The 56,641-nt window shown below is 63.8% G+C and carries 53 protein-coding genes (1 of these 53 cut by a window edge); 37 read left to right on the top strand and 16 right to left on the bottom strand.

The features are described 5' to 3' along the window. The 3 genes from JQ580_RS15135 to JQ580_RS15125 all read right to left on the bottom strand — a co-directional run. Window positions 1–844, bottom strand: partial view of a glucosamine inositolphosphorylceramide transferase family protein gene (locus JQ580_RS15135; RefSeq protein ID WP_212280868.1) — the 5' portion only. The gene continues 692 nt to the left of window position 1, outside the view; the window shows 844 of its 1,536 coding nt (coding positions 1–844); it begins with the start codon at window positions 842–844; its stop codon lies beyond the left edge, outside the window. A gap of 28 nt (window positions 845–872) precedes the next feature. Further along, entirely contained in the window at window positions 873–2,048 is a 1,176-nt protein-coding gene (locus tag JQ580_RS15130; protein ID WP_212280867.1) for a glycosyltransferase family 4 protein, read from the bottom strand. Window positions 2,049–2,279: 231 nt separating this feature from the next. Further along, entirely contained in the window at window positions 2,280–3,626 is a 1,347-nt protein-coding gene (locus JQ580_RS15125) for a lipopolysaccharide biosynthesis protein (RefSeq protein WP_212280866.1), read from the bottom strand. A gap of 467 nt (window positions 3,627–4,093) precedes the next feature. On the opposite strand from JQ580_RS15125, the gene JQ580_RS15120 reads away from it, so the two are divergent. Beyond that, a complete protein-coding gene (locus tag JQ580_RS15120) occupies window positions 4,094–5,317 on the top strand; it encodes an FAD-dependent oxidoreductase (protein ID WP_212280865.1) in 1,224 nt (407 codons plus the stop codon). 27 nt (window positions 5,318–5,344) lie between these two features. On the opposite strand, the gene JQ580_RS15115 is transcribed toward JQ580_RS15120, so the two are convergent. Further along, window positions 5,345–6,481: a GNAT family N-acetyltransferase gene (locus JQ580_RS15115; protein WP_212280864.1), complete on the bottom strand. Its 1,137-nt coding sequence runs from the start codon at window positions 6,479–6,481 to the stop codon at window positions 5,345–5,347. A gap of 295 nt (window positions 6,482–6,776) precedes the next feature. Between JQ580_RS15115 and JQ580_RS15110 the strand changes: the two genes are divergently transcribed. From JQ580_RS15110 to JQ580_RS15095, 4 genes are all read left to right on the top strand, one after another. Then, on the top strand, window positions 6,777–7,802 hold the full coding sequence (locus tag JQ580_RS15110) for a Bug family tripartite tricarboxylate transporter substrate binding protein (RefSeq protein ID WP_212280863.1): 1,026 nt from the start codon (window positions 6,777–6,779) through the stop codon (window positions 7,800–7,802). A gap of 384 nt (window positions 7,803–8,186) precedes the next feature. Next, complete coding sequence (locus tag JQ580_RS15105) at window positions 8,187–10,517, top strand: TonB-dependent receptor (protein WP_212280862.1); 2,331 nt, start codon at window positions 8,187–8,189, stop codon at window positions 10,515–10,517. A gap of 328 nt (window positions 10,518–10,845) precedes the next feature. Next, window positions 10,846–11,925 carry a HoxN/HupN/NixA family nickel/cobalt transporter gene (locus JQ580_RS15100; RefSeq protein ID WP_212280861.1) on the top strand — a complete coding sequence of 360 codons (1,080 nt, stop codon included), beginning with the start codon at window positions 10,846–10,848 and terminating at the stop codon, window positions 11,923–11,925. Beyond that, complete coding sequence (locus JQ580_RS15095; RefSeq protein ID WP_212280860.1) at window positions 11,906–14,218, top strand: TonB-dependent receptor; 2,313 nt, start codon at window positions 11,906–11,908, stop codon at window positions 14,216–14,218. The genes JQ580_RS15100 and JQ580_RS15095 overlap by 20 nt, the downstream gene beginning before the upstream one ends. A gap of 277 nt (window positions 14,219–14,495) precedes the next feature. On the opposite strand, the gene JQ580_RS15090 is transcribed toward JQ580_RS15095, so the two are convergent. The 4 genes from JQ580_RS15090 to JQ580_RS15075 form a co-directional block, all read right to left on the bottom strand. Next, entirely contained in the window at window positions 14,496–14,714 is a 219-nt protein-coding gene (locus JQ580_RS15090; RefSeq protein WP_409363209.1) for a hypothetical protein, read from the bottom strand. 352 nt (window positions 14,715–15,066) lie between these two features. Beyond that, window positions 15,067–16,146, bottom strand: a complete 1,080-nt coding sequence (locus JQ580_RS15085) for a YeeE/YedE family protein (RefSeq protein ID WP_212280858.1) — start codon at window positions 16,144–16,146, stop codon at window positions 15,067–15,069. 73 nt (window positions 16,147–16,219) lie between these two features. Further along, the gene (locus JQ580_RS15080) at window positions 16,220–16,570 is read right to left on the bottom strand and encodes an ArsR/SmtB family transcription factor (RefSeq protein WP_028137430.1); all 351 of its coding nucleotides are present in this window, start codon (window positions 16,568–16,570) and stop codon (window positions 16,220–16,222) included. A 37-nt stretch (window positions 16,571–16,607) separates the two neighbouring features. Beyond that, complete coding sequence (locus JQ580_RS15075; RefSeq protein ID WP_212280857.1) at window positions 16,608–16,979, bottom strand: thioredoxin domain-containing protein; 372 nt, start codon at window positions 16,977–16,979, stop codon at window positions 16,608–16,610. 105 nt (window positions 16,980–17,084) lie between these two features. Between JQ580_RS15075 and JQ580_RS15070 the strand changes: the two genes are divergently transcribed. Next, window positions 17,085–17,816, top strand: coding sequence for a cytochrome c biogenesis CcdA family protein (locus JQ580_RS15070; protein ID WP_212280856.1), 732 nt, complete (start codon window positions 17,085–17,087; stop codon window positions 17,814–17,816). A 2-nt stretch (window positions 17,817–17,818) separates the two neighbouring features. Here JQ580_RS15070 and JQ580_RS15065 read toward each other — a convergent pair whose 3' ends face one another. Beyond that, entirely contained in the window at window positions 17,819–18,535 is a 717-nt protein-coding gene (locus JQ580_RS15065) for a hypothetical protein (protein ID WP_212280855.1), read from the bottom strand. 41 nt (window positions 18,536–18,576) lie between these two features. Here JQ580_RS15065 and JQ580_RS15060 point away from each other — a divergent pair, with 41 nt between their 5' ends. From JQ580_RS15060 to JQ580_RS15005, 12 genes are all read left to right on the top strand, one after another. After that, window positions 18,577–19,200 (top strand): SoxW family protein, encoded by a 624-nt coding sequence (locus JQ580_RS15060; protein ID WP_212280854.1) that lies wholly within the window; start codon window positions 18,577–18,579, stop codon window positions 19,198–19,200. Between the two features lie 143 nt (window positions 19,201–19,343). Further along, a complete protein-coding gene (gene soxX, locus JQ580_RS15055; RefSeq protein ID WP_249134196.1) occupies window positions 19,344–19,784 on the top strand; it encodes a sulfur oxidation c-type cytochrome SoxX in 441 nt (146 codons plus the stop codon). 19 nt (window positions 19,785–19,803) lie between these two features. Then, window positions 19,804–20,256: a thiosulfate oxidation carrier protein SoxY gene (soxY, locus tag JQ580_RS15050; RefSeq protein ID WP_212280852.1), complete on the top strand. Its 453-nt coding sequence runs from the start codon at window positions 19,804–19,806 to the stop codon at window positions 20,254–20,256. A gap of 17 nt (window positions 20,257–20,273) precedes the next feature. Next, entirely contained in the window at window positions 20,274–20,600 is a 327-nt protein-coding gene (soxZ, locus tag JQ580_RS15045) for a thiosulfate oxidation carrier complex protein SoxZ (RefSeq protein WP_212280851.1), read from the top strand. 28 nt (window positions 20,601–20,628) lie between these two features. Beyond that, window positions 20,629–21,450 carry a sulfur oxidation c-type cytochrome SoxA gene (gene soxA, locus JQ580_RS15040; RefSeq protein WP_212280850.1) on the top strand — a complete coding sequence of 274 codons (822 nt, stop codon included), beginning with the start codon at window positions 20,629–20,631 and terminating at the stop codon, window positions 21,448–21,450. Window positions 21,451–21,477: 27 nt separating this feature from the next. Then, window positions 21,478–23,169 carry a thiosulfohydrolase SoxB gene (gene soxB, locus JQ580_RS15035; protein WP_212280849.1) on the top strand — a complete coding sequence of 564 codons (1,692 nt, stop codon included), beginning with the start codon at window positions 21,478–21,480 and terminating at the stop codon, window positions 23,167–23,169. A 6-nt stretch (window positions 23,170–23,175) separates the two neighbouring features. Then, window positions 23,176–24,438, top strand: coding sequence for a sulfite dehydrogenase (soxC, locus tag JQ580_RS15030; protein WP_212280848.1), 1,263 nt, complete (start codon window positions 23,176–23,178; stop codon window positions 24,436–24,438). Beyond that, on the top strand, window positions 24,407–25,114 hold the full coding sequence (locus tag JQ580_RS15025) for a c-type cytochrome (protein ID WP_212280847.1): 708 nt from the start codon (window positions 24,407–24,409) through the stop codon (window positions 25,112–25,114). The genes soxC and JQ580_RS15025 overlap by 32 nt, the downstream gene beginning before the upstream one ends. A gap of 26 nt (window positions 25,115–25,140) precedes the next feature. Then, the gene (locus JQ580_RS15020) at window positions 25,141–25,575 is read left to right on the top strand and encodes a DsrE family protein (RefSeq protein ID WP_212281190.1); all 435 of its coding nucleotides are present in this window, start codon (window positions 25,141–25,143) and stop codon (window positions 25,573–25,575) included. Between the two features lie 14 nt (window positions 25,576–25,589). Beyond that, entirely contained in the window at window positions 25,590–26,495 is a 906-nt protein-coding gene (locus tag JQ580_RS15015; RefSeq protein WP_212280846.1) for an alpha/beta hydrolase, read from the top strand. Window positions 26,496–26,505: 10 nt separating this feature from the next. Next, the gene (locus tag JQ580_RS15010; protein WP_212280845.1) at window positions 26,506–26,949 is read left to right on the top strand and encodes a DsrE family protein; all 444 of its coding nucleotides are present in this window, start codon (window positions 26,506–26,508) and stop codon (window positions 26,947–26,949) included. A 97-nt stretch (window positions 26,950–27,046) separates the two neighbouring features. Next, a complete protein-coding gene (locus JQ580_RS15005; protein WP_212281189.1) occupies window positions 27,047–28,132 on the top strand; it encodes a YeeE/YedE family protein in 1,086 nt (361 codons plus the stop codon). Window positions 28,133–28,376: 244 nt separating this feature from the next. On the opposite strand, the gene JQ580_RS15000 is transcribed toward JQ580_RS15005, so the two are convergent. Together JQ580_RS15000 and JQ580_RS14995 are read right to left on the bottom strand one after the other, a co-directional pair. Then, window positions 28,377–29,111 (bottom strand): SDR family NAD(P)-dependent oxidoreductase, encoded by a 735-nt coding sequence (locus JQ580_RS15000; RefSeq protein WP_212280844.1) that lies wholly within the window; start codon window positions 29,109–29,111, stop codon window positions 28,377–28,379. 9 nt (window positions 29,112–29,120) lie between these two features. Continuing rightward, complete coding sequence (locus JQ580_RS14995; protein WP_212280843.1) at window positions 29,121–30,161, bottom strand: LacI family DNA-binding transcriptional regulator; 1,041 nt, start codon at window positions 30,159–30,161, stop codon at window positions 29,121–29,123. 167 nt (window positions 30,162–30,328) lie between these two features. Between JQ580_RS14995 and JQ580_RS14990 the strand changes: the two genes are divergently transcribed. From JQ580_RS14990 to JQ580_RS14960, 7 genes are all read left to right on the top strand, one after another. Next, a complete protein-coding gene (locus tag JQ580_RS14990) occupies window positions 30,329–31,630 on the top strand; it encodes an ABC transporter substrate-binding protein (RefSeq protein ID WP_212280842.1) in 1,302 nt (433 codons plus the stop codon). A 61-nt stretch (window positions 31,631–31,691) separates the two neighbouring features. After that, window positions 31,692–32,579: a carbohydrate ABC transporter permease gene (locus tag JQ580_RS14985; protein WP_212280841.1), complete on the top strand. Its 888-nt coding sequence runs from the start codon at window positions 31,692–31,694 to the stop codon at window positions 32,577–32,579. A 4-nt stretch (window positions 32,580–32,583) separates the two neighbouring features. After that, window positions 32,584–33,411, top strand: a complete 828-nt coding sequence (locus tag JQ580_RS14980) for a carbohydrate ABC transporter permease (protein ID WP_212280840.1) — start codon at window positions 32,584–32,586, stop codon at window positions 33,409–33,411. Window positions 33,412–33,418: 7 nt separating this feature from the next. Further along, a complete protein-coding gene (locus JQ580_RS14975; protein WP_212280839.1) occupies window positions 33,419–34,423 on the top strand; it encodes a zinc-dependent alcohol dehydrogenase family protein in 1,005 nt (334 codons plus the stop codon). Between the two features lie 5 nt (window positions 34,424–34,428). After that, window positions 34,429–35,502, top strand: coding sequence for an ABC transporter ATP-binding protein (locus tag JQ580_RS14970; protein WP_212280838.1), 1,074 nt, complete (start codon window positions 34,429–34,431; stop codon window positions 35,500–35,502). Further along, entirely contained in the window at window positions 35,499–36,458 is a 960-nt protein-coding gene (locus tag JQ580_RS14965; RefSeq protein ID WP_212280837.1) for a sugar kinase, read from the top strand. Before JQ580_RS14970 ends, JQ580_RS14965 begins: the two co-directional genes overlap by 4 nt. After that, complete coding sequence (locus JQ580_RS14960) at window positions 36,455–37,492, top strand: tagatose 1,6-diphosphate aldolase (protein WP_212280836.1); 1,038 nt, start codon at window positions 36,455–36,457, stop codon at window positions 37,490–37,492. Before JQ580_RS14965 ends, JQ580_RS14960 begins: the two co-directional genes overlap by 4 nt. Before the next feature lie 217 nt (window positions 37,493–37,709). Here JQ580_RS14960 and JQ580_RS14955 read toward each other — a convergent pair whose 3' ends face one another. The 5 genes from JQ580_RS14955 to JQ580_RS14935 form a co-directional block, all read right to left on the bottom strand. Then, the gene (locus JQ580_RS14955; protein ID WP_212280835.1) at window positions 37,710–38,582 is read right to left on the bottom strand and encodes an ABC transporter ATP-binding protein; all 873 of its coding nucleotides are present in this window, start codon (window positions 38,580–38,582) and stop codon (window positions 37,710–37,712) included. Continuing rightward, entirely contained in the window at window positions 38,579–39,436 is an 858-nt protein-coding gene (locus tag JQ580_RS14950; protein WP_249134213.1) for an ABC transporter permease, read from the bottom strand. Before JQ580_RS14950 ends, JQ580_RS14955 begins: the two co-directional genes overlap by 4 nt. A 35-nt stretch (window positions 39,437–39,471) precedes the next feature. Then, complete coding sequence (locus JQ580_RS14945) at window positions 39,472–40,893, bottom strand: ABC transporter substrate-binding protein (RefSeq protein ID WP_212280833.1); 1,422 nt, start codon at window positions 40,891–40,893, stop codon at window positions 39,472–39,474. A gap of 181 nt (window positions 40,894–41,074) precedes the next feature. Beyond that, entirely contained in the window at window positions 41,075–41,848 is a 774-nt protein-coding gene (locus JQ580_RS14940; RefSeq protein WP_212280832.1) for a Crp/Fnr family transcriptional regulator, read from the bottom strand. A gap of 182 nt (window positions 41,849–42,030) precedes the next feature. After that, window positions 42,031–42,336 (bottom strand): gamma-butyrobetaine hydroxylase-like domain-containing protein, encoded by a 306-nt coding sequence (locus JQ580_RS14935; protein ID WP_212281188.1) that lies wholly within the window; start codon window positions 42,334–42,336, stop codon window positions 42,031–42,033. Window positions 42,337–42,531: 195 nt separating this feature from the next. Here JQ580_RS14935 and JQ580_RS14930 point away from each other — a divergent pair, with 195 nt between their 5' ends. From JQ580_RS14930 to JQ580_RS14875, 12 genes are all read left to right on the top strand, one after another. Then, window positions 42,532–43,305, top strand: a complete 774-nt coding sequence (locus tag JQ580_RS14930; RefSeq protein WP_212280831.1) for a ferredoxin--NADP reductase — start codon at window positions 42,532–42,534, stop codon at window positions 43,303–43,305. Between the two features lie 103 nt (window positions 43,306–43,408). After that, entirely contained in the window at window positions 43,409–45,151 is a 1,743-nt protein-coding gene (locus tag JQ580_RS14925) for a fumarate reductase/succinate dehydrogenase flavoprotein subunit (RefSeq protein WP_212280830.1), read from the top strand. 34 nt (window positions 45,152–45,185) lie between these two features. Next, window positions 45,186–45,419: a 4Fe-4S dicluster domain-containing protein gene (locus tag JQ580_RS14920; protein ID WP_007593252.1), complete on the top strand. Its 234-nt coding sequence runs from the start codon at window positions 45,186–45,188 to the stop codon at window positions 45,417–45,419. Between the two features lie 2 nt (window positions 45,420–45,421). Continuing rightward, window positions 45,422–46,399 carry a HEAT repeat domain-containing protein gene (locus tag JQ580_RS14915; RefSeq protein ID WP_212280829.1) on the top strand — a complete coding sequence of 326 codons (978 nt, stop codon included), beginning with the start codon at window positions 45,422–45,424 and terminating at the stop codon, window positions 46,397–46,399. Window positions 46,400–46,852: 453 nt separating this feature from the next. Then, window positions 46,853–48,202 carry an ABC transporter substrate-binding protein gene (locus JQ580_RS14910; protein WP_212280828.1) on the top strand — a complete coding sequence of 450 codons (1,350 nt, stop codon included), beginning with the start codon at window positions 46,853–46,855 and terminating at the stop codon, window positions 48,200–48,202. Between the two features lie 82 nt (window positions 48,203–48,284). Beyond that, the gene (locus tag JQ580_RS14905; RefSeq protein ID WP_212280827.1) at window positions 48,285–49,175 is read left to right on the top strand and encodes an ABC transporter permease; all 891 of its coding nucleotides are present in this window, start codon (window positions 48,285–48,287) and stop codon (window positions 49,173–49,175) included. Continuing rightward, window positions 49,172–50,062: an ABC transporter permease gene (locus JQ580_RS14900; protein ID WP_212280826.1), complete on the top strand. Its 891-nt coding sequence runs from the start codon at window positions 49,172–49,174 to the stop codon at window positions 50,060–50,062. Before JQ580_RS14905 ends, JQ580_RS14900 begins: the two co-directional genes overlap by 4 nt. A 7-nt stretch (window positions 50,063–50,069) precedes the next feature. Then, on the top strand, window positions 50,070–51,176 hold the full coding sequence (locus JQ580_RS14895) for an ABC transporter ATP-binding protein (RefSeq protein ID WP_212280825.1): 1,107 nt from the start codon (window positions 50,070–50,072) through the stop codon (window positions 51,174–51,176). Window positions 51,177–51,196: 20 nt separating this feature from the next. Further along, window positions 51,197–51,688 (top strand): (2Fe-2S)-binding protein, encoded by a 492-nt coding sequence (locus tag JQ580_RS14890; protein ID WP_212280824.1) that lies wholly within the window; start codon window positions 51,197–51,199, stop codon window positions 51,686–51,688. Between the two features lie 2 nt (window positions 51,689–51,690). Next, window positions 51,691–54,078: a xanthine dehydrogenase family protein molybdopterin-binding subunit gene (locus JQ580_RS14885; RefSeq protein ID WP_212280823.1), complete on the top strand. Its 2,388-nt coding sequence runs from the start codon at window positions 51,691–51,693 to the stop codon at window positions 54,076–54,078. A gap of 11 nt (window positions 54,079–54,089) precedes the next feature. Next, window positions 54,090–54,887: an FAD binding domain-containing protein gene (locus tag JQ580_RS14880; protein WP_212280822.1), complete on the top strand. Its 798-nt coding sequence runs from the start codon at window positions 54,090–54,092 to the stop codon at window positions 54,885–54,887. A gap of 16 nt (window positions 54,888–54,903) precedes the next feature. Continuing rightward, window positions 54,904–56,394, top strand: coding sequence for an amidase (locus JQ580_RS14875; RefSeq protein WP_212280821.1), 1,491 nt, complete (start codon window positions 54,904–54,906; stop codon window positions 56,392–56,394). Window positions 56,395–56,641: the final 247 nt, after the last annotated feature.

Genomic DNA, 56,641 nt, shown 5'->3' with positions numbered 1-56,641 from the left:
CGGAAATGATGCCTTTACCGATACGGTGATCGAGATCTTCGAAGAAGATGAAGGTGCGTCCCTGCCATGTAATGGGAAAGGGGTCGGCATAGAAGTGATTGCCGGGATCACCAAGGACGTTCCAGCGCGGCCCGGACAGGTCGCCGGTCTGCCAGACGCCTGCGCCGTCGTTGAAGCGCCAGCCGACATGCCAATGCGGGGCGTAGCAGCAGAGGCGATAGATTTCCTTGGCGATGGAGACAGCAAGGCCGCGCGTGACATAGGCTGAGGCTCGTCGGCCCGCGCCGTTCGCGATGGAACGCGCCAGCTGCGGCACAATGCGCGGCCGTCCCGACAGGATTGCCGCAACCATCGTGAGGGTTCGCGCCATGACGGTTTCGAGCGCACCGCTCAAGCCGGCGGCAATTTCGCCGGATGGATGGCCGCTATCGACGAGCGAACCGTCGACCTCGTTGACGATGTCGATCACCGGCAGGTCACCGGCAAGAATGGCGGCGAGGGCGGCATTCTCGCCGGCAACTCCGTTGAACAGCGGACGGAGATAGAGCTTTGCGGGGCTGTTGGGATCGCGCGCACCATTGGTGAAGTCGACGATCACGTCGGCGGTCCGGGTCCGACCTCGCGTTGATTCCGAAACGATGTGCAGTCTGTTGGCGCCGCTGTGTTTGCCTTTGTGCAACACCACGCGTTCCAGCTCGAACAGGGCGTCGAGGCCCGCGGGGCGCGGCTCTGCAGTCGCCGTCCACGCGATTTGAACCGGAACGCCCCGGCCGTCGATCAACAGCGTGTCGCGGCTCATCCATCGCCGGGGATGCTCACGTTCACAGCGAAACTCGATGATCATGTCGAGCCAATCTATTCCAGGTATTAGGTCAAATGACCTCGCCGAGTATTCGGATGTATTCCTCCACCATGGCATCTACCGAATAGCGCAGCCGCAGGCCTTTGGCGTTTTGTCGCAGTTCGTCGCGCAAATGTTGGTCCGTCAGCAGCGTGGAGACGACTGCAGAGAGCTTTGCATGATCGGAGGCGTCGACGAACAAAGCCGTCGGCTTTCCGTCGTATGACAGCACTTCGCGCAAGACGGGAAGATCGGTGACGACGGAGGGCACACCGGCGTTCGCAGCCTCGACCGCGGCCAGACCGAAGGTCTCGGCCTGTGTCGGGAACACGAACACGTCCAGGCCGGCGAGAAAGTCCGCCATCCGGCTGGGGGGAATTTCTCCGAGCAGATGCAGCCTGTCCGACACTTTCAATTCGCTCGCCAGCAGCTTCAGCCGGGCCTCGTCGGCGCCCTGGCCGGCGAGCGCGAGATGCCAGGACGGTTGGTCCGGCAACAGCCGTATCGCCAGATCGAGACGCTTGTGGGGATGCAGCCGTGCTGCGCAGCCGAGCAATATGCGGTCCGGCGGCAGGTTGAACTTTTCTCGCGCAGCTTCCTTCGACAGGGTAAGGGCCTTGTCGTCGAAGCCGTGCGGGACATGCACCATGCGCGACCGGTAGGCTGCGGGGTAGCGCGAATATTCGCGCTCCATGTCCTGCGAATTGAGCGTGATGCGGTCGAAGAAGCCGACGCTGCCCATCACGATGTCGGCCGTGCGAACCGGCCAGCTCATCGACAATGCGGATGAAACCTGGTTGGCGACGACAGGCGCGCGGCTGACCAGACGTGTCACGCCGCCGCCGATGACGTTGCCGAAATGCTGAAAGGTCAGGACGGCGTCCGGCTTGATGCTGCTGATATGGCGGCCGAGCGTCCACAGCATCCGCAGCAGGGCCACCGGATTGCCGGGACGGCTCGGCGCGCAATAGAGCGTATCGGGCGGCTCGTCGAAAGAATCCGATTTGCGGAAGAAGAAGAGGTTGGTGACGCGATAGCCGCGCGCGGTCAGCCCGGCGCCGAGCAGCCTGGAAATCTCCTGCGCCCCGGCGTTCTCGGCCTGGGTCTGGGCGAGCAGCACGTGCAGCTTTCGTGCGCTGCCGCTCGACCGCGCGGGTGCCGTCGCGGTTGTCTCGCCCAATTCCTTGTTCGGCTGATAGTGGAGCACGGATCCCGACCCGCTAGAGAAACGAAATCTTCACCTTCTTAACCCCGTACCTATCATGCGGGCTGCACGTGGACACCGACTAGCGACAAACGGAGTTAATGCCAGGCTCGGCCGTCGACATCGTTCCCGCAGCCGTTTCACCGGCATGCCGGATGCGGCGAGCGAGCACGTTAACCAACCGATCCGGCCCGCGCGTGATCGCGAGCCGCCGCGGGTCGGTGTGACTGACGTCTAGTCGCTGGAGTCGGCGCTGCGCACTGCATAATTGCCGCGTTTCCAGGCGGAGACGCGCAACAGCACGAGGATCGAAGGATCCACCCCTGTTCGCCGGCGGCAGAGGACATTCAGGGCAATGGTCGCAAGCGCCAGCGACACGGTGGCCGAAATCGCGGCGCCCAGCAGGCCGAGCCAGGGAATGAGGATGAGAAACCCCACGAGACGCAACGCGACGTTGGCGGCAACGACGGGAACATAGATGCGTTCATGGCCGGTCAGTTGCAGGATCGCCGCGGACGGACCGCCTGCGGCCTGGATGGCCGTCCCGATTGCAAGCACGATCAAGACCGAGTGCTGCGTGGCGAAATGAGGTCCGAACAGGTTGAGGAGATAGGGACCGCCGATCCAAATCGTGGCGAGCCCGGCGGCCACGCATAGCGCGGTCACCTCCGCCATCAGTCGCAGGGTTCGTCCGAACTCCTGGTGGTTCTTGCTGAAATACAGCGACGGAAGCCGGCGCGCCCCGAACGTGTATAGCGCCGCAGACAGCATGGCGAAGATGTTTGCGAGACGCGATGCGGCGAAGTAAATGCCGGCGGTCACGGGATCCAGCATCCAGTACACCAGAATGACGTCGAAATACTGGTTGGCGGCCTCGAGGATGGATGCGAGCCAGAAGTGAAGCGAGCTCGAGCGCCAGCGGGACGTCTCGGCGTGCGCCGGCGTGCCGCGCAAATCAGGCAGCGCGCGCGCGATCGAGATGATCTGCGCAGCCAGGCCGGCCGACATGGCAATGGTCATGACCGCGAACAACTCGGCGGGATCGAGTAGCCGATGACCGAGCAGCATGGCGAGCAGGAAGAGAACGACGATGACCCGCCAGAAGAACTCGCGATTTCCCTCGCCCATGAGAATGCTCACCAGCGAGCGGGCGACCTGACTGCCGAGCATCACGCCTGCGTTCACGGCCGTATAGGCCGCCACGGCAAGGATGAGCACCCACCAGTCGCCTCTCAGGCTGGCCACGATGGCCATGCCGAGGATGACGACCAGCATGGCAGCGGAAGTGATCTTGATGCTCGATTGGAGGAGGCCTTTGATGAGGTCCGGCCTGTCGCCGACCTGATACTCGTTCAGGAAACGCACCAGCAGCGATTCCTGACCGACCAGTCCGACGACGGCGGCGATCTGGGCGACCGAAAGCCAGGTCGCAAAGATGCCGAAACCGTCGGGCGACATCGTTCGTGCCGCCAGCGAGAACACGGCAAACGCCAGCGCGCCGCTTCCAACCTTGAGCAGGATGGTCCCGACGACACCGCGCGTGACGTCACGCCGCATGAGCTGGAGGAGGGATTTGATCATTGAAGTCTAAGGAGCTGCTCTCTCCTGAAGAGACATGTTCCGATACCGGTGACAACCTAGCATGCCGAAAAATCACGAGTGTTAATGCGGGTCATCAAGAATATCGCCTGCGGCGTCGACATCGCGATGACGCCGGTTGGCTCACTGTGGAACATGACCGTCCCCATTGTCCCAAATAGAGCGAGGCCCCGCTGAGGCCGATTGCCGGAATAGCGAGCGATCGACGGCCGGGGCAGGCGTGATCAGCCGCTTCAATGCGAATTGGCTCGCCGGCGTCGACCGCAGAACTGACGGAAGCCAGACATTGCCGAGAATCCCGAGCAAGAGGCATGCCGGATATCATCGGCGCAGCAGGCTCTCAGCTTCATTAACCTCGATACCGAGAAATGATCGCGTTCGGTCCTGCGATGCGACATCAGGCCGGAGAATTGCACGTGCGACTTTGGTTGAACGTGGGAGCCTGGATCATGACGGCGGATGGAACTGTGACCGAGCCGATCGACACAGCTGGTACTTCGACGACCATTGCGGACGTCGCAATCGTCGGTGGCGGCCTTGCAGGGTCGCTTGCGGCGGCCGTGCTGGCGCGGGCAGGGCACCGCATCGTCCTGATCGAAAAGCGCGCCGGCCATCCGGACGAATTCCGGGTCGAGAAGATCGGCGGCCATCAACTTGAGTTGTTGCGCAAGCTGGGCTTCTTCAGCGCGCTCGAGGATGTCGCTTGCCGGTATGATCAGGTGCTCAACATTCGGGAAGGCAAGGTGGTCGATGTCAGCGTCGGCCAGGCTTATGGATTTTCCTATGCCGATCTCGTTGCCATGGCGCGCAGCCAGATACCCGCGTCCTCCAGCCTGGTCGTCGACGAGGTGACCGCGATCAGTGGTGGCGGCGACGTCCAGCATCTCGAGCTGGCCTCCGGACGGCGCGTGACCGCGCGCCTCGTCGTTCTCGCCACGGGCATGGCAGCGGCTCTGGGCTATAAACTCGGTATCAAGCGGCGGATTCTGGCCGAGCGCCATTCGGTGTCGTTCGGTTTCACGATTGCCCGTCAGGATGGTCGCCCCTTCGATTTCGAAGCGCTGACCTGCTACGGCGAGCGCACGGCCGACGGCATCGACTATCTCAGCCTGTTTCCGGCACGCGCTGGCATGCGAGCCAATCTCTTCATGTTCCGCGACCCGACTGATCCGATCATGCGCGAGCTGCGTCGCGAACCGGAGGCGACTGTCCTGCGTCTGCTGCCGGGATTGCGGACCTATCTCGGCGATTTCCGTGTCATCGACCGGGTTCAGAACTGGGTGATGGATTTGACCGTTGTCGAGGGACACCTCCAACCCGGCATCGTGCTTATCGGCGATGCATTCCAGACCAATTGTCCCGCCGCCGGCACGGGCGTCGCGCGCCTGCTGGTGGATGTCGATCGTCTGTGCACCGAATATGCGCCGAAATGGCTCGCGACCCCCGGTATGGGCCTTGAGAAGATCTCACAGTTCTATTCCGATCGCGACAAGATCGCGGCGGATCAGCAGTCGCTGAAGTTGGCGCGCTTCCGCCAGGCCCTGACGTCACGCGACGATATCGGCTGGGACGTTCGTCGCCGGTTGCACTTCCTGCGGCGCAGCCTGGCACACCGCGTCGATCAAATGCATCCTGGCTGGATTGGACGGGTTCGCGGCGTCCTGCGCGCCTGAGTTCTGCGGCCTTTCGCCTGCCGTCTTTCAGCGCGTGGGCGTTGGGGTGCGCGCGGGCAGCAGCCGCAAATCCGACAGCCGCTTGGCTGCGAGCTTCAGCCAGGGAGCCTGCTTCAGCGCGAACAGGGTGATAGCGCCTGCGGTACTGCCGGCTTTCGTGATCGCCCACATCGGAGAGGGCTGTCCACCGAACAATTTCTTGTAGGGCTCGTCACCAATGGTGAAATCGAGCATCTGATCCCCACGCTCGATACAATCCCGCGCCACCTGCTCGAACATCAGCGCGCCCAGCGATTGGCTCTTGTACCCGGCAATGTCGAAGGCGCTCATGATGATGAGGAAGCTGTCCCGATGGCAGAGGCCGAGCACGGCGGCGATCACCTCGCCGTCCATCTTCATGGCATAGAGGCGCACAAAGGCGCCGAGCCCACGAAGGGCCACGTCGGAATAGAAGCCGAAATATTCGGGACGCTGCAGCAGATCTCCGTCGCCTTGCGCCTGGAAGCGCGGACCGCGAAGCTTCCTCATCACATCCATGGCTTCTTGCACGGAGGTGTCGTCATTGCAGCATGAGAAGCTCAGCGCGCCCTTCTTCTGCAACTGACGATATTTCTTTGCGAGCTCCTTCTGATAGGAGCGATCGATCGCACTCGTCCGCCATTGTTCGAACGGCGCGACCAGCACCGTCGCGTAGGCATTGGTTTCCATCGAGACGCGGCGCGATGCGGCGAGGAGGGTCTCGATCGGAAGCCGTCCGTCGGGCAGCTTGGTCATGCGGAGCAGATCGAAAGGTCGAATGAGGCGCCGAATCTCCGCGCACGCGTCCGCATCGTCGAGCAGCTGCGAAAACACCGTCTGGCTGCAAACCGGCGCCAGATAGTCGGAGACGCGGAGGTCGGCGAACTCGACGGTCCGGATCGGACCGCGCCGGATCCGGAGCAGGGGCAGCACCATCGCAAGGGCGCCCGTCGCGCGGTGGCGAACCACGACGACCAGAGGTGTCGCACCCGCGTCCGAAGCGAGCCTGTTGTAGAGGCTATGCAGCCAGATCGGATGCTGAAATGCCGTGGCGGCCGAGCGATCGAACAGCTCGGCATACTCCGGAGACAGGAAGTCGAACGCCTGCTCGATGGCGATGTCGAAATTGTTGCTGAGCTTGTTCATGCGCAATCAGGGAAACCGGATAATTTGCGAAGTCGATCGAGCCGTGGCCACGCTTTATAGCAGGGTCGTTACGGGCGAGACACCGGCGGCGTGCCATTTGCATTAATGCGCTCAACCATCTCCGTATCGTTACCAAATTCTTAAATCCCATAGCGTTCTAGCTGTCGCACGGTCGAGCTGTCGACCGCTCGAGACGCCGTCGAAGACGGCACACAGGCCGTTGACCAAGCTTGCCGCTCACACCGTGCAGGGCAGCGATCTCCGTGCGTGGATTTGCAAGGCCCATCAATCGTGTATGATCGACACGGTGCTGAATACGCAGAAGATATCCCTCCTGTCCCGGCGAGAGCTGCTCGATAAGGCGGCGCGTATCACGGCGCTGGCTGCATGGCCCGGCTGTGTTGCCGCCGGCGATTATCCCTCCCGGCCCATCAGGCTGGTCATTCCCTATACGGCCGGTGCCGCGGGTGATCAGATCGGCCGTCCCTGGGCGGAGAAGGTCGCATCGCTGCTGGGCCCGATCTATGTCGAGAATATCGGCGGCGCCGGCGGCGCGATCGGCTCCGCCGCGGTGGCGCAGAGCGCTCCCGACGGCTATTCGCTTCTGCTCGGCAATGGCAGTACGCAGGTCATGATTCCGTTGTCCTCGGCGCAGCCCGCCTACGATCCGGTTCGTGACTTCCGCGCCATCTATCGCCTGATTACGAGCACGCTTGCCTTCGCGGTTCATCCCTCGCTGCCGGTGAAGGAACTGCGGGAGCTGGTCGCTTTTGCAAGAGCCAATCCGGGCAAGCTCTCTTACGGCACTCCGGGCGTCGGCACCGGCAATCATCTCGTCGGCGAGATGTTCAGGCTGCAATCCGGTCTTGCAACTGACTTCGTCCACGTGCCCTATCGGGGCATGAGTTCCGCTACCAACGACCTCATCAGTGGCCAGATCTCTGCCGTCATTGCCGTGGTGTCGAGCCAGATCCTGCAGTTACAACTTGCCGGCAAGCTGCGGCTGATCGCCGTGACGAGCGAACGGCGGTTGAGCGGCGCGCCGGGAATTCCGACGGTCATCGAATCCGGCATGCCGGAGCTCAGATATGCCGGCTGGTTTGGCTTGTTCGCCCCACGAGCAACCCCGGATACGATCGTGGAGCAGATCTCCAAGGCAACCCGCACGGCGATGGCCGATCCGCAGTTGCAGGACAGCTATCGGTCGCAAGGTCTGGAGCCGGACGTCGATTCAGGCCCCGACAAATTTCAACGCCTCGTCGAGGACGAACTGACCCGCCTTGCTCCCATCGTCAAGTCGATCGGACTCAAGCGCGACTGAGTTGAACTTTGCCGATTTGCGCTGCTCCGTCCTGTCGCAACTCTCTCGAGCCGGATCGGCAGTGACAAATTTTTGCGGCGACGTTGAAGCAGCATTGATCTTCCTGCGGCATTCTGGCCGCAAGGGTCTTGAATCATTCACAGCGCATTTGAATCGTTCCAGACATTTTCGCCTGTCGCTGATGATCGAGGCATTCTAAGCCGCAAGGCGCGCATTTGCGTTGCCGCCACGATAGCGGCTTCCTAAAAAGGCGATGCAGACCGCTGACATTCGAATGTTGCCGCCGAGACCAAGGCAGCAAACGCGAATGCGCGTCCGCAGAGCAACTGATTGACGGGACATGGTGGCGGTCGAACACGGATACGAAGAGCTGTTCTTCGATCCATGGTCGTGGCTGGCCAGGCGCGGAGCCGCTTCACGGCGGGCTGCGCGCTATTGATGAAGGACGTGCTGGGAATGCTGCGTGCGGGTGGGGTTGGGACGGTGGCGCGGTTTGCTGCGGCGCTGCTGGGTGGAGTGGCTGTGCTCACGTGGTTCGAATGGCCTGCGCGATCCCAAACGTCACAAGGCGGCAGCTCTCTTCCTCCGGTGACCGTCGAAGCGCCGGCGAAGCAATCGGCCCGCCGTGCGCCGACCAGGCGAAACGACGCCCGGGTCCGATCGACCTCACGGCGTGCCCCGCAAGCTCAGACCGTCGCCGTGCAATCGCAGTCGGGTGTCGTCCCCGCCTTTGCGGGGGGCCAGGTCGCTCAAGGCGCGCGGCTGGGAATGCTCGGCAATACCAGCACCATGAAGTCACCGTTCAGCGCGACGAGCTACACCGACAAGTTCATTCGGGATCAGCAGGCGGCAACGGGTGCCGATGCCCTGATCCTCGATCCGTCCGTGCGAAGCTCCCACCCGACGGGCGGTATCGTCGATTCCTTCAACATACGCGGCTTCCCGATCAATGAAGGCAACAACGGTGAGTTCGCCTTCGAGGGCCTTTACGGAATCGCGCCGACATATCGGATCCTCACGGATTACGTCGAGCGCATCGAAGTGCTGAAAGGTCCGTCGGCTGCGCTCTCGGGCATGGCGCCCAACGGCGGCGTTGGCGGCGTCATCAATGTCGTGCCCAAGCGCGCGCAAGAGGATCTGACCCGCTTGACCGCGAGCTACGGTTCGACCGCACGCTTCGGCGGTCACTGGGATGTTGCCAGACGCTACGGCGACGGCAAGGAATGGGGCGTGCGTGCCAGCGGGAGTCTCCGCGGTGGTGATACGCCCATCGATCGCCAGTCCGAGACGACGGGTGTCGGATCGCTGGCGCTGGATTATCGAGGCGAGCGCTTCAGGTCCTGGCTCTATCTCATTGCGCAGACCGATCGGTTCGACGCTCCCTCACGTCCCTTTTTGATGGCGCCCGGACTGCAGGTGCCAAAGGCGCCGGACGGCAAGCTGAACGTGACCCAGCCCTGGGAATGGTCACGCATCAACGACCAATCCGCCTTGCTGCGGACCGAGTACGATGTCAGCGATCAGGTCACTCTGTTCGCGGATGTCGGTGGTGCGAAGACGAATGTCGAACGGTTCTTCGGTCTTCCAACGATCGTCAACACGAGCGGCGATACGACCTCTACGCCCCAGTACTTCGGCCTCAGCATCGATCGAACCACATATGACGGCGGAGTCCGCGCCCGCTTCGACACAGGCTTCGTCCATCATGCTCTTGCCGTCCAGGCTTCGGTCTATCGGGATGCACTGTACCGGCGCCTGACGAATGGTAGTCCCGTCACCTCGAACATCTACAATCCGACCGTCGCGCCGACTCAGTTGGCCAACGAGATCAGCGACCGGCCCCGGCTGTCGGACAGCGAACTCACGGGGCTTTCGATTGCCGACACTTTATCCGTGCTCGACGAGCGGGTCCTTCTGACCCTTGGTGTCCGGCGGCAGGGCATCGAAGCCCACAACTATCTCTCCAACATCGGGACGCTGAGCTCATCATATGACAAGAGTGCGGTTACCCCGGTGGTCGGTCTCGTCGTCCGGCCCGTGGAGAATGTCTCCTTGTACGCCAATTATGTCGAAGGCCTCGCGCGGGGCGACGTGGCTCCTCAGAACGCATCCAATTTCGGCGAAGTGCTGCAGCCCTACGTCGCAAAACAGTACGAGGCCGGCGTCAAGGTGGAGTTCGGCCGGATCGCAACCACCTTCAGCGCGTTCGAGATATCGAAGGCGAGCGGCGAACTGTCCGCCGGGCGTTTCGCGGCGACGGGTGAACAACGGGTCCGCGGACTGGAATTCAGCGTCTACGGCGAGCTCAAGCCGGATGTTCGCGTCCTCGGAGGCATTTCGCTGCTGGACGGCACCCTGACGAAGACAGCCGTCGCGGCCAATGTGGGCAATACGCCGATCGGCGTTCCGAACGTGCAGGCCAATATCGGTGTGGAGTGGGACCTGCCGTGGATGAGGGATCTCACCTTGAATGGAGCCGTGATCTACACGGGCAGGCAGTTCGTCGACGCCGCGAACAAGCAACCGATTCCGGAGTGGACGCGGCTGGATCTCGGCGCCCGTTACACCACGGCGATCAGCGGCAGGAAGACGGTCTTCCGCGCCAACATCCAGAATGTGACCGGGGCGAGTTACTGGTCCAGCGTGGCGTCGTTCGGGACGTTCTTCCTGGGGGCGCCACGGACGTATCTCCTGTCGATGACCGTGGATATGTAGTCGCCGTTGTCGCAAATCAGCAACCGCTCCCGGGCGCGATTGCGGGAGCGGTCGTGCAGAAGCCGGCGGCAGCATGCGGGTGACGTGCATGCGGGTGACGACCGTGTGCAGATCGGTCGACCTGGCCGACAAAGTGGATAGTTGCTTGGCAACCGGTGCGCCGCAGCTCGCTCCCCCTCCAGTGATGGCCTCAGTGAAATAATTTCATTGAATCAATGAGGTGACTTCCGTTTCCGGTGCCTTTCGTCCGCAGGACCGAAACTGGCGCGGCTCTTGCTCTTGCCAGTATGAGGGTTCTTGATAAACGTCATACTGCGGGATCAGGTGGATGGAGCAGGCGGTGAGGCGGACTTTGCGGGCGGTCGAGCCCGGAACGGCGGTGCTGTTCGGAGGGCTGATTGCCGCCAACATCGCCGCATGGGCCTGGGCCTTCGCGCTGTTCGGCGACCGACCTACGGTTCTGGCGACTGCGCTGCTGGCCTGGGTGTTCGGCCTCCGGCACGCCGTCGATGCCGATCACATCGCCGCCATCGACAACGTCGTGCGCAAATTGATGCAGGCGGATGGCGCGCCGCACAGTGTCGGCCTCTATTTCGCGCTCGGCCATTCCACCGTCGTCGTGGTCGCGACCCTCTTGCTTGCGCTCGGCGTGGTGGGCCTCGGCGGCGACAGCCTGCTCAAGGACATCGGCGGCCTTATCGGCACCTCGGTGTCGGCGGTTTTCCTGCTTGTGATCGCGGCCATCAATCTCGTCATCTTCGCCGGCCTGTGGCGGACGTTCCGCGCGGCACGGGAGCAGGGCGTGCACGACGCCGAGGGACTCGAGCGGCTGCTCGCCAATCGCGGCTTCCTCGCGCGACTGCTCGGACCGCTGTTCCGCCTGGTCACAAAGCCCTGGCACATGTATCCGTTGGGTTTCCTGTTCGGGCTCGGCTTCGATACGGCGACCGAGATCGGCCTGCTCAGCATCTCCGCAACCGAGGCCGCGCGCGGCGCCTCCCTCGCCGACGTGCTGGTCTTCCCTGCGCTGTTCGCGGCGGGCATGGCGCTGGTCGACACGGCCGACTCCGCACTGATGGTCAGCGCCTATCGATGGGCGTTCGTCGATCCCATGCGAAAGCTCTGGTACAACCTCACGATCACCGGCGCCTCCGTGGTGGTCGCGCTGTTCATCGGCGGCATCGAAGCGCTCGGCTTGGCGGCCGACCGGCTCGGCCTGTCCGGGGGCGTGTGGACGCTGGTCGATGGTCTCAACGAATCGCTCGCCAATGTCGGCTTCGCTGTGATCGCGCTGTTTGCGATCGCGTGGCTCGTCTCGGTCGTGCTTTATCGTCGCCTCTTCGAGGGGGACCGGCGCCGGGCCGCGACGAAAGCCCTGGCATGCGCCGATGCGACCGAAGCGGCGTAAGCCCGGTCGTCGCGGCAGCGCCCTGACGGCGCTCTCGACCCTGGTGCTGCTGGCGGATGACGGCCGCGCTTTCGCGCAGGGCAGCAACACCTCACGCGAGCTGCCGCCAATCGAGGTCGGCGGCGGCGAGACGACGCCTCGCAAGAAGCCGGTGGCATCGCGCCGTATCGGCAAGCCGTCTCCCGACGGCCATCGCACTTTTTTGGATTCGGCAGGGACACGAGCTTCGGAAGCGCGCAGCGTCGCCTCGGGTGCGAAAGGCCAACCCGGCATGGCCAGCGAAATTACCGTCTCTGGCGAGGAGATCAATGCACGCCCCTTCGCGCGGCCGGGCGAGGCGCTCGAAGCCGTGCCAGGTCTCGTCGTGACGCAGCATTCCGGCGAAGGCAAAGGCAACCAGTATTTTCTGCGCGGCTACAATCTCGATCATGGGACCGACCTCGCGATCACCGTCGACGGCGTTCCGGTCAACATGCGCACCCACGCGCACGGCCAGGGCTATGCCGATCTTAATTGGTTGATCCCGGAGACCATCGCCGCAGTGGACGTCCGCAAGGGTCCGTATTTCGCTGACGATGGCGATTTCGCTTCGGTCGGAAGCGTCCATGTCGGACTGATCGACCGCACCAGGGGATTGGCGCAGGTGAGCGTGGGCAGCTTCGGCTACCGCCGCCTGCTCGGCATGGTCTCCGCAAAGCTCGGCGACGGCGCGCTGCTGGTGGCCGGCGAGGTCGGGACCTACAACGGCCCGTGGGACAATCCGGACAACGTGCGCAAGCTCAACGGCCTCGTGCGCTACAGCCAGGGCAGCGCGACCGACGGCGTCTCCGTCACCGGCATGGCCTATTCCAACACATGGAATTCGACCGACCAGGTGCCGCAGCGCGCGATCACCTCCGGCTTTCTCGATCGCTTCGGCTCGGAAGATCCGAGCGACGGCGGCAACACCAACCGCTTCGCGCTCTCCGGCCGTATCGCGCAGAGCGACGATCTCGGCTCATGGAAAGCCAACGCCTATGTCGTGAAGAGCCAGCTCGACCTCTTCAACAATTTCACCTACTTCCTCAACGATCCCGTGCTTGGCGATCAGTTCCACCAGCATGACGACCGCCTGATGGCAGGCGCCAACGCTTCGCGCACGCTGAACGGTTCGTTCGCGGGCTTGCCGATGCAGACCACCGTGGGCCTGCAGTCGCGCTATGATGCAATCGCTCTCGCGCTGACCAGCACCTTCCAGCGCGGCTTCCTCGCCAACATCCGCAGTGACAAGGTTGGGGAGGGCAGCGTCGGCGTCTATGCCGAAAACACGGTGCGCTGGACGGACTGGCTCAGGACGACGGTGGGCTGGCGTGGCGACTATTATTCCGCCGACGTCACCTCGCGGTTCAATGCCAGCAATACCGGCCGTGCTGACGCTGCGCTCGGCAGCCCGAAATTCAGGATGGTGCTCGGTCCGTTTCACCAGACCGAGTTCTTCGTCGGCGCCGGCTATGGCATGCACTCCAACGACGCCCGTGGCGCGACCACGACCGAAGACCCCAGCGATCCCGCGACGAGGCTCACGCCGTCGCCGCTCCTGGTGCGCACCAAGGGTGCGGAGGTCGGCGTTCGCAGCAGGATCGTTCCCGGGCTGGACAGCTCGCTCAGCATCTTCATGCTGGATCAGGACTCCGAAATTTTGTTCTCCGGCGATGCCGGCGACACCTCGGCAACCCGCGCCAGCCGCCGCTACGGCTTCGAATGGACCAATCACTACCGGCCGCGGTCCTGGATCGACATCGACGCCCATCTTGCGATGACTCATGCGCGCTTTCGCGGCTACGACAGCGAGCAGGCGGAGGTTTATACCTCGCTCGCCGGCTATCCGGAGGCGCAGATCGGCAACGCACCCGGCAACTACATTCCGAACGCGCCGGCAATGGTGGCATCGGCCGGCATCACGCTCGGCGAGAAGACCGGCTGGTTCGGCACCTTGCGCTGGCGCTACCTGGCGTCGAGTCCGCTGACGGAGGACAACGCATTCCGCTCCTCCGCGATCAGCATCTTCAACGGCCGCCTCGGCTATCGCATCGACAATGGCTGGCGCCTTCAGCTCGACGTGCTCAACCTCCTCGACACGAAGGCCAATCAGATCAGCTACGCCTATGGCTCGCTGCTCAAGACCGACACGCTCTATAATCTCTGCGCAGCCGGCACCGCGCCGGCCTCAGTCTGTCAGAACGGCGTGATGGACTATGTGCTGCATCCCGTCGAACCCCTGACGTTCCGGCTCACGATCGCCGGAAGTTTTTAGTTGGTCGGGTCGCGGTGCGACGATGGCCTGTCGCCGGGCCGCCTCGGCGCCCAGGGCCAGGGCATTCGGCTGGTACGCGCCGCGTTCTCAGACGCGAGCCTGCGCCCCACTGTCCGAAGCTGGAGAAGAGGTCATACGCTGGCTTGTCAGCTTTCTGCCTGACGGCGTGACGTACGCGCCGACGGTGCGGGCGCCGTCTTGAGCGGCGCGAGGTCGGACCGCCGCGAATGCTATTCATCCGTAGCGGTCAGCTTCCTCGTGCCATTTCAAAGGGCGGTTAGCGGCAGACGTAGGTTCCGTTGACCAGCACGCGTACGCAGGCCCTGCCTGCGGCCGCTGCGCCGACGGCTGCGGTCCCGACGACCGCGCGCCTGGTGGTCCGGCGTGCCACGCCGGCGACGGATACGGGCGTCAGCGGACGCCCGACCCGCGCGTCCGCTTGGCTGAAGGACAGCGATGGCGTCTCGTTGGATGACCAGCCGAACGAGACAGACATTGCGACACCGGCCACAATGGCCACAACCAATAGTTTTCCCAGCATACCAGACGTCATGACGAGCTCCATTCGTTTGCGGTTACGGATCTGATCGGTTCAGAACGGGCGGTCGGATCGTTGATCAAGATCAAGGGAGTTGAGACAGGCGGGTTCGTCCTGGCTCACCCTTCTGCGGCCGAACGTCGGTGTTTTGCCTGACGGGTCAAACATCTGTTCCGAAGCGGGTCCGTTGGGTCAGTTTTTCCATTCGAAAAAGCATAGTGCCGCCAACCACTTGGCTACTGTGCATGGGGTTGTTTTTCAGATTTTGTATTGGCGGGAGAGGTCAGCTCGGCCTATCAAGGCGAATTCGTCAGGTCGAGGCCCCGAACAGTCTGCGGACTGCCGGCAGCCACTCGCCGGTCATCGTGAACTCGAGCCCGAGGCGCGCGCCGCAGGTGATGGCGGCCATCGTGACGGGTGCCGAAATCGCGAGCGTCGAAAACGCGCTCAGGCCCTGACCAATGGTGCAGCCCAACGACATGATGCCGCCGATGCCCATCAGCAGCGCGCCGGTCATGTGGCGCTTCAACTCGCGTGCGTCGTCGCATGCCTCCCAGCGGAAGCCGCGCGCGAGCATCGCGGCGGCAAATGAGCCTGCGATAACGCCGGCAACGGAGCCGATGCCAAAATTGAGCCGCGCACCGGAGAAGGTGGCGATGTAGAGAATGGCGTCGCCAAGCGGCGCCACGAAGGTGAGCGAGGAGACCCGCGCGGGATCGAACTCGTCGTCGGCAAGCCATCCGGTCGCAAACCAGCCGAACGCGATCGCGGCGCCGACGGCCAGGCCGGAGGCGAGCAGCCGCGGCGACCGGATCAGTCTGCCATCGGCCAGGGCCCAGACGGCGAGCGCGGCTGCAATTGCCACGACAAGGATTGCGCGCATCGCGCTGCCTGCGCCGAGCAGCGAGGTCAAGGTCTGGTTGCTTCCCTCGGGCAGCCGCAACGACAACGGTTCGATCAGTGTCAGGCGCAGCATGCCGGTGATGCCGCGCATCGTCGCGAGCGCCGACAGGCCGAGCACGAGAAAGACCACGATGGCACGGAGATCGCCGCCGCCGACGCGTACCAGCGTGCCGAATCCGCAAGTGCCGACCAGAGCCATGCCGACGCCGAACATCAGCCCGCCGATGATCGCGCCGCCAAGGCCGATCGATGCCGTCAGGTAGATCGACCGCGACAGGTCGACGATGCCGAACACGGCGAGCGCCTGGGTCGCGAGCAGAGCGACCGAAGCGGCCAGGGCAAAGGATTTCAGTCGGCGAAAATCCGACCCGAAGAAGGCGTCCTCGAGCATCGCCAGCGTGCAGAAACGTCCCGCGCGGCCGGCAACGCCGAGCACGGCACCGGCCGCAAGCCCGCATGCAAACGCCATGGTCGAAGGACTGAGCATTCCTCCCGCTTCTTTTTTGTTTCTGTCCGCGGGTAGTCTGCGCCGGTGGGGCGCGAAAAGCCAGCGCGGAGAACTACCGGCGGCGCCGGCGTACCGGCTCGCAGAACACGTCGTATACGGCGGTGAGAATCTTGCGGACGTCCTCGCTCGCGAGACTGTAGTAGATCGTCTTGCCGTCGCGGCGGGTCGTCACCAGCCGATCGAGTCGCAGCCGCGCGAGCTGCTGCGAGACGGTCGATTGTCGCTCGCCCAGGAACTGCTCGAGCTCGGTCACGGATTTCTCGCCCTCGGCAAGGATGCAGAGCAGCAGCAATCGGGACTCGTGCGACAGCGCCTTGAGCATGTCGCTGGCCTCGCGCGCCTTCTCGATCATCTGCTCGAGTTCGGCGGAGCCCTCGATCTCCTTCAGCTTCGGCAACGGCATCGCGTCAAGTTCCTCTCAGCAAACTCCGCAAGAACGGTCACGACCCCTTGGGTTCCGATCCCGCATTTGACAGGATTCGGTCCAACAGGCCGAAGAAGAAGACATCCCCGGGATAGCCGCGGATGCGCCCGATCTCACGGCCCTCTTGTACCACGACGAAGGTCGGCGTGAAGGGACCAGGATCGATTCCGGCGAGGTCGGCGGGACGGGGGCTGTTCAGGTCGACCCGGCGCAGCGGTGCAGCCTGGCTTTCGTCGGTCTTGCTGTAGATCGGCGCGATCTCGGCGTTGAAGCGAGCGCACCAGGCGCAGCCGGGGCGCTCGAACATGACGAGCTCGGCGGCACGCGATGCCGTCGCGGGCAGCGCGAGCCCGACGGCGAGCGCGAGCAAAACGGCGATTCTGGTCATGCTGCGTAACAGGGCCTTTCCGGGCTTGATAGACGGACTTGCTTTCCGAACGTCATTGACGCCTTATATCATTAAATTCGTATATGTGCTAGGGATGGGGCGGAAATGACCTTGGATGTCACGCTGGGTGCGGCCTTTGTCGCCGGCCTGTTGTCGTTTCTGTCGCCCTGCATCCTGCCTCTGGTGCCGCCCTTCCTGTGCTACATGGCCGGTGTGTCGGTCACGGATCTGTCCGGCGACCGGCCGGAGCTGCGGCCGCGGATCCTGATCTCCGCTCTGGCCTTCGTGGCGGGCTTTTCGCTGGTGTTCGTCGCGCTCGGCTCGACCGCGTCGATCGCGGGACGCTTCATCTCCGCGCATCTGTCGACGCTCGGCATCGTCGCCGGCGGGCTGATCATCGTGATGGGCCTGCATTTTCTGGGGCTGCTCAGGATCCCGCTGCTCTATCGCAGCGCGACCGTGCAGGTCGACAACCGACCGGCCGGCGTGGCAGGGGCTTTCGTCATGGGCTTGGCCTTTGCGTTCGGCTGGACGCCCTGCGCGGGGCCGATCCTCGCTGCCGTTCTGCTCATGGCGGGCTCGGAGGACACGACCGGGCGAGGGGCGCTGCTGCTGCTGGCCTATTCGGTGGGGACCGGCATTCCCTTCCTGATCGCGGCGGCCTTCACCGGCCGCTTCATCGCCGCGCTCGGTCGCGTCCGACGGCATCTTGGCCTGATCGAGAAGACGATGGGCGTTTTCCTGGTCGCGACCGGCCTGATGTTCCTGACCGGATTGATGCCCGCGGTCTCGGAATGGCTGCTCGAGCATTTTCCTGGACTGACCAGTATCGGCTGAGGCTAGCCGTAGCGAAAGTCGAGCAACTGGGCGAAGGACTGCAGCTCGATCAGGTAACGATGCACCAGGGGGCCGTCGCCCGCCATCGCGGCATGAGCGATCTCGCTGCTGCTGGCGATCGCACCATCGATCAGGCGGCGGAATTCGCCCTGGGCGGCGATCTCGCTATTTGCCCATTCGTTACAGCGCACGAGTCGATCGCGAAACGCGCCTGCGGCGGAAACGGTTTCCTCGGCGTTCGCCGGCGCCGGTTGTTCGCCGTATCTGACGGCCGCGACACGCAGCGCTTCCATGGCGGGCGCGATCTCGAAGATGCAATCGCCGAGATCGTAGAGCCCATTGTGACGTCTGAGCACGTGAACAGCCTGCCGAAGCGCGAGCAACTCGCGGCCGGCGGCGACAGTGTCGCCTCGCTCCAGCGCGCCGGTCGCCGCGGTCAGGCGTTGTTGACCCCGGTCGAGAAATCCCGGCCATTCCGCCTGCTCGGCGGGCAGGGCACCGGACTCGTTGGGAGCAAGCTGTTTCCACCTGACCACCGCTTCGTCGGTCTCGATCTGTGCCAGCGCGATATTTCCGGTGCGCGCATAGCTCGCGGCCGTGCGCAGATTGGCCATGATCGGCGCCATCGCCGATGCGATATGCGCAGGTCGATCGGCCTCGGCGCCGCGCGCGAGCGCGGTCGAGGCCAGCCATACCAGCAGCGCGATGGTGCAGCGCAAGATCGGATATCCTTGTCACATTCGTGTATTCGAATATCATAATGAAAATGAGCAACGCGCAAGATCTTCCGATGCACGAAATCCCGACATCGCTTCCGGGGCTGACACGCCGCGGCCTCCTGGCGATCGCGGCAAGCGTGGCTTTGGCCGGCAATCGCGCGGCGGCCGCCGAGCCGACGGTCGGAGAAGACGGGCTTTATCACGAGCCTTGGTTTCTGCAGAGTTTCCTCGATCTGCGCGAGGACCTCGAGAGCGCGGCCGCCGCAGGCAAGCGCCTCGCGATCATGTGGGAGCTGCGCGGCTGCCCCTATTGCCGCGAGACGCATCTGGTTAACTTCGCTGATGCCGGCATCGCAAGCTATATCCGCGACAATTTCGAGGTATTGCAGCTCAATCTGATCGGTTCGCGCAAGGTGACGGACTTCGATCGCCAGGAACTATCGGAGAAAGAGCTCGCCCAGAAATACGGGATCCGGTTTACGCCGACCTTTCAGTTCTTTCCTCCATCTCCTGATGGTCTCGACGCAAAGGATGCGATGGCGCGCGAAGTGATCCGCGCCCCGGGCTATCTCAAGCCGCCGCACTTCCTGGCGATGTTTCGTTTCGTGCGGGAGCGCGCGTATGAGCGCGGCTCGTTCCGGGATTTTCTGGCCGCGAACGGCTGACCGGACGCGTCTTTCGAATTTCACTTGACGTCGTCGATCACATGAACATATCATGATAAATGAATTTGATGGACTGTGAGTCCGTCATGATCGAAAGCGGGCGTCACCCCGCAACAAGGGTAGGGAACATGCGGCGCTCGCTCATGGCTGCATTTGCACTTTGTCTGGCGGCCGGAAGCGCCCTCGCGCAAGAGGCCGTCAAGGAGCCGATCAGGCTCGATGTCGTCGACGATTCCTTGCCGAAATCCCTGACCGGCGCGCCGGGCGATGCCGTCGCCGGGAAGAAGGTGTTCCTGACGCGCACGCTCGGCAATTGCCTGGCCTGCCACCAGGTCACCAGCCTGAAGACCGAGGAATTTCACGGCGAGTTCGGTCCGTCGCTCGACGGCGTCGCCGGTCGCTACACCGAGGCGCAGCTCCGACTCATTGTCGCCGATCCCAAGCGCATCTTCACCGACACTGTCATGCCGGCGTTCTTCAAGAACGACGGCTTGAGCCGGGTGCGCCCGGAGTTCGTCGGCAAGTCAATTCTGACGGCCGCGCAGGTCGAGGACGTGGTCGCCTATCTCAAGACGCTGAACTGACGGCGAGGAGGATTAAGCAATGAAAGCCATTAATCGACGGCAGGCATTTGCGCTGGGGGGCGGCTTCGTCATGCTGACCCTGATGCCCATGGCGGCCGATGCCGAAGTGACGGGCGACGCGGCGAAGTGGATCGAGAAGTTCACCGGCGGCAAGCAAGCCGTCAAGGGCAAGATCTCGCTCGACCTGCCCGAGATCGCGGAAAACGGCAACACGGTGCCTCTGTCGCTCACGGTCGAAAGCCCGATGACCGCAGACTCCTATGTCAAGGAAGTCATGATCCTCGCGGACGGCAATCCGAACGCCGGTGTCGCGACGCTGATGTTCACGCCGCTCTCGGGCAAGGCCGAAGCATCGATCCGGATCCGGCTCGCCACCACGCAGAACGTGGTTGCGGTCGCGAAGATGAGCGACGGGTCGCTGTTCACGGAGCAAAAGACCGTCAAGGTCACAATCGGCGGCTGCGGCGGCTAAGCTCAAGGAGACGGACGATGGCAGAGAAACCGCGCCTCAAGCTTCCCAAGGAAGCGACCAAGGGCGAAATCATCCAGATCAAGACCCTGGTCTCGCATGTCATGGAGTCGGGCCAGCGCAAGGACGCGCAGGGCAAGCCGATACCGCGCAAGATCATCAACAAGTTCACCTGCGAGTTCAACGGCAAGCCAGTCTTCAGCTGCGTGCTGGAGCCCGCGATCTCGGCCAACCCCTACATCCAATTCGACGCCAGGATCGACGAAGCCGGGACGTTCAAGTTCGCCTGGACCGACGACGACGGCTCGGTGATCACGGCCGAAGAGAAGATCGCGCTCAAGGCGTAATGCCACAGCGCTTCGAGGGAGAGGGTGGATGCTGTCGCGCTATATAAGACTAGCTGTCGCGATCGCCGCGGCGGCATCGGTGGCGACGTGTGCATCCGCGGAGGAGCCCGAACGCAAGGGCATCCCGGCGCCTCCCGGCCACGTCTTCAAGACCATCATCTCCGGGTACCAGTTCCGCAGCAAGGAAACGCGGGCCCTTCAGGACGACGACCTGGAGAACCCGGGCTTCCTCGCGGTGGAGCGCGCGGCGGATGCCTGGAAGAAGGTCGAGGGAAGCGAAGGCAAGTCCTGCATGAGCTGCCACGGCGAGGCCGAGACCAGCATGAAGGGCGTCGGCGCGGCGATGCCGAAATGGGACGACAAGCTCGCGAAGCCGGTCAATCTCGAGCAGCGCATCAACATCTGCCGCAGCGAGCACATGAAGGCGGAGCCCTGGAAATTCAAATCCAGGGAGCTGACCGACATGACCACTTTCGTGCGATATCAGTCGCACGGCATGCCGGTGGCGGTGAAGACCGACGGGCCGATGTCGCCGTGGTTCGAGCGCGGCAAGCAGACCTACTATACGCGCTATGGACAGCTCGATCTCGCCTGCGCGTCGTGCCACGAACGCAACAACGGCAAGTTCATGCGCGCGGACTTCCTGAGTCAGGGCCAGACCAACGGCTTCCCGACCTATCGGCTGCGCGACCAGCGCCTGGTGCCGCTGCATGAGCGGTTCGAAGGCTGCATGTTCGACGTGCGCGCCGAGCCGTTCAAGCCGCTCTCGGACGAGTTCCTTGCGCTCGAGCTTTATGTCGCCTGGCGCGGCATCGGCTTGCCCGTCGAGACGCCGTCGGTGCGCAACTGAAACGATGAATTTGCAGGAGCATTGCGCATGATCTCTCGGCGAGAGTTCATTCAGGTTGCGGCGGCAACGGCGGCACTCTCGACCGGTGTCGGCCCCGGCTTGACCCGGGCCGTCGCCCAGCAGCGCCTGACCGAGAAGGAATTGTTGGCGTTCGAGCCACTCGGCAACGTCACGCTGGTGCACGTGACCGATATCCACGGCCAGCTGATGCCGCTCTATTTCCGTGAGCCCTCGACCAATCTCGGCGTCGGCGAGGCCAAGGGCCTTCCGCCGCACGTCACCGGCAAGGAATTTCTCGCCCGTTTCGGCATCGCGCCCGGCTCGTCCGCGGCCTATGCGCTGACCTCGGAAGATTTCGAGGCGCTTGCCAAGAGCTACGGCCGTATCGGCGGTCTCGACCGGGCCGCGACCGCGATCAAGGCGATCCGCGCCGAGCGCGGCGACAAGGTCGCACTGCTCGACGGCGGCGACACCTGGCAGGGCTCTTGGTCCTCGCTGAAGACCCGCGGACAGGACATGATCGACTGCATGGCCCTGCTCAAGCCCGATGCCATGACGGGCCATTGGGAGTTCACCTATGGCACCGAGCGCGTCAAGCAGGCGATCGACGGGCTCGGCTTTCCCTTCCTCGGCCTCAACATCCGCGACACCGAGTGGAACGAGGCGGCCTTCGACGCCTCCACCATGATCGAGCGCGGCGGCGTCAAGATTGCGGTGCTCGGCCAGGCCTTTCCCTATACGCCAGTCGCCAATCCGCGCTGGATGATCCCGAACTGGTCGTTCGGGGTGCGCGAAGAGGACGTCCAGGCCCAGGTCGACAAGGCGCGTAAGGGCGGTGCGCAACTGGTCGTGTTGCTGTCCCACAATGGCTTCGACGTCGATCGCAAGCTCGCAAGCCGCGTCAAGGGCATCGACGTCATTCTGACCGGACATACCCATGACGCGCTGCCCGAGGCAGTGAAGGTCGGCAAGACCCTGCTGATCGCATCTGGGTCCTCAGGCAAGTTCGTCTCGCGACTTGATCTCGACGTCCGCGACGGCGAGGTCAAGGCGTTTCGCTACAAGCTGATTCCGCTGTTCTCAGATGTGATCAGTGCGGACGCCGAGATGGCGGCGAAGATCGCCGAGGTGCGCAAGCCCTTCGTGTCCGACCTCACCAAGGTGCTGGGCAAAACCGATTCGCTGCTCTATCGGCGCGGCAATTTTAACGGCACGTTTGATGACCTGATCTGCCAGGCGCTGATGCAGGAGCGTGACGCCGAGATCGCGCTGTCGCCAGGCTTCCGCTGGGGCACCAGCGTGCTGCCGGGGCAAGACATCACCTTCGAGGATGTCACAAACGCGACCGCGATCACCTATCCTGCGGTCTACCGCATGGGCATGACGGGCGCGCGTCTGAAGGAGATCATCGAGGACGTCGCCGACAATCTCTTCAACATCGATCCCTACTACCAGCAGGGTGGCGACATGGTGCGGATCGGCGGACTGTCTTACGCGATCGACGTCACCAAGCCGCAGGGGCAGCGCATCTCCGACATGCAGGTTCTCAAGACCGGCATGCCGATCGATCCCGGCAGGGAATACCAGGTTGCCGGCTGGGCCAGCGTCAACGAAGGCACCGAAGGGCCGCCGATCTGGGACGTCGTCGCGAACTACCTGACGCGAGAGAAGACCGTTCGGCTCGAGCCCAACAGGGCCGTCAAAGTTACCGGAGCGTAAGAAGCGATGTCGAAGACAGACAGCCAATCCCGTCGCAGCTTCCTGACCGCTGGCGCCGGCGTCGCGGCCGCGATGCTGGCAAGACCGGCAACGGCCGGCGGAAATCCCGCCAACCAGCCGCCCAACGTGCCCGAGTGGACGAAGTCGCTCGGCGAGGGCGTCGCCGTCCGCCCCTATGGCAAGCCGTCGAAATTCGAGAAGGATGTCGTGCGGCGCGACGTCGAATGGCTGACCGCCTCGCGCGAATCCTCGGTGAGCTTCACGCCATTGCACGAACTCGAAGGCATCATCACTCCGAACGGCCTCTGCTTCGAGCGCCATCACGGCGGCATCGCCGAGGTCGATCCGGCCGATCACCGCCTGATGATCCACGGGCTGGTCGAACGTCCGCTCATCCTCACGCTGGAAGAACTGAAGCGTTATCCACGCGTCAATCGCATCCACTTCATGGAATGCGCTGCGAATTCCGGCATGGAATGGCGCGGCGCCCAGCTCAATGGCTGCCAGTTCACTCACGGCATGATCCACTGCGTGCAGTATACCGGCGTCTCGCTGCGCACCTTGCTGGAAGAGGCCGGCGTCAAGACCAACGGCAAGTGGCTGCTGGTCGAAGGCGCCGATGCGGCCGCGATGGATCGCAGCCTGCCGATCGAGAAGGCGCTCGACGACTGCATCATCGCCTACAAGATGAATGGCGAAGCGCTCTATCCCGAGCAGGGCTATCCGATGCGGCTCGTGGTGCCCGGCTGGCAGGGCAATCTCTGGGTCAAGTGGCTGCGCCGCATCAAGGTCGGCGACCAGCCCTGGCATACCCGTGAGGAGACGTCGAAGTACACGGACCTCATGCCGAACGGCAAGGCGCGGCGCTTCACCTGGTCGATGGACGCCAAGTCCGTGATCACGAGCCCGAGCCCGCAGGCGCCAATCCGTCACGGCAAAGGCTTCACCATCGTCTCGGGTCTTGCCTGGAGCGGCAACGGCAAGGTCAAGCGCGTGGACGTCTCGCTGGACGGCGGTCGCAATTGGTGGCCGGCACGGCTCGACGGGCCTGTCCTCGACAAGGCGCTGACGCGCTTCTACTACGAGTTCGACTGGAACGGCGAGCCGCTGTTGCTGCAATCACGCGTGCAGGACGAAACCGGCTACGTGCAGCCGAGCAAGGCGGAGCTGCGCAAGATCCGCGGCGTCAATTCCATCTATCACAACAACGGCATCCAGACCTGGCACGTGCAGGCCAATGGTGAGGTCGAGAATGTCGAAGTCGCTTAAACTCATCGCCGTCGTGCTGACGGCCTGCGCGCTGAGCGCGCCGGCGTTTTCGCAGCAGAAGGGTGACGCGAAGGGCGGACCCCGCTATCACATCGGCCGCGCGCCGACCGCGGACGAGATCCGCGGCTGGGACATCGACGTGCGTCCCGACGGCCAGGGTCTGCCGGAAGGCAAGGGCACGGTCGCGCAGGGCGAAAAACTGTTTATGGACAATTGCTCGTCCTGCCATGGTGAGTTCGGCGAGGGCAACGGCCGCTGGCCGGTGCTGGCCGGCGGCAAGGGCTCGCTGACCTCGGACAATCCGGTCAAGACCGTGGGCTCGTACTGGCCTTACGCGTCCACCGTGTTCGACTACGTCAGGCACGCCATGCCCTATGGCAACACGGGTTCGTTGTCGGTCGATGAATATTACGCGCTCGTCGCTTACGTCCTGTATCTGAACGACGTCGTCACCGACCAGAACTTCGAGCTGAATAAAAAGACCCTTGCCGCGATCAAGATGCCGAACGAGCAGGGCTTCGTGATGGACGACCGTGCCACCAGCGAGAAGTCGTTCTGGCAAAAGGACCCCTGCATGAAGGACTGCATCGCTCCGGTGAAGATCACCGGGCGCGCGGCCGCCATCGACGTGACGCCCGAGGACGGCAAAGAGAAGAAGTCGCGGGGCGTGGAGTGAGAGACGGCCGGGCGAGCCGCCGCGCGCTGCTGCATGCGGCTCTCGCGGCCGGCCTTTTCGTCAGCTTCCATCCGGCTTTGGCCCGGGCGGCGGAACCTCATCGGCTCGCGTTGCAGATCAGCGACGACGACCCTGTCAAGATGCGTGCCGTTCTCGATGTCGCCGCCAACGTCTCGCGGCATTATTCCGGGCAAGGCGAGGACGTCGAAATCGTGGTCGTTGCCTTCAACGGCGGCGTCGACATGCTGCCGGCCGACCGCTCGCCGGTGAAGGAGCGGCTGGTGAATTTCCTGAAATCGATGCCCAATATGAGCTTCATCGCCTGCGGCAATACGCTGGAGACGCTCGCGGCGAAGGAAGATAGGCGGCCGGCGCTGATCGAGGGCGTCAGCGTGACACAGGTCGGGGTTGCCGCGCTGATGGATTTGGCGGAGAAGAACTGGACGATGGTCCGGCCATAGGGAGAGAGCCGACGATGCGATGGTTGCTGGGACTGGCCATCTTGCTTGCGTTCGCAGGGACCGGATATGCGGCCGAGCAGGAGCTCGAGCTGTCGATCGACGGCCGCACCACACTCGCAACGCTGCGCACGCCCGCCACGATGACACCGGACACGCCGCTCGTCGTGATGACCCATGGCACGCTCGCGCACAAGGACATGGAGGTCATCCAGGGCGTTGCCAACGCGCTGGATCAGCGCGGCATCGCTTCGCTCGCTCATACGCTGTCGCTCGGGCTCGATCGCCGCAAGGGCATGTATGATTGCGCCGCGCGGCATGACTATGTCGTCGGGGACGCCGTTGCCGAGATCGGCGCCTGGGTGGCGCGGGCGAAGGGCCTGTCCCGGCTTGTCTTCGCGTTCGGCCATTCGCGCGGCGGCAACCAGGTCGCGCGGTATCTCGCAGTCGGCGAAGCCCCGCCGGTGGCGGGTGCGGTGCTGCTGGCGCCGGTGACCGCAAAAGCCGAGGCCGATCTGCGCGCCTCCTACGCCGCGACCTACGGCAAGCCGCTCGAACCGTTTCTGGAGCTGGCGACGAAATCGGTTGCGGCGGGTCACGGCGGGGAGTGGATGGACGTCCCCGGCTTCATCTATTGTCGCAATGCCGTTGTCACCGCGCGGGCCCTTGCGTCGTTCTACGGCGCCGACCCCGGCCAGGATACGGCCGCGCTCGTGGCACGCGTTAAGCTGCCGGTGCTGGTGCTCGCCGCGACCAAGGATACCGTCGTGCCCGACGTGGCGGCCTCCTTCACCTCGCTTGCCGGTTCGAGCGGGGGCAGGGTGCAGCTCGACACGATCGAGGATGCCGATCATTTCTTTCGCGACCTGTTCGCGGAAGACGTCGCCGACCGCATCGCCGAATTCATCAAGCAGACACGATAGGAGGGGGACGATGCAGCGTCGATCCATGCTTCGCGTGGGCCTTGCCGGACTATTTGGTGCCTTCGCAGTGCGCCAGGCGTCCGCGGCGACGGACGCGTCCGCACGACAGCGCGTCGTCTATCATCTCGCCGATGCCGATCGTGTCGTCTTCGTTCTGGGCAATCTGCAAAACCATGTCGACGGCGTCGGCGGACCTGGGAAGGCCGATATCAGGCTGGTGGTGCACGGGCCGGCGCTGCGCGCCTTCCACGCGCTCGCGGCACAGGATCACACCGTTGCGATGATGACGAAGCTCGTCGACGCCGGCGTTGGTTTCGACGCCTGCGCCAACACGATGAAGGCGCAGGGCGTCAAGCTGGACGACCTCACGCCCGGCTTTGTGGTGGCCGAGAAGGGCGGCGTGGTGCGGCTCGCCGAGTTGCAGCAGCAGGGATATGCCTATCTGCGGCCATGAGGCCCGGCATCCTGCGGTGTCGAGCTTTGATCTGGCTCATGGGACGCGATGGCCCGATCGCTAGAATTGCATGCTCGCAGGAACAGCCGAGGCGGACGTGCTGACGCCGATCATTGATCTCTTGGGTGAGGACCGGCTGTCTTGGCTCGGCGGCCTTCTGGTTGGAGGCCTGTTCGGGTTCTTCGCCCAGCGCAGCCGCTTCTGTCTCCGTGCCGCGGCGGTCGAATTCTCCCGCGGCGAGGGCGGGCCGCGCCTTGCGGTCTGGCTCCTGGCCTTTGCTGCGGCGCTGGTGGGCACGCAAGGCTTGGTCGCGCTCGGCTGGCTCGACGTATCGGAGGCGCGTCAGCTCGCGCAGCAGGGCAGCATCTCCGGCGCGCTGCTCGGCGGCATCATGTTCGGTTGCGGGATGATCCTGGCGCGCGGCTGCGCCAGCCGGCTGCTGGTGCTCTCGGCCAATGGCAATCTGCGAGCATTATTGTCGGGGCTGGTGTTCGCGGTGACCGCGCAGGCCTCCTATCGCGGCCTGCTGTCGCCCGCGCGCGAATGGGTAACCAATCTGTGGCTGGTCGATGGCGGCCCGTCGCGCGACATCATGGCGATGTTCGGTGCCGGCACGTCCGAGAAGCTTGCCTTCGGAGCGGTGTGGCTGATTGCGGGGCTGTCCTTTGCCTTTCGCAGCCGGCTGCCGCGCCGGCTGATCCTTGCCGCGCTCGCGGCCGGAACAGCCGTCGTCGCCGGCTGGCTGTTCACCTACCAGCTGTCGCAAGCTTCGTTCGCGCCGGTGACGTTGAAGAGCCTCACCTTCAGCGGACCGTCGGCCGAGTTGCTGATGCTGGTGCTCAACAGCGCGCAGCTCCGGCTCGGATTCGATCTCGGCATCGTCCCCGGCGTGTTTCTCGGCTCGTTCCTCGCCGCTGCGCGGGCGCACGAACTGAAGCTCGAGGGATTTTCGGATGGGCTCGGCATGCGGCGCTACCTGTTCGGCGCGGTGCTGATGGGATTCGGCGCGATGCTCGCCGGCGGTTGCGCGGTCGGCGCCGGCGTGACCGGTGCCTCGGTCTTTGCACTCACCGCCTGGCTCGTGCTCGGCGGCATGTGGCTGGGGGCGGGGCTCACGGATCTGCTCGTCGATCGCGCCGGCATGCCGCAGCAGCCGACGAGCTTGCCGGCAAGGAGTGGCTAAACTTGTCGCTTTGCTGAATTCTACTTCTTGAGGGTGATTTTCCGGTCTCTCTGTAGGCCGGTGGTCGGCGCGCCGAGCGACCTGATCGGTGCTGCCGTTGTGCTGTCTCAATCTGGCTGCCACCAAGGACACGACACGGATCAGGCTGTCTGCGTTCGCGATCGCCTTTATCGGCAACGCCGGCTGTGCGCCGGTGCAAGGGAAACTTCCGCTGAGCTCAATCGGCGCGGCCGCGCCGCCGCTACTACCCCGCCAGAAATCCGCCATCGACCGCAACCACCGTTCCGGTGGCGTATTGCGAGGCTGGCATGCAGAGGAAGGCCACGGCACCGGCGATGTCCTCGGGCTGTCCCCAGCGCTTGAATGCGGTGCGGTCGGCGATACGCTGGTAATGGGCGCGGTCGGCGCGGCCGGCGGCATTGATCGCGGTTTCGACATAACCCGGCGCAACGGCGTTGACGCGGATGCCGTCTTCGGCCCACGCCAGGGCGAGCGCCTTGGTCAACATCACGACGCCGCCTTTGCTGGCGCAATAGGCCGGGATCCGCGGCAGTGCCAGGGTCGCATTCATCGAGGCGATGTTGACGATTGAGCCGTTCATCTTAGCCAGCTGCGAGCGGAACGCCATGCAGGTCCGGAACGTGCCCGTGAGATTGACGTCGAGTACTTTTATGAAGGTCTCGATCTCGAATTCCTTGTCCCGCGCCAGGATGCCGGCGCAGTTGATCAGCGCATCGACGCGTTGGTGGCGCCCGGCGAGGGACGCGACGGCTTCATCGCTCGTGACATCGAGCGTCGTGAGCGCAAGCCCAGCGCGCGGCTTGAGCAGGGAGCGTTCGAGATCGGAATCATTGACGCCCGTTGCGGTCACCGTCGCCCCGAGATCGCAGAATTGGTTGCTGATCGCGGCGCCGATGTCGCCGGCACCGCCGACCACGACGGCATGAAAGCCGGGGGTGAGAGAAAAGCTGTCACTCATCGGACGATCTCACTTCAGGATTGCGGGAGGCGGAGCCGTCGATTCCCGGACCACCAGCGAGAAATCGACCTCGCGATGCATGATGGTCTGCTCGCCAGCGAGGCTGCGCACCAGATATTCTCCGGCACGCTGCCACGTCTCGTCGGTTGGGACGTGGATCGTGGTCAGGCTCGGTCGCAAATGGCGGCTCCAGTCGAGGTCGTCGAAGCCGACGACCGAGAGATCTCGCGGCACCGAAAAGCCGCTGCGCTCCGCTTCCAGCAGGACGCCATAGGCGATGACGTCGTTGCCGCAGACCACTGCCGTCGGTCGGTCCCTGAGGTTGAGAAGATGCCGGGCCGCCTCGCGCGCGTCGTCGAGGGTATAGGGCACCTCGACATGCCATTCCGGAGGCAGCTCGAGGCCGCTCTCTGCGAGCGCGCGGCGAAAGCCGGCGACGCGGGCGCCGGCGCGGTCGTTGTTGCGCTGGAGCGCGGACACGATTCCGATCTTGCGATGGCCGAGCTCGATGACATGCGCGGCCGCCCGATGGGCGGCTGCTTCGTTGTTCGTGCCGACGCAGGGGTAGGGACGGTCGGGCTGATAGATCCCGACATTGATGAAAGGCACCGCATTGTCCGCAAGTAGCTTGCGCAAGCCTTCGTGGTGGCAGTCGCCCCGCAGCACGAGGCCATCGACGCCGCGGCCGATCAGGTTGCGGGCCTGTTGCAGTTCGACGTCGAGATCGTATCCGCTCGTGGTGAGGAACAGCATGTAGCCAACCGACGAGAGGTATTTCTGCAGCGAAGCGATGCCGCGCGCGAACATCGTGTTGTCGATCGTCGGCACGATAGCGCCCAGCGTACGCGACCGCCGCGATGACAGAATGCGGGCCGGCGCGTGCGGGATGTAACCAACGGCGTCGATAGCCTGCGCAATGCGCGCGCGCAGGGAAGGGCTCACCGCCTCGGGATTGTTGAGTGAACGAGAGACCGACGCTGTCGACACACCGGCCCGCGCCGCGACGGCGCGGATGCCCTGCTTCGTCAACTTGGCGGACGGCTCGTTCATGATGTAACGTTACAATCCCGTCTCAGGCCTGCGGTTTGGCAAATATCTATGATATTGCCGCAGAAACATCAGAAAGTCTATCACTTGACAGGGGTGCGGTGACGCTTAGGATGTAACCGTTTTCATAAGGCGCCGATAGCACAAGGTGCCAGCGGGAGGAGAGTTCGATGAAGGTCAAGATGCTCGCGACGCGCGTGGCGTTGCCCGTTTTTGCGATTGCCGCCGTCAGCGCGCAGGCACACGCGGCGGACTTCGACTGGATGAAATTCAAGGGCAAGACCGTCACCTTTCTTGCCAACAACAATCCGGTCTCGCAGGCGCTGCTGACCTACAAGGCCGATTTCGAGAAGTTGACCGGCATGACTCTCAAGGTCGACGGTTACCAGGAGCAGCAGATGCGCCAGCGTCTGGTGACGGTGATGAATGCAAACAGCGACGAGGTTGATGTCTACATGACGCTGCCGTCGCGCGAGGGCGAGCAATTTGCCGCCGCCGGCTGGTATGCCGATCTCACCGCAATGGCCAAGAACGACGTCGCCAAGGATTACGATTCTGCCGGCCTGAGCCAGGCGCTGCTGAAGGCGGCGACTTTCGGCGGCAAGTTGACCAGCATGCCGATGAATCTCGAGGGCCCGATCTTTTATTACCGCACCGATATCTTCAAGAAGTGCGGCCTCGATGCGCCGAAGACGATCAAGGACGTCGAGGCTGCGGCCGAGAAGATCAAGACCTGCGACAGCTCGGTGACGCCGTTCGTCTCGCGCGGCCTCAAGCCCGCGGTCGCCTACACGTTCAGCAACATGCTGCACAACATCGGCGGCACCTACATCGCCAACGGCAAGTCGAATCTCTGCTCGGCCAAGGGTAAGGAGGCGCTCGACACCTATAGCCGTCTGCTGCGCGACTTCGGCCCGCCCGGCGTCGTCAACTACAGCTTCCAGCAGATTTCCGCGCTCTATCGCAGCGGCCGTGCCGCGATGGCGTTCGAATCCTCCAATGAGCTGCGGACCGTTATGGACGGCGGTGCGCGCCTCAAGGACACAGGCCTGTTGCCGTTCCCGGCGGGTGAAGCCGGCCAGGTGCCGACCACGATCGGCTGGGGCATGGCGGTGTCCTCGCACAGCAAGCAGCCGGATGCCGCCTGGTATTTCGTGCAGTGGGCGACAAGCCCGGAGGTGCAGAAGAAGATGGCGCTTCAGGGTATCGCGCCGCCGCGCCCGTCCGTCGCGAACGATCCCGAATATCGCAAGTGGATCGACGAAGAGCCGGTCCGCAAGGAATGGCAGGCTGCGCTCGACGTGCTCGCCACCAAGGGCTCGTCCGAGGTCGGCTATCCCATCGTCGCCAATCCGCAGTCGCGCGAATTCATCGGGCAGGCGGTGCAGGATCTGATCCTCAAGCAAAAGCCGATCGACCAGGCCTGCGCGGATGCCGACAAGGCGCTGGACGCGCTGATCGCGCTGAACTGACCGCCCGGTGCCGGCTGGCTTGCTGCCGGCCGGCACCTCACTCGATCGAGGACAGGAACACATGTCTGATACGGCTGCGCCACTCACGCAGGACCGGCAGAAGCTGGAGATGGCGGCGCTCTCGGCGCCGGCCGTGTTCTTCACGGTCGCGATGATCGCGTTTCCGGTCGTTTATACGATCTGGCTCGGCTTTCAGACGTTCTCCTCGACCGGCAAGCAATCCTTCGCGGGCCTCGCCAATTATTCGAAGCTGATCTCCGATTACGAATTCTGGCACGGTTTGTGGATCACCATTGCGCTGTTCGTGCTGTCGCTGGTGCTGCAACTCGTCTTCGGTGTCTGGCTCGCGCTGGTGCTGTTCAATGCCAAGCGCCTGCCGGGCATCTTGCGCTCGCTGTTCATCTCGCCCTTCATGATGCCGCCCGTGGTGGCAGGCATGATGTGGCTGGTTATCCTCGATCCGTCGCTGGGTGCCGCCAACTATATCCTGCAGTCGTTGGGCCTGCCGCCCTCGGACTGGCTGGCTTCGCCGACGTGGGTGATTCCGACCGTGGCGCTGATCGACAGCTGGCAATGGACGCCCTATGTCGCCTTGATCGTGCTGGGCGGATTGCAATCGCTGCCGCCGAGTGTCTATGAGGCCGCGCAGATCGATGGCGCGTCTCCGTTGAAGACGTTCCAGCGCATCACGCTGCCGCTGCTGCTGCCGACCATCGTCACTGCAGCCATCCTGCGCAGCGTCGATCTGCTGCGCTTCTTCGACATCATCTACATCACGACGCAGGGCGGTCCCGGCAACGCCTCGAATACGCTCAACATCTACGGCTTCCGGGTCGGATTCGAATTCTTCAACATCGGCTATGCCAGCGCGTTGATGCTGACGCTGACCGCGATCGTGTTCGGCGCGGTGCTCGCCTTCAATCGGCTGCGCGGCGCAGTGGCGTGGTGATGTCATGAACGATGCCGCCAACACCGACCGCTGGATCCGCTGGCTCAACACGGTGCAACTCGTGCTGGCCGGCATGATCATCATGGCGCCGACGGTCTGGATGGTGCTGTCCTCGTTCAAGCCGTCCTTCGAGGTCACTGCCTACCCGCCCACATTGGTGTTCTCGCCGACGCTGGAAAACTACGCGGAGTTGACAAGGACGACGCCGTTTCTGAGCTATGCGCTCAACAGCCTGATTGTCACCGTCGGCTCGACCGCGCTCGGGCTGTTGTTCGGAATTCCCGCCGCCTTCGCCGTGTCCTGGACGCGCATCACGTGGCCGGCGATCCTGACACTCGCGGCGCGCATGGCGCCGGGCACGCTCTTCCTGCTGCCGTGGTACGTGATGTTCCGGCAAATCGGCATGATCGGATCCTACACCGCGCTGATCCTCAGCCATGCCGTCATCACGCTGCCGATCGTGATCTGGGTGCTGCTACCGTCGTTCGATGCCATTCCACGCAGCGTGTTCGAGGCTGCACAGGTGGATGGATGCAGCGTCACGCGCATCCTCTGGCGCATCGCGATGCCGCTGGTGGCGTCGGGCATCGCCGTTTCGGCGATCCTCGCCTTCGTGTTTTCGTGGAATTACTTCCTGTTCGCGCTGGTGCTCTCCAATGGTGACACCAAGACGCTGATCGCGGCCGCCTTCAACTTCATCGGCGAGGGCTCGACGCAATGGGGCGCCCTCATGGCGGCCGCGACGCTGATCGCGTTGCCGCCGTTGGTGCTGGCCGCCCTGGTTCAGCGCTGGCTGGTGTCCGGGCTGACGCTCGGTGCGGTGAAAGGCTAGGTATCTGATGAACGTGTCCCCCCGTCCGAACTCAATCATGCAGGCCGCGGTCTTCCACGGCAACGACCGCATCACCATCGAGCGCGTGGCGATGCCCGATGTCGGTATCGGAGAGGTGCTGGTCCGTGTCTCGCGCACCGCGTTGTGCGGCTCCGATTTCAAGCTCTGGCACAAGGGCGCCGAGTTCACCGCCGGGCATGAGATCTTTGGTGTCGTCGAGCAGCCGGGTCACCGGCTGCATGGCCGCCGTTGCGCGGTCTACATCCCCCTGCATTGCGGCCACTGCGCCGCCTGCACGCGCGGCGACACCCAGATGTGCCTGGAGGTCTCGAGCCTGATCGGCTGGAACAGGCCGGGCGGCTATGCGGAGTACGTCCCGGTGCCGGAAAACTGTCTGTTGCCGGTGCCAGATGACATCGAGGACAGCCTTGCGCCGCTCCTGCTCGACACCATCGGCACCTCCGGCCACGCCGTGCGGTTCGTCAGTCGCGTAGTGCCGCCGGAGGAGACGGGTGCGGTCCTCGTGATGGGGGCGGGGCCTGTCGGTCTCGGCGTCGTGCTGGCGCTTCGCGCGCTCGGCTATGACGACATCTATGTCGCCGATCCCAACGCGTCGCGATTGAAAATCGCCCAGTCTTTCGGTGCAAAAGCACATCCAGTTGGCGATACCTCGAAACGCTTCGCCCTCATCATGGAATGCTCGGGCGCGCATGCGGCCCGCAACCTCGGCATCGAGCTTGTCCTGCCGCGCGGGGCGCTGGTGCTGGTCGGCGAGAACGCCGCGCCCTGGACCATCGAGGAAGGCAAGGTCTTCCGTCGCAAGGACTTTTACATGATCCGGACCTTCTATTTCCCGGTTTCGGATTTCGAGCCGAATGTTGAGCTGCTGCGCAAATACAAGGACGAATATCGCGTCCTCGTCGATGGCGAGTTCGGCCTCCCGGCGCTGCCCGAGAATTTTGCCCGCTTCGCCAAGGGCGAACTGATCAAGCCCGTGCTGGCGCTGGATTGACGATCATGGCCTCGATTTCGATCCGTAATCTCACCAAGCGCTACGGCAATTTCACCGTGATCCCCGATCTCAATCTGGAGATCGCGGACCATGAATTCGTGGTTTTCGTCGGCCCGTCCGGTTGCGGCAAGTCGACCTTGCTCCGGATCATCGCGGGTCTCGAGCCGATTTCCTCAGGAGACCTCTACATCGGCGACACGCGCGTCAACGCCGTGCAGGCGGCGCAACGCGACATCGCGATGGTCTTCCAGGACTATGCGCTCTATCCGCATATGCGGGTTTACGACAACATGTCCTTCGCGCTGGAACTGCGTGGGATCCCGAAGGCGGAGATCGACGCGCGGGTGAGGCACGCGGCGGCGCTGCTGCACATCGAGCCGTATCTCGACCGCAAGCCGAAGGAGCTTTCCGGAGGACAGCGCCAGCGTGTCGCCATGGGACGTGCGATCGTGCGCAATCCCAAAGCCTTCCTGTTCGATGAGCCGCTCTCGAATCTTGACGCCAAGCTGCGCGGGCAGGTGCGCGCCGAGATCAAGGCACTGTCGCAGGAGCTCAAGACCACCATGGTCTTCGTGACCCATGACCAGATCGAGGCCATGACCATGGCTGACCGCATCGTGGTGCTTCAAAGCGGCACGATCCAGCAATATGACACGCCGGAAGCGGTGTACGAGCGGCCGGCCAACCAGTTCGTGGCCGGCTTCATCGGCTCGCCGGCCATGAATTTCTTTCCGGTCGAATGGCGCGGGGAGGGAGCGATCCTCTCGCAAGGCGGGACGGCGGTGCCGCTGGATGGCGAGACCGCGGGCCGCCTGCGCCAGGCCGGCAGCGCCGTGCTCGGCGTTCGTCCGGAGCATTTCGCCGTCACCGCCGATGCGGCCGAGGGAATCGCCGTCAACATCAGGCTGGTCGAGCCGCTCGGCTCGGACACGCTGATCCATTTCGATCTCGCCGGCGGCTCCGCCATCGCGCGGGTCGATCCGGCGCTACGGCCAAAGGTCGGCGATCGCATCATTCTGCGACCGCAATCCGGCAAGACTCATCTGTTCGATGCCGCCAACGGACAGGTCGTGCAGTGAGCGCATCGGTCAACATCGGGGATCTGTCGGCGCTGGCGGACGTCGCGACCAGGACGAAGCCCGTGCACGTGATCTGTCTCGGGTTGTCCGCACTCGATCAGGTCTGGCGAGTCGATCGGCCGTTCGCGGGTGGAAGCGAAAAGATCAAGGCCATCGAATACGGCACCCTCGGCGGCGGCATGGCCGCCAATGCCAGCGTGGCGGTGGCAAGGCTCGGTGCGTCCGTCGCGTTCTGGGGGCGGGCAGGGAACGACGCCGCAGGTCACGAGATGAAGTCGGCCTTCACCGCGGAAGGCGTCGACGTCGAGAATTTCCGGCTGTTTGCCGATGGCCGCTCATCCGTCTCCGGGGTCATCGTCGACAGCTCCGGCGAGCGGCAGATCGTGAATTTTCGTGGTCTATATCCAGAAGAAGCCGACTGGCTCCCGCTCGAGGCTGTCTCGCGCGCATCGTCCGTGCTCGCCGATCCCCGCTGGGTCGAGGGCGCCGCGACGTTGTTCCGCGAAGCGCGCGCCCGTGGCATCCCGACGGTGCTCGACGGTGACATGGCGGAGCCTGACGTGTTCGAGCGGTTGCTGCCGCTGACCGACCACGCGATCTTTTCCGAACCTGCACTTGCCGCCTTTGCCGGCTCGGCGGACGATAAATCGCTCTCAGCCCTTGCGCGGTTCGGCTGCCGCGTCATCGCCGTCACGCGCGGCGAGGGTGGCGTGAGCTGGTACGAGAGCGGCGAGTTGCACCGGCAGGCCGCCTATGCCGTCGACGTCGTCGACACCACAGGCGCGGGCGACGTCTTCCACGGTGCCTATGCGCTGGCGATCGGCGCCGGTCTCGACGTGCGCGCCACCATGGCGTTTTCGGCGGCCGCGGCCGCCATGAAATGCCGCCACGCCGGCGGCCGCAATGGAATCCCCGATATCAACGAGTGTGTTGTATTCATGAGGACGAAGCCATGAGAACGATTGGAAAGAACCGCGGCCTGGCACGGCTTGCAGACGTGGATGGCCACTTTCGCATGGTCGCGCTGGACCAGCGGCCGCCTTTGTTCGATGCCATCGCCAAGGCAAAGGGCATCACGCGGGAGCAGGTCGAATATTCCGACGTCACGGCGGCGAAGCGCCTCCTCGTCGAAAACCTTTCGCCGCATTGCAGCTCGATGCTGTTCGACCCCAACTTCGCCGTGCCCGCTGCGATCGATCTGCTGCCGCCGCGCTGCGGCCTGATCATGACGCTGGAAGAACACCGCGTCGAGGAAACCGCGGGCGGCCGCAAGTCGCGCGCGATCACCAACTGGAGCGTGGAGAAGATCCGCGCCATGGGTGGCGACGCCGTCAAGGTGCTGGCCTGGTACCGGCCGGACGCCGATGCTGCGGTGAACGATCACCAGAAGAAATTCGTGCGCGAGATCGGCGAGGACTGCGCCCGTCACGACATTCCCTACGTGCTCGAACTGCTGGTCTATCCATTCCTCGGCAGCGCCAACCACACCGCAGATTACGTGGAATCGCCGGGCAAGCTCCCCGGCCTCGTCATCGACAGCGTGCGTGAGTTTGCGAAGCCCGAATATAACGTCGACCTGCTTAAGCTGGAGAGCCCGCTGGCGGCCAACAGTCTGCCGGCCCGTGACGGCAGCGCGGAGGCCAAGGCCGCGCAGAAGGAGTTCGATGCGATCGGCGATATCTGCCGCGGTCGCAACATCCCCTGGGTGCTGCTCTCGGGCGGCGCCGCGCCGGAGAAATTCGAGCGCGTGCTTGACTATTCCTACGCGGCGGGCGCGAGCGGCTTCCTCGCAGGCCGCACCATCTGGCTCGATGCCGTGTTGAAGAATTTCCCGGATCGCGCCGCGGTGTCTGCCAGCCTGCGCAAGGACGGCCTCAACGTTCTGGACCGGCTCAGCGAGTTGACCAAGGCCAAGGGTACGGCATGGCGACCGCGCTACCCTGTCTTCAGCGATATTAAGCAGGAAGGTGACTTCGCGCGCGCTTACTGAGATGGTGGCGGCTCCGCGTCGTCTCGCAGGCTCTGCAACATGACTGGCGGCGTCACCATCCGTTCGATCGTACCACCGGGAACGCCGGTGGCGTGTTCGGCGGGACGCTCAACCGTCCCGCCGTCCTTCGTTCGCGCGACCGGTCGAAGCTTGGTCCAACTTTCCGGCACGGGCGCGGAGTATCGCGCCTAGCCAATGCGCCTTCGGGAGTTCTCGGCTACAGCACTTCAGCCAAGGACTTGCCTTGCAGTTCGATGTCCAATCCTCGCATGCCGAGGTCGCTGATCTCGCCGCCCATTGCCTTGAGGCTCTCCTCGCGGATCAGGGACATCAGCCCGCGGCGCAGCGCCAGGAATTCCGAGGACATCATCATCGACTGCTGGCGCGGCCGTTCCAACGGAATCGGAACCTCAGCCTTGATCGAGCCGGGACGCGCGGTCATGCAGTAGACGCGGTCGGACAGGAAGATCGCCTCATCGATGTCGTGGGTGACGAACAGCACCGAGATCTTCAGCCGCTGCCACATATTGGTGAGGATCTGCTGCATGATGACGCGGGTCTGGGCGTCGAGTGCGCCGAACGGCTCATCCAGCAGCAGAACCTTCGGTCCCGTCGCCAGCGCGCGGACGATGCCGACGCGCTGTTTCATGCCGCCCGAGAGCTTTTCCGGATAATGCCTCTCGAAGGCCTCCAGACCCGCCAGACCGAGCAGCGTCCGGGCGGCGCGCTCACGCTGCGAGCGCGGCATGCCACGCATCTTCAGCCCGAATTCGACGTTTTCCCGCACCGTCTTCCAGGGAAACAGCGAATATTGCTGGAACACCATGCCGCGCTCGGCGCTGGGTCCGTTCACGCGCTCGCCGTCGACGGTGACGATACCTGTGGTCGGTTTGAGGAAGCCCGCGACCGCATTGAGCAGCGTCGATTTTCCGCAGCCGGAGGGCCCGACGATCGAGACGAATTCGCCGGGCTTCACGTGGATCTGCGTATCGGTGACGGCCTGGACCGGTCCCTCGATGCTGTCATAGCTGAGGGAGAAGTTCGTGACCTCGACGTGTCCTTGCGGAGCCTTGGTAGAAATCTCGTTCATTTTGCTCTCCACGGCATCACCAATTGTCCGGCGCCCCGGATCAGCAGGCTCGATCCCAGGCCGAGAACGCCGATCGCGATCATGCCGAGCGCGATGTCGGCATACTGCACCAGCGAATAGGCCTCCCAGGTGAAATAGCCGATGCCGTACTGGCCCGAGATCATCTCGGCTGCGATCAGCGACACCCAGGCCACGCCCATGCCGACGGTGAGGCCGGTGAAGATGTGCGGCAGCGAGGCCGGGAAATACACCTCGCGGAAGATCGACCGCTCGCGCGCGCCGAGGCACTGCGCCGCGCGCACCAGCACGGGATCGACCAGCGTCATGCCGTGGAGTGTATTCACCAGGATCGGGAAGAACGAGCCGAGGAAGGTGATGAAGACGATGCTCTGCTCGTTGGTCGGCCACAGCATGATCGCCATCGGCACCCAGGCGATCGCCGGGATCGGCCGTAGCACTTCCGCGACGGGGAAGATGATCTCGTGGATCAGCTTGAAGCGGCCCATGATCAGGCCGAGCGGCACGCCGATGATGGCTGCGAGCGAGAAGCCGATGAGGATGCGCCGACAGCTCAAGACGATATGCAGCAGGAATTTGGGGTCGTGGATCGCCTTGGTGAAGCTGGCATAAACCGCAAGTGGCGAGGGCACGTTGGTGAAGCGCACGAAAAACACGACGCGATAGGTCGTTAGCAGATGCCAGACCAGGAGGAACGCCAGCAGCGAGGTGACGCCGATTGCAATGGCGCGCAGGCCGCTGCGGTTCAGTCGGTACCAGCGTAGCGCGAGCGTTCCGAAGGAGGGTGGTCTGGCGACGGGCTCCGGGCCCGTCGCCGCAATGGTTGCTGTCGGCATGCTGTCCTCGGACTGTCTGAGGATGGCGGAGCTGCTCACGTCTTGCCTCCGCTGACTGCTGCCTTCACCGCGTCGTCGAAGCCGAGCACCTTGCCACCGATCTTGGTGGCATAGGCTTCGGCGTCCTTTTTCAGCAGGAACGGGGCGACCTCGCCATCGCCGACGGCGAAGAAGGCCTGGTCGGCGAATAGCTTGATGCCGCGCGTGGTGTCGAAGACGTAGGCGACATTGATCTTCTTGCCCTTGGCCTTGAAGTCGGCATAGGCACCCAAGGTGCAGGCCGCGGACGCAAACGGCATGATGCCGGAACCATCCACCCAGACTTCGCCGGACTTGCGCGGATCGCTGATCGGCTTCTTGCAGAACGCGTCTTCGCCGGAGATCTCGTAATTCCGGGTGCTCGCGAGCTGCGCGTCGTAATCGAGCTTCATCTCGGCATAGGCTTTGCGGATATAGCCGTCGTCGACCCATTTCTTCGGATCGAACTCCTTCATCCGGCCGAGATTTTGCAGAACCTTGACGTCGGCGGCGGCGGCGTCGATCAACGCCGGCTTGACCGTGGGATCGGTCGTCATGTTGCCGCTGGGCCCGAGGAAGATGTAGACGACTTCCTTGCTGATGCCGGTCCATTCCTGGATCTTTTCCGCAGCGAGCTTGGGATCGTCGCGCAGCCATTGATTGGCGGCGATGACCGCCTTCAGATAGGCAGTGATGACCTCCGGATATTTCTCGGCGAAATCGGTGCGAACCACGATGCCGTGAAAGGTCGGGACGTTGGTCTCGACGCCGTCAAAGATCTTCCGTGCGAAACCGCGGAACGGCAGCAACTCGGCGAAGGGAACGAAGTCGGCATGTGCGTCGATCTTCTTCTCCTGGAGATTGGTCGAGCCAACCTCCGGGCTCTGGCTGACGAGCTGGAAGAAGTCGGGGGTGTAGCCGCGGTCCTGCATCGCCTTCAGCACCATGCCGTGCGCGGCGGAGCCGAACGGTACGCTGACGAGTTTGCCCTTGAGATCGGCGAGATCGTAATAGGGCGAGTCCTTATGAACGACGATGCCGTTGCCGGAGCCTGACAGGCTGTAGGCGGCGATGCCGATCAGCCGGCTCTTGCTTTCCGGATTGCTCTCGAACGTGAAGCCGTTCACGATCAGCGGATAGTCGCCCATCATGCCGATCTGCAGCTTGTTCGCCATCATCGCGTTCGTGACGGGCGGACCGGACGTAAAGTTCTGCCACTCCAGCTCGAACTTGATGTTGCTGTATTTGCCGTCCTTCGGCAGGTATTTCTCGAGCAGGTGCAACTGGCGGATGACGACGCCGGCTGTCACCGTGTTGGTTGTGGTGTTCTGCGTTCCGATGCCGAGCGTGACCGTTTCCGCCGAGGCCGGCTGCGCGACCAGAAGGGCCAGCGACGTCACCGACGTCGCGATCGAGAGCGTGGGAAGATGGCGGACCATTCTCATCCTCATTCGGTTGGACGTGCTGTGGTTGCCATGATTGGGTGAGGGCCCGGTCAGGGCAAACCCGGAATGACCGCTGCAGTCGATTAGTTGCCGGGAAAAGCTGATTGCATACTCCTTGAGCAGTCCTGCACTATAAAGCCGCTTGCCTGTGCACGGGCCGTGGTCGCAAATTCGGTCAATCGGGTGCGTGGCCGCGCATCTCTTCCAACACGTCTGCCCGGCAGACCACGATCTGCGATCGCTTGGTCAGCACGATTCCCTTTTCCTGCATCCGCTTCAGGCTGATCGTGACCCATTGCCTGGTGGCCCCGACCATGTGTGCAATGTCGGCATGGGTGAAGGCCGCCGCGATCACCCTGCCATCGGCGTCCTCGACGCCATAGAGCTCGACGAGGTGCAGTAGCAGATGCGCAAGGCGCTGCGTGATCGAGCGCGTCCCGAGCATCTGGGCGAGAGCCGAATAGCATTTGCCCTTGAATGTCAGGCCCTCGATCAGGCCGATCGCAAGGTTCGGAATCTCGACGGCAAGGGACCGCAACTCCTTTCCAGGAAGGTGCACGACGCTGCAATTGCTGGACGCAACGCCGGACCATTGATGCACGGTGCCTTCGAACACTTCCGGTCCGCCGACGAAATTGCCGACATGCCAATAGGCCAGCGTAATCTCGCGCCCGAGCGGGGAGGTGTAGAACACCCGGATGCGGCCGCTCTCGATCAGCCAGATGCCGTCATGCTTGCCGCCCTGGCTGAACAGGGTCTGGCCGCGGTTGAGCACTTTTCGGCGGCCCTGCTTCAGCACCTGCTCCCGCTCACGCGGGGAGAGCTTGTCCATCAGCGGCGGGGGCCCGCCGATCCATTGCTGGTTCTCGGTGAGCAGCAGCGAGGAGCTGCCTGCAGGCCGGACTGCCGGGGGAACAGCCCCGCGAACCACATTCGCCGCCTGCAACATCGTCAGCCTCCGGAACGTTCAAATCGTTCTAAAGAGGAGCAATGTCCGTGCCAGACGAGAGTATTCTTCTTTCCGGATCATTCCGGGATGCGCGCAAAGCGCGCAGGCCCGGAATCCATAGTCACGAGCCGGGTTATGGATTTCGGGCTCGCCCTTCGGGCGCCCCGGAATGACGATCCCGACTATCGGTCCCCGCCGCCCGCCAGGCTCAGCAGATACGGCTTCGGGTAAATCCCCCGATCATGTCCGTCCGAGAACGAGATGTTCAGCCCATAGCCGAGGTCGCCGATCCCAGTGATTGCGATGCCGGGGAAGTTTTCGGGAAAGCGGCCGTCGAAGCGGGCGCGGGTGCAGTGGGCGCATCTGCAGGAAAGGCGAAGCTTTTCGGCAGGAACGCTCAGCGCATCATCCAGTGTGGTGCGGACGAGGAGCGTCGCCAGGTCGGCGCTCGCTTCGTAGTCTGTCACGGTCGGTGCTACCAGGGTCATGGTCATGGCGTATCTCCGACCCTTATCTACGGCGTCGCAGACGATCGCGAATAGCAACTAGTTGCCAACGCCTGCTGCGTTCCGATCATCGCCCGCGAAATGTGAAACTAATCGACCGGGAATTTCAGTTCCAGGTTGCCGGACTCCCGTCTCTCCGAAACCTTGCGCCCAACCGCAGGCATGGAGAGACGACGGATGAGCGCATTTCAAAGGGAGACGGTTCTCACGGTCCGGCACTGGACTGATTCTCTGTTCAGCTTCACCGCGACCCGTGATCCAGGCTTCCGTTTCCAGAACGGACAGTTCGCGATGATCGGCCTCGAGGTCGAAGGCAAGCCGTTGATGCGGGCCTACAGCATGGCCAGCGCCAATCACGAGGAGGCGCTCGAATTCTTCTCGATCAAGGTTCAGGACGGGCCGCTGACCTCGCGCCTCCAGAAGATCAGCGAAGGCGACATCATCCTGGTCGGCCGCAAGGCGACGGGAACCTTGATCACCGGCAATCTCATTCCCGGAAAGCGGCTCCTGCTGCTTTCGACCGGCACGGGCCTCGCGCCGTTCGCCAGCCTGATCAAGGACCCCGACGTCTACGAGAACTACGAGACCATCGTGCTCGCCCATGGCTGCCGCCAGGTCTCCGAGCTCGCCTATGGCGAGCACCTTGTGGAAGGCCTCCGCAATCACGAATTCTTCGGACCGCTGATCCGCGACAAGCTCGTCTACTACCCGACCGTCACCCGCGAGCCGTTCAGGAATCGTGGCCGCATCACCGATCTGATCGCCTCGGGCCAGATCTTCGACGATATCGGGCAGGGCGGCCTCGACATCGAGACCGACCGCATCATGCTCTGTGGCAGTCCGGCGATGCTGGAGGAACTTCCCGCAATGGTCTCCGGGCGTGGCTTCGTCGAAGGCAACCACAGCCGGCCCGGCCATTTCGTCATTGAAAAGGCCTTTGTCGAGCGCTGAGGCGCAAATCGCGTCGCGGCGACAACTAATTGCTATCGCCGCGACGCTCCCTGAACAACTTTGACGCAAAGGCGCCGGACGAACGGCGAACCAGGAGCAAGCGATGGCACTAGATCAGATCGTCGACGGACTTTCGGAGGTTTCCTGCGATGTGCTGGTGATCGGTGGCGGCACGGCCGGCCCGATGGCGGCGCTCAAGGCGAAGCTGAAGAATCCGAAGGCCAATGTCGTCCTGCTCGAAAAGGCCAACGTCAAGCGCTCCGGCGCGATCTCGATGGGCATGGACGGCCTGAACAACGCCGTCATCCCTGGCTATGCAACGCCGGAGCAGTACACCAAGGAAATCACCATCGCCAATGACGGCATCGTCGACCAGAAGGCGGTCTATAAATACGCGCAGAACTGCTACAGCATCATCGAGGAACTCGACAGCTTCGGCATTCGCTTCCTGAAGAACGAGAATGGCGACTACGCCGTCAAGAAGGTGCACCACATCGGCACCTACGTTCTGCCGATGCCGAACGGCGAGACCGTGAAGAAAGCGCTTTATCGCCAGCTGCGGCGCGCCCGCATCCTGATCTCGAATCGCTATATGGCAACGCGGCTGCTCAAATCGAGCGACGGCCGCATCGCTGGCGCGATCAGCGTCAACACCCGCACGGCCGAAATGCTGGTGATCAAGGCCAAGGCCGTGATCCTGTGCATGGGCGCCGCCGGCCGGCTGGGTCTGCCGACCTCCGGCTACATGTTCGGCACCTACGAAAACGCCGCCAATTCCGGCGACGGCTATTCCATGGCCTATCACGCGGGCGCCGCGCTCGCGAACCTCGAATGTTACCAGATCAATCCGCTGATCAAGGACTATAACGGCCCTGCCTGCGCCTATGTCGCCGGGCCCTTCGGCGCCTTTACCGCCAACAACGAAGGCTCGCGCTTCATCGAATGCGACTATTGGTCCGGACAGATGATGCTCGAATTCTACAACGAGCTGCTGTCGGGCAAGGGCCCGGTGTTCCTCCAGCTCAAGCACCTCCACCCGGATACGATCTCGGAAATCGAATCGACACTGCACAAGGTGGAGCGGCCGACGCGCGGCTTGTTCCAGCAGGGGCGCGGGGTCGACTATCGCAACGACTCGATCGAGATGCACATCTCCGAGATCGGCTTCTGCTCGGGTCACAGCGCCTCCGGCGTGTTCGTCGACGACAACGCCCGCACCACCGTGCCGGGCCTCTATGCAGCCGGCGACATGGCGAGCGTGCCGCACAATTACATGCTTGGTGCCTTCACCAACGGAGCGGTCGCCGGCATCGACGCGATGGAGTTCGCCGACAGCCACGATTTCGCGGAGTTCGACGCGGCCGACGTCGCCCGGGAACGCGACCGCGTGATGGCGCCGACCAGGCGAGAGGACGGCATTCCGCCGAACCAGGTCGAGTACAAGACTCGCCGCCTCGTCAACGACTATCTCCAGCCGCCGAAGGTCACGCGCAAATACGAGCTCGGCATGCGCCGCCTCGCCGAGACGCGGCAGGACATGCAGGAGCACATGATCGCGCGAAACGCGCACGAGTTGCTCCGTGCGCTCGAAGTGCAGTCGATCATGGACTGCGCCGACATGGCGGTCCACGCCTCGCTGTATCGCGAGGAGAGCCGCTGGGGCCTCTATCACTGGCGCACCGATTTTCCGGAGAAGGACAACGAGAACTGGTTCTGCCACACGCTGCTGAGCAAGCAGAACGGCAAGATGACCAGCGAGAAGCGCGCCGTCGAGCCTTATGTCGTGCCGATCGCCGACGACGAGAAGGACCTCTACGACAAGCAGCGCATCCGCGCGACCGCCTGATCCACCGCCAAATAGAATCAACAGGAGATCAACGATGCCTCTCGCATCCTATCAGACATCGGTTCCGGTGGTCGTCGACGACGCCAAATGCATCGCCGACAAGGGCTGCACCGTATGCGTCGACGTTTGTCCGCTCGACGTGCTCCGCATCAGCGACATGACCAACAAGGCCTACATGGCCTATGACGAGTGCTGGTATTGCATGCCCTGCGAGGCAGATTGCCCGACCGGCGCGGTCACCGTCAACATTCCCTATCTGTTGAGGTGACCATGTCGAGCCCGTTCGAATCCTACGACGATCTCGAAGACGCCGACGAGCGGTTGCAGGCCGCCGATCCGGCCGAGCGGCGCGTCGCCATCATCGCGCTCGGCCATTCCGGCGATCCGGCCGCGGTCGCGCATCTCGCCAACCTCGTGTCGGATCCCGACGCGGGCGTGCGCCAGCAGGTCGCGATGGCGCTCGGCGAGTTTGACGGGCCGGAGGCTGCAAGTGCACTCGTCAGGCTGCTCGTCGATCCCGAGCGGATCGTGGCGTCGGCCGCGGCCGACAGTCTGGCCGAATTCAAGGACCCCGCCTGCGCCGAAATCATCCTGCCGCTGGTCAAGCATGGCCACGCTTTCGTTCGCATGGGCGCGCTGCGCGCGCTCAAGGAGTTGCGCCGCAAGGACACGCTGAAGCCGGCACTGGAAGCGCTCCAGGACGGTGACGCGGCCGTCCGGGTGCAGGCGATCGGCGTGATCGGTTTCCTGAAGCTCGAAGAGTCGATCCCGGCGCTGACCGCGCTGATCCACGATCCCGACGCCCATGTGCGCCGCGCCGCGGTCAGCGCGCTCGCCTTCTCGCAGATGAAGCCGGCGGCCGAGACCATCACCCGCGCCCTGAAGGACGCCGACTGGATGGTCCGGGAGATGGCCGCCGAGACTCTGGGGCTCAACGTCAACGGCTCGCTCGCTGCCGATCAGCTGATCGCCTCACTTGCCGACGAATTCTGGCAGGTGCGGCTCAAGGCAATCCGGAGCCTGGGCAAGATGAAGATCGAGCGCGCCTTGCGCCCGATCGGCAACTGCATCAGCCACGAGCAGGCGAATTTGCGGAAAGAGGCGGCTGCCGCGCTCGGCGAGATCGCCGCTCCCGAGGGCGAGGCATACCTCGTGGCAATCGCCGACGATCCCGATCCCGATGTGCGCAAGAACGCCCGTTGGGCGCTTCAACAGATCGCCGCGCGAAAGGGAAAGGCGGGAGCGTAGAGCGGATAGGGCCGCCTCAGTGCAACTTTGTTGTGTGGCTGTGCCACGCCACGACAACTTCCTTTGGACCATGTGTCGACGGCCTTGGCCGTTTCGACACCGCCGCAGCTGACGAAAGCCAGCGGCAACTGCACGAGGCCAACGGCTGAAGGCTGGAAAACCAGCACAGTCGCTTGCGGTGCAAGCCGATGTTGCGCTCCGGACAATCCAAGGAAACGTCAGACCGGATAAGCCCACGTTCAGGCGATCGGTCACCTCTGCCTGCTGTCTTCCTGAGCCGCGTGCCGAGATGACGTGCAGAGATTTGAGCCATTAACGGCGCTTATGCCGCGAATTTTTACTTCCAATTTTACTTCGCAAAATCCCGCCTCTAGCCTCTCGATCAATTGATCACATCCGCGGCCGGACAATGGCGTACGGCGCGAGCGTTCATCGTAACCAACGAGGGTTGCCATGTCTGATGGGGCTAAGGGCACGTCCACTTCCGGTCCGGCGGGAACGGACGAGAAAGCGGCGAAAAAGCTGAGCCGGCGCACGCTGTTGAAGGGTGCCGCAGCGGTGGCGGGCGCGGCCGCCGGATCGGACGCGATCCGCGGATTCCCGACCATCTGGGCGCAGGAGATCAAGGACATCGAGTTGCGCCACGTCGGCGTCTCCTATTCGGTGGTCAAGGCGATCGGCGACCAGGCCGCCAAGGATCTCGGCTTCAAGGTGACGATGCAGAACCTCGACACCTCCGCCGCCATCAACCGCTTCATAAGCCAGCCTAATACGGTCGACATCGCCGATCTCGAGGGCTGGCAGGCCAAGCTCGCCGCCAAGCGTGCCGTGATCCAGGGCATCGAGGTCAAAAAGATCAAGGAGTTCGACAACATCCTGCCGATCTTCACCAAGGGCGAGATCGACGGCCACAAGATCCCGCGCCAGGGCATCTCGCCCTACGAGGCCATGTACATCTCCAAGCCGGACTCGACCGATCTGCACGACGGCGTCACCGAATGGGCGACCTTCCTGCCGCAGGTCTACAATGCCGACTCCATCGGCTACCGGCCCGATCTGGTCGGCCATGAAGTGACCGAGTGGAAGGACCTGATCGATCCCAAGTTCAAGGGCAAGGCCGCGATCCTCGACGTGCCCGCGATCGGCATCATGGACGCTGCGCTGTGCTTCGAAAGCGCCGGGCTGATCAAGTACGGCAACAAGGGCAACATGACCAAGGAGGAGATCGACTTCACCTGCAACAAGCTGATCGAGCTGAAGAAGCAGGGCCAGTTCCGCGCGACCTGGACCACCTTCGACCAGTCGGTGCAGTTGATGGCCGCAGGCGAAGTGGTGATCCAGTCGATGTGGTCGCCGGCGGTCGCCGCGGTGCGCGTCAAGGAGATCCCGTGCGTCTACGCGCCGGTCAACGTCAAGAACGGCAAGGAAGGCTATCGCGGCTGGTGCAACGGCATGGGCCTGATGAAGCATCTTTCCGGCAAGAAGCTGGATGCCGCCTACGAATATCTCAACTGGTATCTCTCGGGCTGGCAGGGCGGCTTCGTCGGCCGCTACGGCTATTACAGCCCGGTGCCGTCGACGGCGAAGAAATTCCTGACCGCCGCCGAATGGGACTTCTGGTACGACGGCAAGCCGGCGCCCGCGGTCATCAACGATCCCTACGGCGTGCCGATGGAGAAGGCCGGCACCAAGCGTGACGGCGGCTCGTTCCTCGACCGTGTCAAGAACATCTCATGCTGGAACACGCTGATGGACGAGGCCGCCTACATGAACAAGCGCTGGAACGACTTCAAGGTGGCCTGAAACCTGCTTTCCCTGACTCATGCGAAGCGCCGGCGCTGGACTGCGCCGGTGCGACAAGAACGACTTCGAGGCGTTCGCCGACATGCAGCCAAGTTCTAGCCCAGCTCAAACGTCACCACGCGCAAATCTCGCCGGCTGGCTCTATGTCTCGCCGCTGGTCTTGGTGCTCGCGCCGTTCTTCGTGGCGCCGATCCTGGTCGTGCTCGCCGCGAGCTTCTTTGCGACCGACGGCTTTGGCGGGCTGACGCCGGGCTTCACGCTGGCAAGCTATGTCGAGGTGCTGCATTCGGCGCTGACGCTGAAGCTGTATCTGGCGACCATCAAGTTCACCGTGTTAACCTGGGTCTTCACCCTGATCATCGGCTTCTTCGTCGCCTATTTCCTGGTGTTCCACGTCCGCAACCAGCTACTGGCAATCGGCCTGTTCCTGTTGTGTACGGTGCCGTTCTGGACTTCGAACATCATCCGGATGATCTCGTGGATTCCGCTGCTCGGCAAGGAAGGCCTGATCAATCAGGCGCTGCTGGGTGTGGGCGTGATCCATCAACCGCTGGAAGTCCTGCTGTTCTCGGACCTCGCCGTCGTCATCGCCTACGTCCATCAGCTCACGATCTTCATGATCGTGCCGATCTTCAACTCCATGGCGCGGATCGACAAGAAGCTGATCGAGGCTGCGATCGACGCCGGCGCCCGCCGCTTCGACATCATGCGCCTGATCGTGGTGCCGATGTCCAAGAGCGGCATCGCGCTCGGCACTATCTTCGTCGTCTCGATCGTGATGGGCGATTTCTTCGTGGTCAAAGTGATGTCCGGCGGTGGCTCGGCCTCGGTGGTCAGCGCCTTCTACGAGGACGTCGGCGTGCTGCAATACCCGACCGCGGCCGCGAGCGCCGTGTTGCTGACCCTGGTGCTGGTCGCGATCGTCTCGCTGATCCTGCGCACCGTCGACATCCGGCAGGAGATCACGCGATGAGCGCGGTCGCCGCCAATATGCCCGAGACGGCTGTGCCTTCGACAACCAGGGCGATCGCGCCGAGCAAAGGAGGGCGGCCCTGGACGTTCTACGTGCTGGCGGCGCTGTTCACGCTCTACGTGATCGCGCTCTACGGCCCGATGTTCTGCATCTATATCCTGTCCTTCCAGGACATCCGCGGCGGCCTGGTGTTCCCGATGAAGGGCCATTCGCTGCACTGGTTCGTCGATCTCTTCACCCAGGTCCGCACCGGCGATGTCAAGGGTTCGTTCGACCGCTCGATCAAGCTTGCGGTGATCGTCACCGTCATCACCGTGGTGGTGTCGTTCCTCGCGGGCCTCGGCTTCCGCAAGCGCTTTCGCGGCGACACATTCGTCTTCTACATGATGATCGGCAGCCTGGTGGCGCCGGGCCTGGTGCTCGGCCTCGGCACGGGGCTCCTGTTCCAGGCGCTCGGGCTGAATGCGAGCTGGTACAGCTCAGCGCTCGGCGCGCAGCTGTCCTGGACGCTGCCATTCGGGGTGCTCGTGATGTTCGCCGTGATGTCGCGCTTCAACCATGTCTGGGAGGAGGCGGCCTACGATCTCGGTGCCAGCCGCTGGCAGTCGATCCGGCTGGTGATGATCCCGGTGCTGGCACCCGGCCTCGTCGCGGTCGCGCTGTTCGGCTTCACGTTGTCCTATGACGAGTTCGCGCGCAGCCTCCAGACCGCCGGCTCGCTGAACACGCTGCCGCTGGAAATCTGGAGCATGACGCTGAACGTCACCTCGCCCTCGCTCTACGCGCTGGGGACCGTCACCACCATCGTCTCCTTCGTCGTCATCGGTGCGAGCCTCGGCAGCATCGTGCTGATCCAGAAGAAGCGCGGCAGCAGCGCAAAGGGTTGAGCTGACAATGAAGAAAGATCGCGGCGATATCGAACTGGCGGGCGTCTGCAAGAGCTTTGACGGCATCACCAACGTGGTCGACGGCGTCAACCTGAAGATCGCCGACGGCGCCTATTGCTGCTTCATCGGCCCGTCCGGCTGCGGCAAGACCACGATCCTGCGGATGATTGCCGGCCACGAGGACCCGACCGCCGGTGAAATCGTCATCGGTGGGCAGAACGTCGTCGGGCTTGCGCCGGTGCAGCGCCGCACCGCGATGATGTTCCAGTCCTACGCGCTGTTTCCGCATCTGACGGTGCGGGAAAACATCGCCTTTGCACTCCGCGTGCGAGGCCAGTCCAAGACCGATCGGCTTCGTGCCGCCGATGCCATGATCGAGAAGGTCCGGCTCACGCAGTTCGCCGATCGCCTGCCGGCCCAGCTCTCCGGCGGCCAGCAGCAGCGCGTGGCACTGGCGCGGGCAGCGATCACCGAGCCCCGGGTGCTGCTGCTCGACGAGCCGCTGTCGGCGCTCGACGAACAGCTGCGGGTGCAGATGCGCCAGGAGCTCAGGCGGATGCAGCAGGAGCTCGGCATCACCTTCGTCCATGTCACCCATACCCAGCTCGAGGCGATTGCGCTGGCCGACCTCGTCGTGGTGATGGAGCAGGGCAAGATCAAGCAGGCAGGCGCGGCGCGCGATGTCTATGCCCATCCGCATGATCGCTACGTTGCCGAGTTCATGGGCGGACAGAACGTGCTGTCCGGCCGCGTCGAGAAGGTCAATGGTGCGAGTTTTACCCTTGCGCAGGCCGCCCCCTCCGGAATCGAAGTGCCGCTTCAGGCGCGCGCAAATGTCAGCGTCGGTGACAAGGTCGATATTGCCGTCCGCCGCGACGATGTCGCGCTGGTTCGGCCGGGCAGGGACTTGCCGCCGGGCTGCACCACGTCGCTGCCGAGCCGTGTGCTCGCCATCGAGTATCAGGGCTATTTCGTCAAGGTCATGCTCGACACCGTGCCGGACGACGAGTTCGTCGCCTATGTGCCGGAAAAGACCTTCTTCGCAGATCCCTTCACCGTCGGCGATGTCGTGATGGCCACATGGGCCACCGGCAGCGCGTTGCCTCTCGCCTGAAGACCCCTGCGCACAGGAGTATGACCGTGCAGATATCCTTTACACTCAACGGCCGGCCAACCACTGTCGAGGCCGCACCGGCGACGCTGGTCTCCGAGTTGCTGCGCGAGCAGCTCCACCTCACCGGCACCCATATCGGCTGCGACACCAGCCAGTGCGGCGCCTGCGTGGTGCATCTCGACGGCCTCCCTGTGAAGAGCTGCACGCTGCTGGCGCCCGCGCTCGACGGCGCGACGTTGCTGACCATCGAAGGCCTGCAAGGCGCACCCGGCTCGAATCAGATGCATCCGATGCAGGAAGCATTCCGCGAGCATCACGGCCTGCAATGCGGCTTCTGCACGCCGGGCATGCTGATGACCGCAGTGGCGCTCGCCGCCGAAAAGCCTGACCTGACGGAGGCCGACGTCCGCCACGGTCTCGAAGGCAACATCTGCCGCTGCACCGGCTACCAGAACATCGTCATCTCGGTCATGGCCGGCGCCGCCGCCATGAATGCCGCCAAGGGAGAGTGACCATGAGCAATGTGATCGGCATCGGCGCCTCACCGAAGCGCAAGGAAGACCAGCGCTTCCTGACCGGCCGCGGCAATTACGTCTCCGACATCAAGCGCCCCGGCATGACTGCCGGCGTATTCGTGCGTTCGCCACACGGGCATGCGGTGCTGCGCGGCATCGACAAGAGCGCGGCGCTGGCGTCTCCCGGTGTCATCGCAGTCTTGACCGGAGACGACGTCAAGGCCGACGGCCTCGGTTCGCTGCCCTGCGGCTGGGGCATCTCGGACGCCAAGGGCGTGCCGATGAAGGAGCCGCCGTTCCCGATGCTGGCGCAAGGCAAGGTGCGCTTCGTCGGCGACATGGTCGCCTTCGTCGTCGCCGAGACGCCCGAGCAGGCCGACGTGGCGGCCGAGTTGCTGGCGGTCGATTACGAAGTGCTTCCATCCGTCGTCGGCGTGCTCGAAGCCGTCAGGCCGGGCGCGCCGCAACTGTTCGACGACGTCCCGAACAACATCTGCTGCGACTGGGAACTCGGCGACAAGGCTGCGGTGGAATCCGCCTTCAAGAAGGCGGCCCACGTCGCAAAGCTCAGCCTGGTCAACAACCGGCTGATCGGCAATCCGATGGAGCCGCGCGCGGCGATCGCCGAATACGAACCGGGCACTGATCGCTTCACGCTATGGACCACCAGCCAGTTCCCGCACGTCGTGCGCTTCCTGATGGGGGCGCTGGTGCTGAACATCCCGCAGCACAAGCTGCGGGTGGTCGCGCCCGATGTCGGTGGCGGCTTCGGCGTCAAGCAGTTCCATTACGGCGAGGAGGCCGTGATCACCTGGGCCGCCAGGCGCGTGAAGCGGCCGATCAAATGGGTCGCGAGCCGCTCGGAAGGCTATGTCTCCGACCGCCACGGCCGCGATCACGTCACCGAGGCCGAGCTGGCGCTCGACGAGACCGGCAAGTTTCTAGCCTTCCGCGTCAACACGCTCGCCAATATGGGTGGCTATCTCTCGACCTTCGGGCCGAACATCCCGACCAATCTCTATGCGCCGCTGCTCGGCGGCGTCTACACGACGCCTGCGATCTATTGCAATGTGAAGGTGGTGTTCACCAACACCGTGCCGGTGGATGCCTATCGGGGTGCGGGCCGGCCGGAAGCGACCTTCGTGCTCGAGCGCATGGTCGATGTCGCAGCCAGCGAGATGGGCATCGATCGGGTCGAGATCCGCCGCCGCAACATGATCCCGAAGGAAGCCTATCCGTACCAGACGCCGGTGCTGGTGCAGTACGATTCCGGCGATCCCATGGGATGCCTCGACGGTGCGCTCGTGGCCGCCGACGTCAAGAATTTCGGGATCCGCAAGGCGGCCTCTGCGAGCAAGGGCAAATTCCGCGGACTCGGCTATTCCACCTATGTCGAGGCCTGCGGCCTCGCGCCATCGCGCTTCGCCGGACGATTGGGGGCGCGCGGCGGCCTCTATGAAAGCGCCACGGTGCGCGTGCATCCGACCGGTCAGGTGACGGTCATGATCGGCACCCACAATCACGGCCAGGGCCACGAGACGACATTCGCGCAGATCGTGTCCGAGAAGCTCGGCGTTGCCTTCGAGAATGTCGACATCGTGTTCGGCGATACCGACCGCGTGCAGTTCGGCATGGGCACCTACGGTTCGCGCTCCCTCGTGGTCGGCGGCGCCGCATTGTCGAAGGCCACCGACAAGGTGATCGCGAAGGGCAAGAAGATCGCCGCGCATCTGCTCGAGGCCGCCGAGGTCGACATCCAGTTCGAGGCCGGCAAGTTCGCGGTCGCCGGCACCGACCGGGTCAAGAGCTTCGAGGAGATCGCGGGCGCCGCCTATGTGCCGCATAACTACCCGCTCGAAGTACTGGAGCCGGGCTTGGAAGAGCAGGCCTATTACGATCCCGTCAACTTCACCTATCCCGGCGGGTGTCACATTGCCGAGGTCGAGGTCGATCCCGAGACCGGTACGGTGACGCTGGTCAACTACACCGCTGTCGACGACGTCGGCACGGTGATCAACCCGATGATCGTGGAGGGCCAGCTGCACGGCGGCATCGTGCAGGGGGTCGGCCAGGCGTTGTTCGAGAATGCGGTCTACGACGAAGGCTCCGGCCAGCTCCTGTCGGGCTCGCTGATGGATTATTGCATGCCGCGTGCGGATCACATGCCGATGATGAACGTCGCGACCCACTCGACGCTCTGCACGCACACGCCGATGGGCGTGAAGGGTTGCGGCGAGGTCGGCACCATCGGCTCGCCGGCTGCCGTCATCAATGCGGTGGTCGATGCGCTGTCGCATCTCGGCGTCACCCATGTCGACATGCCGGCGACGCCGAACCGGATCTGGCGGCTGCTGCAGAACGCGTCGCTGCCGGTCGCCGCGGAATAGGGAGGACAACAATGAAACCATTTGCCTATCACCAGCCTGCCCGGATTCCCGATGCGGCCAAGCTGCTGACCTCGATCGAGGACAGCAAGCTCGTTGCGGGCGGCATGACGCTGATCCCGACGATCAAGCAGCGGCTGGCCAATCCGGCGGCGCTGATTGATCTTTCGAAGCTCGGAAATCTCAGCGGTATTACCGATGATGGCGCGACCGTCACCATCGGCGCAATGACGCCGCATGCAGTGGTTGCCGCCTCGGAGCTGGTGCAAACGAAGATCCCGGGGCTTTCGGCACTGGCGTCCATGATTGGCGATCCCGCCGTGCGCAGCCGGGGCACTATCGGCGGCTCCGTTGCCAACAATGATCCGGCGGCGGACTATCCGGCCGGTGTGCTCGGTCTTGGCGCCACAATCGTCACCAGCACGCGCCAGATTGCGGCGGACAAGTTCTTCCTCGGCCTGTTCGAGACAGCACTTGAATCCGGCGAGATCATCACCGCGATCCGCTTTCCTGTGCCGCTCAAGGCGGGTTACGCCAAGTTCAAGGCGCCGGCGTCGCGCTATGCGCTGGTCGGCGTGTTCGTCGCGAAATTCGCCGATGGCGTCCGCGTCGCCGTGACCGGCGCGGGTCCCGGCGTGTTTCGCGTGCCGCCGATGGAGGCTTCGTTGTCGGAGAATTTTGATCCAACCGCGGTGGCGGCGATCAGGATCGATACCGACGGCCTCACCTCCGATATCCACGCCGAAGCCGACTATCGTGCGCATCTCGTCACGGTGATGGCCAAGCGCGCCGTCGAGGCGGCACTCAGCTAGCTCTTTAGGATACAAGATGACTGATGGTTCCGGCCGAGCGGCGTTCCCGCCGGCGCCGACTGGCCTTGGCGCGCTTTCTGCTACCGAGATCGTCGCTGGCTACCGGCGCAAGGCGTTCACCCCGCGCGATGTCGTTGACGACACCATCGCAGCCCTTCAGGCGACCCACGAGGCCTGCAATGCGGTGGTGACGCCGATGTACGAGCAGGCGAGGGCGGATGCCGACCGCATCACGAAAGAGATGCGCGCGGGTGAGGCCGAGGGACCGCTTGCCGGTGTGCCCGTGACGATCAAGGATCTCGTCTTCGTCGCGGGCGTACCGGCCTATGCCGGTTCGCCGATGAACAAGGCGTTCGTGCCTGAGGCCGATGCCGCCGTGGTGTCGTCCCTGAAGGGTGCCGGCGCGATCATCACCTGCAAGACCACGACCTGCGAGTCCGGCTACAAGCTGACGGCCGACAGCCCGGTCACCGGCATCACGCGCAATCCCTGGAATCCCGGCCGTACCAGCGGTGGATCGAGCGGCGGCGCGGCAGCGGGCGTGGCCGCCGGTTGCGGGCCGATCGCGATCGGCACCGACGGCGTCGGTTCGATCCGGGTGCCGTCCTCCTTTTGCGGCGTGTTCGGCCTGAAGCCGACTTTCGGCCTCGTGCCGCGCTCGCCCGGCTTCTCGCCGCCATCCTGGGCCTCGCTCGCCCATACAGGCCCGATCACCCGCACGGTCGCAGATGCCGCGCTGACGCTGGAGGTCATCGCTGCTTACGATCTACGCGATGCCGCGAGCCTTCCCGTGTCCGCACGTCGCTTCAATACCGATGCGGGGCGCCTGGATGGCGTTCGTATCGGCGCCAGCGCCGATCTCGGCTACGCCGCCGTCAGCCCTGACGTGTGCGCGGCATTTGGCAAGGCGCTTGCCACTCTTGATTCCTGCGGCGCACAGGTCGTCATGGACGGCCCGGGCCTCGACCCCGGCATTCTCGAGCACACCCTGAAGCCGATTGCCTTTACCGAACAGGCGGCGGCAGTTGCGAGCAAGTCTGCAACCGATCTTGCAAGCTCGGAGGCCGACTATCGCAATGTCATCGGCGCCGGACGGCGCTATACCGGCACGGATTACATCGAGGCGAGTTACCGCCGCGGCCAGGCGCGCAATGCCTTCGTCAAGCTGTTCGAACGCGTCGACGTGCTGGTGACGCCGACGGTTGCTGTCACCGCATTCGAAGCCGGCCAGATCGGGGTCGACACGATCGATGGCAGCAAGGTCGATCCGCATCTCGGCTGGTCGCCGTTCACCTGGCCGATCAATCTGGCGGGTCTGCCGGCGGCGACGCTGCCCTGCGGCTTCGATCGCGACGGCATGCCGATCGGGCTGCAGATCATCGCGCCCTGGCTCGACGAACCCACGATCTTCCGTATCGCCGCGGCGTTCGAGGCAGCGCAGCCCTGGGCGAAGTTCTGGCCGCAGCTCGCGCTAAGCGAGGGGAGTGGAGGGCTCGCCAAGGGGTGAAGCGGCCATCATAGAATAATGCAGGTGTTTTGCCCGACGTGTCAGCTGGCTCAGGGGCGTTGCGGACCGTTGGGCCTCGGATTCCCTGAAAATACGCGCGAAAAACCCTTTGCAAACAAGGGCCGTCCTACTGTGCATGGGGTTGTTTTCGCACTTTTGGGGGCCTAGGACGTGGACTCAAACCGCACCCATAGGCGGGTTGCGGCTAACAATACGGCGGCCAGGAAATTGCGAGCGGTCTTGTCGT

This window comes from Bradyrhizobium sp. SZCCT0148, assembly GCF_018129985.1.
GTDB lineage: Bacteria > Pseudomonadota > Alphaproteobacteria > Rhizobiales > Xanthobacteraceae > Bradyrhizobium > Bradyrhizobium japonicum_H.
Note: the sequence above shows the minus strand (reverse complement) of the source record. Positions and strands in the feature narration are given on the sequence as shown.

Excerpts from the sequence above, each read along its gene's own strand:
- JQ580_RS15125 (WP_212280866.1), bottom strand. The coding sequence starts at position 3,626 with ATGATCAAATCCCTCCTCCAGCTCATGCGGCGTGACGTCACGCGCGGT.
- JQ580_RS15120 (WP_212280865.1), top strand. The coding sequence starts at position 4,094 with ATGACGGCGGATGGAACTGTGACCGAGCCGATCGACACAGCTGGTACT.
- JQ580_RS15115 (WP_212280864.1), bottom strand. The coding sequence starts at position 6,481 with ATGAACAAGCTCAGCAACAATTTCGACATCGCCATCGAGCAGGCGTTC.
- JQ580_RS15110 (WP_212280863.1), top strand. The coding sequence starts at position 6,777 with ATGATCGACACGGTGCTGAATACGCAGAAGATATCCCTCCTGTCCCGG.
- JQ580_RS15105 (WP_212280862.1), top strand. The coding sequence starts at position 8,187 with ATGGTCGTGGCTGGCCAGGCGCGGAGCCGCTTCACGGCGGGCTGCGCG.
- JQ580_RS15100 (WP_212280861.1), top strand. The coding sequence starts at position 10,846 with ATGGAGCAGGCGGTGAGGCGGACTTTGCGGGCGGTCGAGCCCGGAACG.
- JQ580_RS15095 (WP_212280860.1), top strand. The coding sequence starts at position 11,906 with ATGCGACCGAAGCGGCGTAAGCCCGGTCGTCGCGGCAGCGCCCTGACG.
- JQ580_RS15090 (WP_409363209.1), bottom strand. The coding sequence starts at position 14,714 with ATGTCTGTCTCGTTCGGCTGGTCATCCAACGAGACGCCATCGCTGTCC.
- JQ580_RS15085 (WP_212280858.1), bottom strand. The coding sequence starts at position 16,146 with ATGCTCAGTCCTTCGACCATGGCGTTTGCATGCGGGCTTGCGGCCGGT.
- JQ580_RS15080 (WP_028137430.1), bottom strand. The coding sequence starts at position 16,570 with ATGCCGTTGCCGAAGCTGAAGGAGATCGAGGGCTCCGCCGAACTCGAG.
- JQ580_RS15075 (WP_212280857.1), bottom strand. The coding sequence starts at position 16,979 with ATGACCAGAATCGCCGTTTTGCTCGCGCTCGCCGTCGGGCTCGCGCTG.
- JQ580_RS15070 (WP_212280856.1), top strand. The coding sequence starts at position 17,085 with ATGACCTTGGATGTCACGCTGGGTGCGGCCTTTGTCGCCGGCCTGTTG.
- JQ580_RS15060 (WP_212280854.1), top strand. The coding sequence starts at position 18,577 with ATGAAAATGAGCAACGCGCAAGATCTTCCGATGCACGAAATCCCGACA.
- soxX (WP_249134196.1), top strand. The coding sequence starts at position 19,344 with ATGGCTGCATTTGCACTTTGTCTGGCGGCCGGAAGCGCCCTCGCGCAA.
- soxY (WP_212280852.1), top strand. The coding sequence starts at position 19,804 with ATGAAAGCCATTAATCGACGGCAGGCATTTGCGCTGGGGGGCGGCTTC.
- soxZ (WP_212280851.1), top strand. The coding sequence starts at position 20,274 with ATGGCAGAGAAACCGCGCCTCAAGCTTCCCAAGGAAGCGACCAAGGGC.
- soxA (WP_212280850.1), top strand. The coding sequence starts at position 20,629 with ATGCTGTCGCGCTATATAAGACTAGCTGTCGCGATCGCCGCGGCGGCA.
- soxB (WP_212280849.1), top strand. The coding sequence starts at position 21,478 with ATGATCTCTCGGCGAGAGTTCATTCAGGTTGCGGCGGCAACGGCGGCA.
- soxC (WP_212280848.1), top strand. The coding sequence starts at position 23,176 with ATGTCGAAGACAGACAGCCAATCCCGTCGCAGCTTCCTGACCGCTGGC.
- JQ580_RS15025 (WP_212280847.1), top strand. The coding sequence starts at position 24,407 with ATGGTGAGGTCGAGAATGTCGAAGTCGCTTAAACTCATCGCCGTCGTG.
- JQ580_RS15015 (WP_212280846.1), top strand. The coding sequence starts at position 25,590 with ATGCGATGGTTGCTGGGACTGGCCATCTTGCTTGCGTTCGCAGGGACC.
- JQ580_RS15010 (WP_212280845.1), top strand. The coding sequence starts at position 26,506 with ATGCAGCGTCGATCCATGCTTCGCGTGGGCCTTGCCGGACTATTTGGT.
- JQ580_RS15000 (WP_212280844.1), bottom strand. The coding sequence starts at position 29,111 with ATGAGTGACAGCTTTTCTCTCACCCCCGGCTTTCATGCCGTCGTGGTC.
- JQ580_RS14995 (WP_212280843.1), bottom strand. The coding sequence starts at position 30,161 with ATGAACGAGCCGTCCGCCAAGTTGACGAAGCAGGGCATCCGCGCCGTC.
- JQ580_RS14990 (WP_212280842.1), top strand. The coding sequence starts at position 30,329 with ATGAAGGTCAAGATGCTCGCGACGCGCGTGGCGTTGCCCGTTTTTGCG.
- JQ580_RS14985 (WP_212280841.1), top strand. The coding sequence starts at position 31,692 with ATGTCTGATACGGCTGCGCCACTCACGCAGGACCGGCAGAAGCTGGAG.
- JQ580_RS14980 (WP_212280840.1), top strand. The coding sequence starts at position 32,584 with ATGAACGATGCCGCCAACACCGACCGCTGGATCCGCTGGCTCAACACG.
- JQ580_RS14975 (WP_212280839.1), top strand. The coding sequence starts at position 33,419 with ATGAACGTGTCCCCCCGTCCGAACTCAATCATGCAGGCCGCGGTCTTC.
- JQ580_RS14970 (WP_212280838.1), top strand. The coding sequence starts at position 34,429 with ATGGCCTCGATTTCGATCCGTAATCTCACCAAGCGCTACGGCAATTTC.
- JQ580_RS14960 (WP_212280836.1), top strand. The coding sequence starts at position 36,455 with ATGAGAACGATTGGAAAGAACCGCGGCCTGGCACGGCTTGCAGACGTG.
- JQ580_RS14955 (WP_212280835.1), bottom strand. The coding sequence starts at position 38,582 with ATGAACGAGATTTCTACCAAGGCTCCGCAAGGACACGTCGAGGTCACG.
- JQ580_RS14950 (WP_249134213.1), bottom strand. The coding sequence starts at position 39,436 with ATGCCGACAGCAACCATTGCGGCGACGGGCCCGGAGCCCGTCGCCAGA.
- JQ580_RS14945 (WP_212280833.1), bottom strand. The coding sequence starts at position 40,893 with ATGGTCCGCCATCTTCCCACGCTCTCGATCGCGACGTCGGTGACGTCG.
- JQ580_RS14940 (WP_212280832.1), bottom strand. The coding sequence starts at position 41,848 with ATGTTGCAGGCGGCGAATGTGGTTCGCGGGGCTGTTCCCCCGGCAGTC.
- JQ580_RS14935 (WP_212281188.1), bottom strand. The coding sequence starts at position 42,336 with ATGACCCTGGTAGCACCGACCGTGACAGACTACGAAGCGAGCGCCGAC.
- JQ580_RS14930 (WP_212280831.1), top strand. The coding sequence starts at position 42,532 with ATGAGCGCATTTCAAAGGGAGACGGTTCTCACGGTCCGGCACTGGACT.
- JQ580_RS14925 (WP_212280830.1), top strand. The coding sequence starts at position 43,409 with ATGGCACTAGATCAGATCGTCGACGGACTTTCGGAGGTTTCCTGCGAT.
- JQ580_RS14920 (WP_007593252.1), top strand. The coding sequence starts at position 45,186 with ATGCCTCTCGCATCCTATCAGACATCGGTTCCGGTGGTCGTCGACGAC.
- JQ580_RS14915 (WP_212280829.1), top strand. The coding sequence starts at position 45,422 with ATGTCGAGCCCGTTCGAATCCTACGACGATCTCGAAGACGCCGACGAG.
- JQ580_RS14910 (WP_212280828.1), top strand. The coding sequence starts at position 46,853 with ATGTCTGATGGGGCTAAGGGCACGTCCACTTCCGGTCCGGCGGGAACG.
- JQ580_RS14905 (WP_212280827.1), top strand. The coding sequence starts at position 48,285 with ATGCAGCCAAGTTCTAGCCCAGCTCAAACGTCACCACGCGCAAATCTC.
- JQ580_RS14900 (WP_212280826.1), top strand. The coding sequence starts at position 49,172 with ATGAGCGCGGTCGCCGCCAATATGCCCGAGACGGCTGTGCCTTCGACA.
- JQ580_RS14895 (WP_212280825.1), top strand. The coding sequence starts at position 50,070 with ATGAAGAAAGATCGCGGCGATATCGAACTGGCGGGCGTCTGCAAGAGC.
- JQ580_RS14890 (WP_212280824.1), top strand. The coding sequence starts at position 51,197 with ATGACCGTGCAGATATCCTTTACACTCAACGGCCGGCCAACCACTGTC.
- JQ580_RS14885 (WP_212280823.1), top strand. The coding sequence starts at position 51,691 with ATGAGCAATGTGATCGGCATCGGCGCCTCACCGAAGCGCAAGGAAGAC.
- JQ580_RS14880 (WP_212280822.1), top strand. The coding sequence starts at position 54,090 with ATGAAACCATTTGCCTATCACCAGCCTGCCCGGATTCCCGATGCGGCC.
- JQ580_RS14875 (WP_212280821.1), top strand. The coding sequence starts at position 54,904 with ATGACTGATGGTTCCGGCCGAGCGGCGTTCCCGCCGGCGCCGACTGGC.